This window comes from Paracoccus onchidii, from assembly GCF_028294535.1.
GTDB lineage: Bacteria > Pseudomonadota > Alphaproteobacteria > Rhodobacterales > Rhodobacteraceae > Paracoccus > Paracoccus onchidii.
In genome coordinates, this window is record NZ_JAQBIE010000022.1 from 1 (window position 1) to 56,189 (window position 56,189).

55 protein-coding genes (1 of these 55 running past the window's edge) are annotated in these 56,189 nt (G+C 61.5%); 30 read left to right on the forward strand and 25 right to left on the reverse strand.

Features of this window, described 5'->3' with window-relative positions; all coding sequences use genetic code 11:
* Positions 1-183: 183 nt before the first annotated feature.
* Positions 184-804, reverse strand: coding sequence for a protein-methionine-sulfoxide reductase heme-binding subunit MsrQ (locus PAF17_RS15410; RefSeq protein WP_271889995.1), 621 nt, complete (start codon positions 802-804; stop codon positions 184-186).
* Positions 804-1,700 (reverse strand): protein-methionine-sulfoxide reductase catalytic subunit MsrP, encoded by an 897-nt coding sequence (msrP, locus tag PAF17_RS15415; RefSeq protein WP_271889996.1) that lies wholly within the window; start codon positions 1,698-1,700, stop codon positions 804-806. The genes PAF17_RS15410 and msrP overlap by 1 nt, the downstream gene beginning before the upstream one ends.
* 66 nt (positions 1,701-1,766) lie before the next feature.
* Here msrP and PAF17_RS15420 point away from each other — a divergent pair, with 66 nt between their 5' ends.
* Complete coding sequence (locus PAF17_RS15420; protein ID WP_271889997.1) at positions 1,767-2,234, forward strand: DUF302 domain-containing protein; 468 nt, start codon at positions 1,767-1,769, stop codon at positions 2,232-2,234.
* 6 nt (positions 2,235-2,240) lie between these two features.
* Here the strand turns inward: PAF17_RS15420 and recQ are convergent, their stop codons facing one another.
* Positions 2,241-4,274, reverse strand: a complete 2,034-nt coding sequence (recQ, locus tag PAF17_RS15425) for a DNA helicase RecQ (protein WP_271889998.1) — start codon at positions 4,272-4,274, stop codon at positions 2,241-2,243.
* Positions 4,274-4,567, reverse strand: coding sequence for a YggT family protein (locus PAF17_RS15430; RefSeq protein WP_271889999.1), 294 nt, complete (start codon positions 4,565-4,567; stop codon positions 4,274-4,276). The genes recQ and PAF17_RS15430 overlap by 1 nt, the downstream gene beginning before the upstream one ends.
* Positions 4,568-4,700: 133 nt before the next feature.
* On the opposite strand from PAF17_RS15430, the gene PAF17_RS15435 reads away from it, so the two are divergent.
* The 5 genes from PAF17_RS15435 (at position 4,701) to PAF17_RS15455 (ending at position 9,137) form a co-directional block, all read left to right on the forward strand.
* Entirely contained in the window at positions 4,701-5,261 is a 561-nt protein-coding gene (locus PAF17_RS15435) for an acyl-CoA thioesterase (RefSeq protein ID WP_271890000.1), read from the forward strand.
* Between the two features lie 49 nt (positions 5,262-5,310).
* Positions 5,311-6,681, forward strand: a complete 1,371-nt coding sequence (locus PAF17_RS15440; protein WP_271890001.1) for an MFS transporter — start codon at positions 5,311-5,313, stop codon at positions 6,679-6,681.
* A complete protein-coding gene (mepA, locus tag PAF17_RS15445; protein ID WP_271890002.1) occupies positions 6,678-7,541 on the forward strand; it encodes a penicillin-insensitive murein endopeptidase in 864 nt (287 codons plus the stop codon). Before PAF17_RS15440 ends, mepA begins: the two co-directional genes overlap by 4 nt.
* A complete protein-coding gene (locus PAF17_RS15450; RefSeq protein ID WP_271890003.1) occupies positions 7,514-8,410 on the forward strand; it encodes an esterase-like activity of phytase family protein in 897 nt (298 codons plus the stop codon). Before mepA ends, PAF17_RS15450 begins: the two co-directional genes overlap by 28 nt.
* 124 nt (positions 8,411-8,534) lie before the next feature.
* Complete coding sequence (locus PAF17_RS15455; protein ID WP_271890004.1) at positions 8,535-9,137, forward strand: queuosine precursor transporter; 603 nt, start codon at positions 8,535-8,537, stop codon at positions 9,135-9,137.
* A 249-nt stretch (positions 9,138-9,386) separates the two neighbouring features.
* On the opposite strand, the gene PAF17_RS15460 is transcribed toward PAF17_RS15455, so the two are convergent.
* On the reverse strand, positions 9,387-10,511 hold the full coding sequence (locus tag PAF17_RS15460) for a Hint domain-containing protein (protein ID WP_271890005.1): 1,125 nt from the start codon (positions 10,509-10,511) through the stop codon (positions 9,387-9,389).
* A gap of 264 nt (positions 10,512-10,775) precedes the next feature.
* Positions 10,776-11,957: an acetyl-CoA C-acyltransferase family protein gene (locus PAF17_RS15465; RefSeq protein WP_271890006.1), complete on the reverse strand. Its 1,182-nt coding sequence runs from the start codon at positions 11,955-11,957 to the stop codon at positions 10,776-10,778.
* A 161-nt stretch (positions 11,958-12,118) separates the two neighbouring features.
* On the opposite strand from PAF17_RS15465, the gene PAF17_RS15470 reads away from it, so the two are divergent.
* The gene (locus PAF17_RS15470) at positions 12,119-13,366 is read left to right on the forward strand and encodes a glycosyltransferase family 4 protein (RefSeq protein WP_271890007.1); all 1,248 of its coding nucleotides are present in this window, start codon (positions 12,119-12,121) and stop codon (positions 13,364-13,366) included.
* Position 13,367: 1 nt separating this feature from the next.
* Positions 13,368-13,709, forward strand: coding sequence for a winged helix-turn-helix domain-containing protein (locus tag PAF17_RS15475; RefSeq protein ID WP_271890008.1), 342 nt, complete (start codon positions 13,368-13,370; stop codon positions 13,707-13,709).
* Positions 13,710-13,726: 17 nt separating this feature from the next.
* Here PAF17_RS15475 and PAF17_RS15480 read toward each other — a convergent pair whose 3' ends face one another.
* On the reverse strand, positions 13,727-14,488 hold the full coding sequence (locus tag PAF17_RS15480) for a DeoR/GlpR family DNA-binding transcription regulator (RefSeq protein ID WP_271890009.1): 762 nt from the start codon (positions 14,486-14,488) through the stop codon (positions 13,727-13,729).
* Between the two features lie 142 nt (positions 14,489-14,630).
* Here PAF17_RS15480 and glpD point away from each other — a divergent pair, with 142 nt between their 5' ends.
* The 5 genes from glpD (at position 14,631) to PAF17_RS15505 (ending at position 19,559) form a co-directional block, all read left to right on the forward strand.
* Complete coding sequence (gene glpD, locus PAF17_RS15485; RefSeq protein WP_271890010.1) at positions 14,631-16,181, forward strand: glycerol-3-phosphate dehydrogenase; 1,551 nt, start codon at positions 14,631-14,633, stop codon at positions 16,179-16,181.
* A 147-nt stretch (positions 16,182-16,328) separates the two neighbouring features.
* Complete coding sequence (glpK, locus tag PAF17_RS15490) at positions 16,329-17,804, forward strand: glycerol kinase GlpK (RefSeq protein ID WP_271890011.1); 1,476 nt, start codon at positions 16,329-16,331, stop codon at positions 17,802-17,804.
* Positions 17,805-17,873: 69 nt separating this feature from the next.
* Positions 17,874-18,455: a transglycosylase SLT domain-containing protein gene (locus PAF17_RS15495; RefSeq protein ID WP_271890012.1), complete on the forward strand. Its 582-nt coding sequence runs from the start codon at positions 17,874-17,876 to the stop codon at positions 18,453-18,455.
* Positions 18,456-18,518: 63 nt separating this feature from the next.
* Positions 18,519-18,947, forward strand: coding sequence for a PaaI family thioesterase (locus PAF17_RS15500; protein WP_271890013.1), 429 nt, complete (start codon positions 18,519-18,521; stop codon positions 18,945-18,947).
* Positions 18,948-18,971: 24 nt separating this feature from the next.
* Positions 18,972-19,559 (forward strand): glutathione S-transferase family protein, encoded by a 588-nt coding sequence (locus PAF17_RS15505; protein ID WP_271890014.1) that lies wholly within the window; start codon positions 18,972-18,974, stop codon positions 19,557-19,559.
* Here PAF17_RS15505 and PAF17_RS15510 read toward each other — a convergent pair.
* The 5 genes from PAF17_RS15510 to PAF17_RS15530 form a co-directional block, all read right to left on the reverse strand.
* Positions 19,556-20,779 carry a BaiN/RdsA family NAD(P)/FAD-dependent oxidoreductase gene (locus PAF17_RS15510; RefSeq protein WP_271890015.1) on the reverse strand — a complete coding sequence of 408 codons (1,224 nt, stop codon included), beginning with the start codon at positions 20,777-20,779 and terminating at the stop codon, positions 19,556-19,558. The genes PAF17_RS15505 and PAF17_RS15510 overlap by 4 nt on opposite strands.
* Entirely contained in the window at positions 20,776-21,804 is a 1,029-nt protein-coding gene (gene holA / locus PAF17_RS15515; RefSeq protein WP_271890016.1) for a DNA polymerase III subunit delta, read from the reverse strand. The genes PAF17_RS15510 and holA overlap by 4 nt, the downstream gene beginning before the upstream one ends.
* Positions 21,801-22,298 carry an LPS assembly lipoprotein LptE gene (gene lptE / locus PAF17_RS15520; RefSeq protein ID WP_271890017.1) on the reverse strand — a complete coding sequence of 166 codons (498 nt, stop codon included), beginning with the start codon at positions 22,296-22,298 and terminating at the stop codon, positions 21,801-21,803. The genes holA and lptE overlap by 4 nt, the downstream gene beginning before the upstream one ends.
* The gene (gene leuS / locus PAF17_RS15525; protein WP_271890018.1) at positions 22,285-24,822 is read right to left on the reverse strand and encodes a leucine--tRNA ligase; all 2,538 of its coding nucleotides are present in this window, start codon (positions 24,820-24,822) and stop codon (positions 22,285-22,287) included. Before leuS ends, lptE begins: the two co-directional genes overlap by 14 nt.
* A gap of 87 nt (positions 24,823-24,909) precedes the next feature.
* The gene (locus PAF17_RS15530) at positions 24,910-25,383 is read right to left on the reverse strand and encodes a DUF3576 domain-containing protein (protein WP_271890058.1); all 474 of its coding nucleotides are present in this window, start codon (positions 25,381-25,383) and stop codon (positions 24,910-24,912) included.
* A gap of 277 nt (positions 25,384-25,660) precedes the next feature.
* Between PAF17_RS15530 and PAF17_RS15535 the strand changes: the two genes are divergently transcribed.
* The gene (locus PAF17_RS15535; RefSeq protein ID WP_271890019.1) at positions 25,661-26,686 is read left to right on the forward strand and encodes a porin; all 1,026 of its coding nucleotides are present in this window, start codon (positions 25,661-25,663) and stop codon (positions 26,684-26,686) included.
* Between the two features lie 72 nt (positions 26,687-26,758).
* A complete protein-coding gene (locus PAF17_RS15540; RefSeq protein ID WP_271890020.1) occupies positions 26,759-27,412 on the forward strand; it encodes a YggS family pyridoxal phosphate-dependent enzyme in 654 nt (217 codons plus the stop codon).
* Here the strand turns inward: PAF17_RS15540 and PAF17_RS15545 are convergent.
* Together PAF17_RS15545 and ribA are read right to left on the reverse strand one after the other, a co-directional pair.
* Positions 27,409-27,921, reverse strand: a complete 513-nt coding sequence (locus PAF17_RS15545; RefSeq protein WP_271890021.1) for a L,D-transpeptidase family protein — start codon at positions 27,919-27,921, stop codon at positions 27,409-27,411. The genes PAF17_RS15540 and PAF17_RS15545 overlap by 4 nt on opposite strands.
* Positions 27,918-28,976 carry a GTP cyclohydrolase II gene (ribA, locus tag PAF17_RS15550; protein WP_271890022.1) on the reverse strand — a complete coding sequence of 353 codons (1,059 nt, stop codon included), beginning with the start codon at positions 28,974-28,976 and terminating at the stop codon, positions 27,918-27,920. The genes PAF17_RS15545 and ribA overlap by 4 nt, the downstream gene beginning before the upstream one ends.
* A gap of 145 nt (positions 28,977-29,121) precedes the next feature.
* Here ribA and PAF17_RS15555 point away from each other — a divergent pair, with 145 nt between their 5' ends.
* Positions 29,122-29,808: a response regulator transcription factor gene (locus PAF17_RS15555; RefSeq protein WP_271890023.1), complete on the forward strand. Its 687-nt coding sequence runs from the start codon at positions 29,122-29,124 to the stop codon at positions 29,806-29,808.
* A gap of 222 nt (positions 29,809-30,030) precedes the next feature.
* On the opposite strand, the gene PAF17_RS15560 is transcribed toward PAF17_RS15555, so the two are convergent.
* Positions 30,031-31,005, reverse strand: a complete 975-nt coding sequence (locus tag PAF17_RS15560; protein WP_271890024.1) for a glutathione S-transferase family protein — start codon at positions 31,003-31,005, stop codon at positions 30,031-30,033.
* Between the two features lie 53 nt (positions 31,006-31,058).
* Positions 31,059-32,375, reverse strand: coding sequence for an MFS transporter (locus tag PAF17_RS15565; protein WP_271890025.1), 1,317 nt, complete (start codon positions 32,373-32,375; stop codon positions 31,059-31,061).
* A gap of 145 nt (positions 32,376-32,520) precedes the next feature.
* Here PAF17_RS15565 and PAF17_RS15570 point away from each other — a divergent pair, with 145 nt between their 5' ends.
* The 5 genes from PAF17_RS15570 to PAF17_RS15590 all read left to right on the forward strand — a co-directional run bounded on the left by PAF17_RS15570 (position 32,521) and on the right by PAF17_RS15590 (position 35,811).
* A complete protein-coding gene (locus PAF17_RS15570; protein WP_271890026.1) occupies positions 32,521-33,306 on the forward strand; it encodes an exodeoxyribonuclease III in 786 nt (261 codons plus the stop codon).
* A 99-nt stretch (positions 33,307-33,405) separates the two neighbouring features.
* Positions 33,406-34,320, forward strand: coding sequence for a thioredoxin family protein (locus PAF17_RS15575; RefSeq protein WP_271890027.1), 915 nt, complete (start codon positions 33,406-33,408; stop codon positions 34,318-34,320).
* Positions 34,320-34,949 carry an LON peptidase substrate-binding domain-containing protein gene (locus tag PAF17_RS15580; RefSeq protein WP_271890028.1) on the forward strand — a complete coding sequence of 210 codons (630 nt, stop codon included), beginning with the start codon at positions 34,320-34,322 and terminating at the stop codon, positions 34,947-34,949. The genes PAF17_RS15575 and PAF17_RS15580 overlap by 1 nt, the downstream gene beginning before the upstream one ends.
* Positions 34,946-35,146, forward strand: coding sequence for a Trm112 family protein (locus PAF17_RS15585; protein WP_271890029.1), 201 nt, complete (start codon positions 34,946-34,948; stop codon positions 35,144-35,146). Before PAF17_RS15580 ends, PAF17_RS15585 begins: the two co-directional genes overlap by 4 nt.
* Positions 35,147-35,151: 5 nt before the next feature.
* Positions 35,152-35,811 carry a rhomboid family intramembrane serine protease gene (locus PAF17_RS15590; protein WP_271890030.1) on the forward strand — a complete coding sequence of 220 codons (660 nt, stop codon included), beginning with the start codon at positions 35,152-35,154 and terminating at the stop codon, positions 35,809-35,811.
* Here PAF17_RS15590 and PAF17_RS15595 read toward each other — a convergent pair whose 3' ends face one another.
* The 5 genes from PAF17_RS15595 to PAF17_RS15615 all read right to left on the reverse strand — a co-directional run bounded on the left by PAF17_RS15595 (position 35,812) and on the right by PAF17_RS15615 (position 42,039).
* Complete coding sequence (locus tag PAF17_RS15595; protein ID WP_271890031.1) at positions 35,812-36,516, reverse strand: DUF2268 domain-containing putative Zn-dependent protease; 705 nt, start codon at positions 36,514-36,516, stop codon at positions 35,812-35,814.
* An 11-nt stretch (positions 36,517-36,527) separates the two neighbouring features.
* Positions 36,528-39,197 carry a DNA translocase FtsK gene (locus tag PAF17_RS15600; protein WP_271890032.1) on the reverse strand — a complete coding sequence of 890 codons (2,670 nt, stop codon included), beginning with the start codon at positions 39,195-39,197 and terminating at the stop codon, positions 36,528-36,530.
* 20 nt (positions 39,198-39,217) lie between these two features.
* Entirely contained in the window at positions 39,218-40,411 is a 1,194-nt protein-coding gene (locus tag PAF17_RS15605) for an aminotransferase class I/II-fold pyridoxal phosphate-dependent enzyme (protein WP_271890033.1), read from the reverse strand.
* Between the two features lie 114 nt (positions 40,412-40,525).
* Positions 40,526-41,863, reverse strand: coding sequence for an amidase (locus PAF17_RS15610; protein ID WP_271890034.1), 1,338 nt, complete (start codon positions 41,861-41,863; stop codon positions 40,526-40,528).
* A 2-nt stretch (positions 41,864-41,865) separates the two neighbouring features.
* On the reverse strand, positions 41,866-42,039 hold the full coding sequence (locus PAF17_RS15615; protein WP_271890035.1) for a DUF1674 domain-containing protein: 174 nt from the start codon (positions 42,037-42,039) through the stop codon (positions 41,866-41,868).
* Positions 42,040-42,111: 72 nt separating this feature from the next.
* On the opposite strand from PAF17_RS15615, the gene PAF17_RS15620 reads away from it, so the two are divergent.
* From PAF17_RS15620 to PAF17_RS15650, 7 genes are all read left to right on the forward strand, one after another.
* On the forward strand, positions 42,112-43,368 hold the full coding sequence (locus PAF17_RS15620) for an RsmB/NOP family class I SAM-dependent RNA methyltransferase (RefSeq protein ID WP_271890036.1): 1,257 nt from the start codon (positions 42,112-42,114) through the stop codon (positions 43,366-43,368).
* A 73-nt stretch (positions 43,369-43,441) separates the two neighbouring features.
* Positions 43,442-45,031, forward strand: a complete 1,590-nt coding sequence (purH, locus tag PAF17_RS15625; RefSeq protein WP_271890037.1) for a bifunctional phosphoribosylaminoimidazolecarboxamide formyltransferase/IMP cyclohydrolase — start codon at positions 43,442-43,444, stop codon at positions 45,029-45,031.
* A complete protein-coding gene (gene lspA, locus PAF17_RS15630; RefSeq protein ID WP_271890038.1) occupies positions 45,031-45,717 on the forward strand; it encodes a signal peptidase II in 687 nt (228 codons plus the stop codon). Before purH ends, lspA begins: the two co-directional genes overlap by 1 nt.
* A 35-nt stretch (positions 45,718-45,752) precedes the next feature.
* A complete protein-coding gene (locus PAF17_RS15635) occupies positions 45,753-46,274 on the forward strand; it encodes a DUF3035 domain-containing protein (RefSeq protein WP_271890039.1) in 522 nt (173 codons plus the stop codon).
* Positions 46,271-47,491: a cytochrome P450 gene (locus PAF17_RS15640; protein ID WP_271890040.1), complete on the forward strand. Its 1,221-nt coding sequence runs from the start codon at positions 46,271-46,273 to the stop codon at positions 47,489-47,491. The genes PAF17_RS15635 and PAF17_RS15640 overlap by 4 nt, the downstream gene beginning before the upstream one ends.
* 116 nt (positions 47,492-47,607) lie before the next feature.
* Positions 47,608-48,987, forward strand: a complete 1,380-nt coding sequence (locus tag PAF17_RS15645) for a M16 family metallopeptidase (protein WP_271890041.1) — start codon at positions 47,608-47,610, stop codon at positions 48,985-48,987.
* Positions 48,984-50,309 (forward strand): M16 family metallopeptidase, encoded by a 1,326-nt coding sequence (locus PAF17_RS15650; RefSeq protein ID WP_271890042.1) that lies wholly within the window; start codon positions 48,984-48,986, stop codon positions 50,307-50,309. Before PAF17_RS15645 ends, PAF17_RS15650 begins: the two co-directional genes overlap by 4 nt.
* Before the next feature lie 45 nt (positions 50,310-50,354).
* Here the strand turns inward: PAF17_RS15650 and PAF17_RS15655 are convergent, their stop codons facing one another.
* Complete coding sequence (locus PAF17_RS15655) at positions 50,355-50,531, reverse strand: hypothetical protein (protein WP_271890043.1); 177 nt, start codon at positions 50,529-50,531, stop codon at positions 50,355-50,357.
* A gap of 128 nt (positions 50,532-50,659) precedes the next feature.
* Between PAF17_RS15655 and mutL the strand changes: the two genes are divergently transcribed.
* Both mutL and PAF17_RS15665 read left to right on the forward strand, forming a co-directional pair.
* Positions 50,660-52,504 (forward strand): DNA mismatch repair endonuclease MutL, encoded by a 1,845-nt coding sequence (gene mutL, locus PAF17_RS15660; protein WP_271890044.1) that lies wholly within the window; start codon positions 50,660-50,662, stop codon positions 52,502-52,504.
* Between the two features lie 47 nt (positions 52,505-52,551).
* A complete protein-coding gene (locus PAF17_RS15665; protein WP_271890045.1) occupies positions 52,552-52,923 on the forward strand; it encodes a DUF3775 domain-containing protein in 372 nt (123 codons plus the stop codon).
* On the opposite strand, the gene PAF17_RS15670 is transcribed toward PAF17_RS15665, so the two are convergent.
* From PAF17_RS15670 to PAF17_RS15680, 3 genes are all read right to left on the reverse strand, one after another.
* On the reverse strand, positions 52,924-54,102 hold the full coding sequence (locus tag PAF17_RS15670) for a PQQ-dependent sugar dehydrogenase (protein WP_271890046.1): 1,179 nt from the start codon (positions 54,100-54,102) through the stop codon (positions 52,924-52,926).
* Between the two features lie 82 nt (positions 54,103-54,184).
* A complete protein-coding gene (locus tag PAF17_RS15675; RefSeq protein ID WP_271890047.1) occupies positions 54,185-55,321 on the reverse strand; it encodes a saccharopine dehydrogenase family protein in 1,137 nt (378 codons plus the stop codon).
* Positions 55,318-56,189, reverse strand: the 3' portion of a protein-coding gene (locus tag PAF17_RS15680; RefSeq protein WP_271890048.1) for a saccharopine dehydrogenase. The gene runs 190 nt beyond the window's last position; 872 of the gene's 1,062 nt are visible here — the last part of the coding sequence; the start codon falls outside the window, past its right edge; it ends in the stop codon at positions 55,318-55,320. Before PAF17_RS15680 ends, PAF17_RS15675 begins: the two co-directional genes overlap by 4 nt.

The following is a 56,189-nucleotide window of genomic DNA, read 5'->3' on the forward strand; positions in this document are numbered from 1 at the left end:
TCAATTCCCGAAATGTCTCACAAAGCTTCAAGTCAAACCGTCCGCTCCGTCCCGTTCTTGCGTCCCCGCCGTCTCGGTGAAGCGGTGTTTACGGATAGACAACAAAAGCCGCAAGAGGATTCGGACAAAAAAATCGGACTTTCCGTCATAAAACTGACAAGTAACTGATTTTATAGTGTTTATTTACGCACGAACCGGGCGCGAACGCTTCAATGGACGCGGAATCGCCACGCGAAGGCCCAAAAGCGCCAGAATCACGACCAACCAGAAGCCCGGGGTTACCGGAAAGACCTTCAACGCAAGGATCCAGTGCAGCGCCACCAGCGGCGCTGCCAGATAGACAAGCTTGTGCAGCTTGCGCCACGCCTGCCCGCCCATCCGCCGGATCGAGGCATTGTTCGAGGTGACGGCCAGCGCCAGCAGGATAACGAATCCGATCATCCCAAGCAGCAGATAGGGGCGCTTGATGATGTCGCGGCCCATCTGCGCCCAGAGAAAGCCCATATCCATCGTCAGCCAGGACAGGACATGCAGCCCCGCATAGGTAAAGGCCAGCAGCCCCAGCGCCCGGCGAAACTTCATCAGGCTGATCCCCGCCACGCGCAGCAGCGGCGTGACGCAAAGGCTGGCGATCAGGAAATACAGCGCCGTCCGGCCCAGCCGGTGTTCGATATCGCGGATCGGGTCGATGCCCAGCCCGCCCATGAAAGTATCCCAGACCAGCAGGGCCAGCGGGATCAGGCCCGCCGCCCAGACAGCCCAGACCGGCAGACGTCGGAACAGATCGTTCAGCTTGCGTTGCATCAGTAGTTCTTTGTCAGATCCATCCCCGCATAAAGCGAGGCCACCTGTTCACCATAGCCATTGAACATCTGCGTCTCCTGCCGGCCACCGAACAATCCCGCGCCGATCTTGCGTTCCGTTGCCTGCGACCAGCGGGGGTGATCCACCTCGGGATTCACATTGGCATAGAACCCGTATTCGCTGGGTTGCAGCGCATTCCAGGTCGCGAAGGGTTGTTTATCGGTCAATGTGATGCGGACAATCGACTTGATCGACTTGAAGCCGTATTTCCACGGCACGACCAGACGCAAGGGCGCACCGTTCTGATTGGGCAGCGGCTCGGAATACAGGCCGGTCGCCAGAATGGTCAGCGGATTCATGGCCTCGTCCAGGCGCAACGCCTCGCGATAGGGCCAGTCGAGAATCGGACGTTTCTGCCCCCGCATCTCTTCGGGACGGAACAGCGTTTCAAAGGATACATATTTGGCCGAGGGCTGCACACCGACCTTGCCCAGAATCGACGACAGCGGAACCCCGATCCACGGAATGATCATGGACCACGCCTCGACGCAGCGCAGCCGGTATATCCTTTCCTCCAGATCGTTCTCGGGGGCGATATCCTCCAGCCCATAGCTGCCGGGCCGGTCGACCATCCCATCGATTTCAACCGACCACGGATCGGTCGTCAGCGCCGAGGCATAGCGGGCCGGATCTTCCTTACCCGTGCCGAACTCGTAGAAATTGTTGTAATTGGTGATATCCTTCAGACTGTTTGGTTCGGCATCCGTCGAAAACGAAGAAGGTTTGCCGGTCAACCCCAGCGCCGGCGACGCCGCCAGCGCCGCACCGGCAGCAAGAAAGCTCCGCCGGTTCAACCATGAGGATTTCGGTGTCACATCAGACCAATTGAGCTTCATGCCGCCTCCAGATTCAGCTTGCTTGGACGATTGTCGCCAAGCCATCACTATACAGACACGATGCAGGTGACCGAATTGCACATCACATCTCTATTACCATTCGCGCTTGCCGCACTGAGCGTTACAGCACATGCCGATAACCTTGCCGTGAGCGCCCCGGTCACGCATCAGGTCGCGGGCGAATTCGACGACATCGCCTTTGCGGTCGAGAACGCGATTCTGAACGCCGGCCTCGTGATCGAAGGGCAAAGCCATGTCGGGGACATGCTGGCGCGCACCAAAGATGATGTCGGCGGAGAAAAGGACCTGTACAGCCATGCCGAAGTCTTCACCTTCTGTTCGGCAAGCGTGTCACGTCAGGTGATGGAGGCCGATATCATGAACCTGCAACACTGCCCCTATTCGATTTTCCTGTTCGAAACCCCGGACGCGCCAGGCCAGATCACGGTGGGCAGACGCCGCTATGATAATTCGATGCAACCTGCCGCACAGTTGCTTGATGGTATTATCGCCGACGCCCTGACGCTGGAATAGGGCCAGTCAGACCTCGGAGATTTCGCTCAGGAAGGCCCGGCCAAAGCGTTGGACCCGGGCTTCGTCCAGATAGCGCGCCAAGCCGCTTTCATCCGTCGGACGCGTTTCGGCAATCCGCCGGATCTGCGACGTCGTGCAGCTTAGCGGCTTGGCCGTGCCATCATCGCCGCGCATCAGCCGGTTCTGAACTTCCAGCAGGCGATCGAACAGGGCGCCGGCGGGCCGGCCCGCAAGGGCGCGGCGATGGGGGTGCATATCGGGCTGATCGCCCGCCAGAACCGCCAGGAATGCCTGCCCGTAGCTTTCCAGCTTTTTCGCGCCCACGCCGTTGACCCGCGCCATGTCATCCAGCGTTTCCGGGCGGCGCTGGACCATTTCGATCAATGTGCGGTCGGGAAAGATCACATAGGCCGGAACGGCTGCGGCCTCTGCCAGGGCGCGGCGCTTGGCCTTCAATGCCGAAAGCAGGGGTTCGTCCTCTTCCGACACCTGCGTCTTGACGACATTGCCGCCGCGCGCGCGCAAGGTTGTGTCATGGCGCAGCGTTACCGAGCTTTCGCCCCGCAGAATCGGATGCGCGACATCGGTCAGATGCAGCGCACCATGTCGGTCGGGATCGGGGCGACACAGGTCCAGCCCCATCATTTGCCGAAAGATGGCCTGCCATTGCGCACGGCTGAATTCCTGCCCGACCGCGAAAGTCGGCAACCGGTCATGCCCGCGATCGCGGATCTTCTCGGTGCTGTTTCCCGTCAGAATGTCGATCAGATGGCCGCTGCCGAACCATTCGCCCGTGCGCAACATCGCGGACAAGGCCTTGCGCACGGCTTCGGTGCCGTCAAACAGCTTGGGCGGATGCAGGCAAATGTCGCAATTGCCACAATCCGCGGGCAGATCCTCGCCGAAATAAGTCAAGAGACGGCGGCGGCGACATCCCGTCGCCTCGGCCAGCCCCAACAGCGCGTTCAGCCGGGCATGATCCGCACCTTTTCGGGCGGTTTCGGCCAATCCCTCGTCAACCTGCATGCGGCGCAAACGAATATCGTCGGGTCCATAGAGCGTCAGTGTATCCGCCGGATCGCCATCCCGGCCGGCGCGGCCGATTTCCTGGTAATAGGCTTCGATCGACTTGGGCAGGTCGGCATGCAGAACCCAGCGAATATCGGGCTTGTCGATTCCCATGCCGAACGCCACCGTGGCAACCACGATCAGTCCGTCCTCGCGCTGGAAACGCCCCTCGACGGCACGCCGCGCATCCGCCTCCATACCGCCGTGATAGGCCACCGCACTATGCCCCGCCTGATTCAGCGCCTGTGCCAGCGTCTCGGTTCGGGCGCGGCTGGCGCAATAGACGATGCCCGACTGGCCGCGACGGGCAGCGACAAAGTTCATCAATTGCTTGCGCGGGCTGTCCTTGGGCTGAAACGCCAGCCGGATATTGGGCCGGTCAAAGCCACGCAGGAATATCTGGGGTTCCTGCCCGTCAAACAGGCGCGATACGATTTCAGCCCGGGTCTCGGCATCGGCGGTGGCGGTAAATGCCGACAACGGCACCCCCAGATCACGCTTCAATTCACCGATCCGCAAATAATCGGGGCGGAAATCATGCCCCCACTGGCTGACGCAATGCGCTTCGTCCACGGCGATGGCCGTTACCCCGGCGCGGCGCAGCAATTGCACCGTCCCCCCCGAAGCCAGCCGTTCGGGGGCCATGTAAAGCAGCTTCAGCGCCCCCTGCCCCAATGCCTCGAACACGGCATCGGTTTCCTCAGGGGTGTTCCCGCTGGTCAACGCACCGGCAGAAACCCCGGCTTCGCCCAGGGCGCGCACCTGATCGCGCATCAATGCAATCAGGGGCGAAATGACCACCGTCACCCCATCGCGCATCACCGCGGGCAGCTGATAGCAAAGTGACTTGCCGCCGCCCGTCGGCATGATCGCAAGCACATCCTGCCCGCGTGCCACGGTTTCGACGATCTCACGTTGCCCGGGGCGGAATCCGTCAAATCCCCAGACCTGTCGCAGCAGGTCGGTGGGCATCACATCCCGTAAAAGAAGCCGGCGTTATTGGCCAAGGCGCGTTGCAGGATGATAATGATGATGAACACCACCAGCGGCGCCAGATCGAGCCCCCCCGTATTGGGCAGCAGATTGCGCACCGGGGTGTAAATCGGTTCAAGCAGTCGGGTCAAACCGTCCCAGATCTGTCCGACCAGCGGCTGACGCAGGTTCAGGACCTGGAAATTGATCAGCCACGACATGATGATGTGGGCGATCATGACAAACCACACCACTTGCAGGATCAGTTGCAAGGCCTCGTAGAGCGTTCCCATAATACCCTCATTCTAGCGATCGCGCCCTGTATGGCCGCGAGGCGGCGCGGGCGCAAGCAGGTTGCCGTGCCGTCAAGGTTGACCTTTTTGTGGGCAGGGGTCACGCAAGCGGCATTCAAGCAAGGGGCCGCCAATGTATCCATTGATCCGTTTCATCAAGGAAATGATCAAGTTCCGCAATGCGCCGCCCTTGTCTCCGTCGGGGACCCATGTCTCGACACATATTTGCTGGCCCTGGGATCTGGACCCCTGGATCGAGCTGAACAACGGCCGAACCCTGACGCTTTTCGATCTTGGCCGCATTCCGATGGCGCAACGCACCGGGTTGCTGGCCGTCATGCGCAAAATGAAATGGGGCATCACGGTGGCCGGAAACTCGACCCGCTACCGGCGCCGCGTGCGCATGTTCGACCGTTTCACGATGATCTCGCGGATCATTGGCTGGGACCATCGCTTCATTTACATGGAGCAATCCATGTGGCGGCGGGGCGAATGCTGCAACCACATGCTTCTGCGATCGGCCGTCACGTCGTCATCAGGCATCGTTCCCCCGTCCGAGGTCGCGAAAGCGATGAACCTGGCGCAAACGCCCGGCCCCCTGCCGGACTGGGTGCAGGCATGGATAGATGCCGATGCCACACGAACCTGGCCCCCCGAAATTCCCGATGACGTGAAAGCGGACTTGCCAGCCTGACCCGCTTCGGCCTTATCTGCCCCTGACAATGCGATACAGGGAAAGCGGCATGAACAGAAAGCGGATCTGGGGCTGGTGGTTCTTTGACTGGGCCAGCCAACCCTTTCACACATTGCTGCTGACCTTCGTCTTTTCGGTCTATTTCTCCGAGGTGGCAAAACGCCACTTTCAGGAAACCGGCCTGTCCGAAGCCCTTGCCGGTGCCAGCGCGCAGACGATCTGGGGCTATGGCCTGTCGGCCAGCGGCATCATCATCGCCGTGCTGGCGCCGATTCTGGGCGCGGTCGCGGACACATCGGGCCGCAGGATGCCATGGATCTGGTTCTTTTCACTGTTCTACGTGACAGGGGCCATCGGCCTGTGGTTCCTGATGCCCCAGCAACCTGCCCTGGTGCAATCGGTCATCCTGTTCGGGATCGGTCTGATCGGCGTTGAATTCGCGACCATTTTCACCAACGCAATCTTGCCCGGCCTTGCGCCCCGCGATGAAATCGGACGCCTGTCCGGCACCGGCTACGCGTTCGGTTATGCCGGCGGGGTGCTGTCGCTTGCCGTCATGCTTGCACTGTTTCAGGAAACCCCGACCGGCAAGACCCTGATCGGACTGCCCCCCATGTTCGGCTTGGACCCCGCCATGCGCGAAGGCACACGGTTTGTCGGGCCATTCGTCGCGATCTGGTATGTGGTTTTCATGATCCCCTTTTTCCTGTGGGTCCGGGAACCGGCCGCCAAGGGGCGCCCGATCCGCATCGGTGCCGCGATGTCGGACCTGTGGCAACTGGTGCGCAGCCTGCGCCACCGGCGCAGCCTTGGCAGCTGGTTGCTGTCGTCAATGATGTCGCGCGACGCGCTGAACGCACTTTATGGCTTTGGTGGTGTCTATGCCGGAACGGTCCTGGGCTGGCCGGTATTTCTGGCCGGCATCTTCGGGGTCATCAGCGCCATATCAGCTGCGATCATCAGCTGGCTTGGCGGACGTGCCGACCGGAGATGGGGCCCCAAGCCCGTCATCATCGTCAGCATCCTGATTCTGACCGCCGTATGCCTGACCGTTGTCGGCATGGATCGAACCTCGCTTTACGCCATCCCCATGCCCGATCACCCCATCATCGGAACCCTGTTCATGCCGGACGTGATATTCTTCCTTTGCGGCGCCCTGATCGGTGGGGCGGGCGGTGCGATGCAGGCCGCAAGCCGAACAATGATGGTGCGCCACACAACCCCGGAACGGGCCACCGAGGGGTTTGGCCTATATGCACTTTCAGGCAAGGCGACGGCGTTTCTGGCCCCGTTTCTGATCGCGGTGGTCACGGACATGACGGGCAATCAGAGGATCGGCATTTCGCCGTTAATCGGCATGTTCCTTCTGGCGCTGGTTCTGCTACGCTGGGTTGAACCAGAAGGGGAGGCCACGCAGTGATCCGCAAATTCCTGACAGCCGCCGCCGTGATCGCGGGGCTTGCAATGCCAGCACTGGCCGAACCGTTGGCCAAGGATGTGTTCGGGCATTTCAGCACGCCGTCACAAGGGCCGGCGGTGTCGATCGGATATTATTCCAAGGGCTGCGCCCAAGGATTGCAGCAACTGCCCGAAAGCGGCCCCAGCTGGCAGGCCATGCGCCTGTCACGCAATCGCAACTGGGGCCATCCCGATTTGAACAACCTTCTGATCGGCTTGTCACAGGCGGCGCAAAAGGCCGGATGGAAGGGGCTGTATATCGGCGATATCAGCCAACCCCGCGGCGGACCGATGTTGACCGGCCATGCCAGTCACCAGATGGGGCTGGATGCTGATATCTGGATGCTGCCGCCCAGCAGCCTCGGCCTGTCGCGGGCGCAACGCGAAAGCCTGTCATCCGTCTCGGTGGTGGACAAGCGCGGCACGGGCCTGACGAAACACTGGAACGGCGGCCACATGGCCATCCTTCGCGCCGCAGCACGGGACCGCAGGGTCGAACGCATCTTCGTCGACCCGGTGGTCAAGGTCGCGATGTGCCAGATGGAAACCGGAAACCGCAACTGGTTGCGCAAGATCCGCCCGTTGAACAACCATAACTACCATTTTCATATCCGCATGAGCTGCCCGAAGGGCTCGATATGCCAACGTCAGGATCCGCCCCCGCCGGGCGATGGCTGCGCCGAGGCGGCCGAATGGATCAAGAACCGCATCGATCCCAGCCGGGTCAAGCCGTCCCCCCCGAACCCGAATTACCGTCATCCGCGCAGCTACCGCCTGAGCGAGCTTCCCCAACAATGCCGCACTGTCGCCGCCGCGCCCTGATCGCGTATCTGTGCCTGTTCTGCGTTGCGGCCGGTGCCCCTGCATCGGCCGCAACACTGGAATATGTGGGCACCCATGTCTGGCAAAGCAGCGAAAGCAGCTTTGGCGGCTTTTCAGGCATAGAAATCAGCAAGGACGGCACCGGCTTCCATGCCCTGAGCGACCGGGCATGGCTGTATTGGGGCAGCCTGCAGCGCGACCCCCAGGGCCTGATTCGCGATGTCAGCGTGGCCGGCCGCGCGAGGCTGAAGGACAGCAAGGGAAACCCGCTGAAACCGGGCTATCTGGGTGACAGCGAGGGTCTGGCCCTTGGTGACGACGGCACCATCTGGGTCACCTTCGAAGGGCTGGACCGGTTGGCCAGCTTTGAAAATCCGGATGCCGCGGCCACATTGCACCCCTCGCCGCCGGATCTGCCCGGCATGCGGGTCAATTCGGGGCTGGAGGCATTGGCAATCGACCCGACTGGCGCGCTGTTTACGCTGCCCGAAAAATCAGGCCATGAAGATCGGCCCTTCCCCCTGCTGAAATATACCGATGGCGCATGGTCCAGATTCAGCCAGATCAGGCGCGATCCCCGCTGGCTGCCGGTGGGGGCGGATTTCGGCCCTGACGGATTCCTTTACCTGCTGGAACGCGATTTTCACGGATTGCTTGGATTTTCATCGCGCGTGCGCCGGATGCGCCTGACGGATCAGGGGCCGGTGGACGAAGAAATCCTGCTGGAAACCACGCCGCTTCAATATGACAATCTGGAAGGTCTGGCCGTCTGGCATGATGGGCAAGGGATTCGCCTGACCATGATCTCGGACGACAATTTCCTGATCGTCCAGCGCACCGAGCTGGTCGAATATCGGCTGCGCGACTGACGGGCAACGCAACGGCAGCTGTTGACACGGGGCATCCGGCAGGCGTATCCGCGCGCTGTTCCGGCTGTGCAAGCAGTCCCGGGGCCGAGTTGTTCCGCCACCTTGTAAAACGGAAATCCAGCCTATGACCCGTATTCTTCCCGGCATTCTTGCCATGGCCGCCATCGTGGTGGCATCGAATATCCTGGTTCAGTTCGTCATCGGCGACTGGCTGACCTGGGGTGCCTTTACCTATCCCTTTGCCTTTCTGGTCACAGATGTGATGAACCGCGTCTATGGTGCCGCGCCTGCGCGTCGGATCGTGCTGGCCGGTTTCGTCGTCGGGGTCGTCTGCTCGCTGATTGCCGCCGGTTTTGACAAGACGACGCTGCGGATCGCGATCGCGTCGGGCACCGGCTTTCTGACCGCCCAGCTTCTGGATGTCGCCATCTTCGACATGCTCAGAAAAGCACGCTGGTGGGTCGCGCCGCTGGCATCGACGCTGGTCGGTTCGGCGGTTGATACCGCGCTGTTCTTTGGCATTGCCTTCTCGGCGGCACTGCCCGCCGACATCAACACGGGCTGGGCGAACGAAGCGGTTCCCCTGCTTGGCTTCGGCCCTGTCACCATGCTGTGGGTTTCCTTGGCAACTGCTGATTGGTTGGTCAAACTGACATTGGCACTACTTGCCCTTGTGCCCTTTCATATCATTGTACGCAATTTGTTGCGCCGAAACCAAGAAATCTGATTGACAGAATCTGGATCTGTGGCACCCTTTCAGTATTACGGCAACTTTTTGAAAGGAGGTGGTCCAGTGTCGAGAGTGATAGTGGAGAGAGGTGTCGGAACAGTCAGGGGGGCCGTGGCCTAGGGGCAGCCCCTTAGGTCGTAAACCCTGATTGGGACCGGACGGAGTCATCCATCCCTAACCGGACCATCTCCGTGGAACTCGCGGGTCGTCATATCTAGGCGGCCCGTTTCCATTTTTACGGTTATCTCAGCCGATCTTCTGCAATAGCGGCTTGCCGGATTTGGCGTGACGGGCAATCAACCCCCGCGACCGGCTGCCGGACGGAACATGCCGTGCGGGAACCGCGCATTTCGCCCGTTCGACCGCATCGGGAAACAGCGTCAACAATTCCTGACGCGCCTCGCGGGACAGGGTTTTCAATGCCTGCTCGCCTATGAAAAAGCTTTCTGACGGGGTGCCATTGGCAAAGATCACCTCGTGATCGTCAAAAACCAGATGGAAATAACTGACCTGTGCGCAGCTTTCATCGACATAGATACCGGGCAGATCCGTCAGGCGAATCGCGGGAATCAGAACCTCAGACTTGCCGAACATTCGCTGGCAGATGGGCGAGGATACCAACATCCTGTGCTGTCGCGAAACCCGCAGATCACATGCAGGAAATCCGTTCCCCAATGCGCCCGCCGAAATATGCACCGGGCGCAACCGGTCATTTCGACGCTGCATTTCCACGGTGACCGTCCGCGCCAAGGCAAGGCGCAGCGGCTGGCATCCATGATCCAGGGTGCGCACAAGCCTGCCGGGGGTCAGGTCTTCGACGGCAATCGGGCCGTCTTTGGTGTCGATCATCGATCCATCGGCGAAACAGATCATCGCGAATGGCAGGTCGAAACGAAATGATTCGACGCTGGTCAGCGCTTCATAATTCGTCGCGCTGCCAAGGGTGATGTCCTGAATATCCTCAAGCGCGAATCCGGCATTGTTGAAACCGGCCAATTCAAAGTCATGCACCCGCAGGATGGTGCGGCCATCCGTCAGGCGAAACGCATACATCGGTACGACCAAGGTCGCGCCGCCAGCCAACGTCACGACGCTGTCGTTGAATACGCCCAACTCCTCGATTGCGATGATCGGTCCGCCATCCGAATCGGCAAAACCCTCGTTCGGCTCGGAAACAGTCGTGTCGATCTCGGGATTGGTGCCTATCAGATCGTTGTCATGCAGCAATCCCCCCGGACCATTGGCGGGATCATTCACGATAAAAATGGAATCGGTATAATCTGACTGCTGCAGCGAAGTTCCTGCAAGCAATATGTTTGAAGCAACCGAGGTCGGCGCAACAACCCCCCAGGTCGGAACATAATCCGGCATCTGCAACCCTCGTGAACACTGGCCGCTCCGCGACCAAACCAGTTAAAACAACGCATCCTTCGGTCGGGAAAACATGCGACCGAACTCTCTCTAAAAGATACATTCGGGCCGCGCGGTCAATTCCCAGCAGATTAAATCTATCTGAAAATACAGGGGTCTCAGCTTGCCAAACGAGGAAAAGCAGGAATTCTTCCCTGGCCCAAGGCCATCAGACCAGAGATCTGAACGGCCCCGCGCCAGCGATTCCCCATGCAAAACGCTCGATCAGGCCCGTTCGATCGCCAGGGCAATGCCCTGCCCGCCACCGATACACATCGTGACAATGGCGCGCCGCGCCGCGCGGCGCTCTAGTTCATACAGGGCCTTGATGGTCAGGATTGCGCCGGTTGCCCCGACAGGATGGCCAAGTGCAATGGCGCCGCCGTTCGGGTTCACCCGGTCCGAATCCAGCCCCAGCCCGCGATTCACCGCCAATGCCTGAGCAGCAAATGCTTCGTTTGATTCAATGATGTCGAAATCCTGCGCCGCCAACCCGATTTTTTTCAGCAAGGCCTGAACCGCCGGGACCGGCCCGATTCCCATCACCTCCGGGCGCACACCTGCGACGGCATAACCCAGAATCCGCGCCCGCGGTTGCAACCCCTCGCGTCTGGCGGCATCGGCGCGGGCCAGAACCAGAGCCGCCGCGCCATCGTTGATGCCACTGGCATTGCCGGCCGTGACCGATCCTTCCTTGCGGAAAACGGGCTTCAGGGCATTCAGCTTTTCAAGGCTGGTGCCTTTGGGATGTTCGTCGGTGTCGAACATCGTCGCACCCTTTCGCCCGCGAATTTCGATTGGCACGATCTGGTCCCGGAAAAATCCCGCCTCAATCGCCTGAGCCGCACGGCGTTGCGATTCCAGCGCGAATTCATCCTGTGCCTGCCGCGAAACATCATGTTCGGCGGCAACATTTTCGGCCGTCACCCCCATGTGGCCGGTTCCCATCGGGCAGGTCAGCGCCCCCAGCATCATGTCCAGCATCTTCTGATCGCCCATCTTCGCACCGAAACGCGCCGATGTGACGGCATAGGGCGCGCGCGACATGCTTTCCGCCCCGCCCGCGACGGCAAAATCCGCATCGCCAAGCATCAATGCCTGCGCCGCAGACACGATTGCCTGCGCCCCCGAACCGCATAAACGGTTCACGTTCATGGCCGGAGTGGTCTCGGGCACGCCGGAATCCAGCATCGCGACGCGACTAAGATAGGCATCGCGCGGTTCTGTATTGATCACATGGCCGAAAACGACCTGCCCGATCAGGTCCGGCGCAATATCCGCACGTGTGATGGCCGCACCCGTCACGGCAGTTGCCAATTCGATCGGCGGGATCGCGGCAAGGCTTCCGCCAAAGGTTCCAATGGCGGTGCGTGCACCGGACAATATGACGATATCGTTGTCGGACATGGGCCCGGCCTCCTCCGCTTTCCTCGGATCGATCATATGGCGCAGCGCAACTGCCGCAAGTGCCCGCAACTTATGTGCCGCAACGTTGCCATATCAAAATTGCGACTTCGCACCAAAGCCCCTAACCTGCCGTCAGGCTTTGTGAGGAACCGGTTTTACCAATGAGTGATGAGTTTACGACTTGCCGAGACATGCTTGCCAACCGGCGCTATATCCTGAGTTCCCTTGTCCCCTTTCACCGCGATCCAGCGGGCCGGGTTCTGGTCGGCGACCTTTGGCATCGCGACCTGATGATGCATCTGGAATACATCCCGGACCTGACGATCCTTGCCGCTGAAACATCCGCCCCGCCCGAAGGCGACCTGATGCCGGTCGAGCCAAATCCGGGCCAGAAGCTGCGCTTCGTCGCCACCGGACCGGTTCTGACAGGACGACGCCAGCTTCCGGCCGCCTTGCCGCACATGCGCCGTATCATGCAACAAGAGCTGCGCGATGCCGATGTCGTCCATAGTGGCGTAGCCGGCTGGCCCATTCCCCCGGGGGTCCTGCTGAACCCGATGACCATTCGCCGGGGCCTGCCGCTGATCATCGCCATCGAAAGTGCCTTTTGGCGCATTCCCAAAGGCACCAGGGCCGGAACAAGATGGCGGGTCGAGGCCGCGGCAACCGAACGTTTTGCGCGCTGGTCGGCTGCGCGCGCCACGCTCGGCATCTATACCCACAAGTCCTACGCAACATCCCTGCCCGTCGGCAAAGGGGCCATGTCGGCCGTCACACCGGCGTCGTGGATCCGGCAGGAAGACGTGATTTCCGCGGATCAACTGGCATCACTGTGGCACGACAAGCCTACGGATCTGCGCATCTTGCTGGCATCACGTCTGACCGTCGAAAAAGGCATCGGAACGGTCTTGCAGGCCCTGCGCCAGCTAGAGGAAACCGGCCGTTCGATTCAAATCGACATCGTCGGCAGCGGCACCATGTCGGATGAAATCCGGGACTTCGCCACATCGGCAAGCCATGTTCGGGTGACAATGCTGCCCGAAGTCAGCTATGCGACCGAGTTTCTGCCGCTGCTGCGCAAATATCACGCGATATTGGTGCCCACCATCGGCGATGAACAGCCTCGGGTCATCCTCGATGCGTTTTCTCAGGGCGTGCCGGTGATCGCGGCCGATACCGCCGGAAACTGCGAGGTTGCCACCGACGGCATCAACGCCCTCATGTTCGAACGCGGCAATCCGGATGGCCTGGCTCGCTGTCTGTCGGATCGAAACCTGACCCCAGCACGGCTGCACAAGCTGGCCGATGCCGCGCGCGACAAGGCGGTGAACTGCACCCATCAAATGATGCACCGTCAACGCGCGGACCTGCTTGTCCGGGCCTTGGCTGGCAAGCTGCCTTCGCGCTGACATGAACCCTCCGCGTATCAAGCTGCGCCTGCAATATGCGCCAACGCTCGTGCTTGGCCCGGGCAAGGCCGAACTGCTTGAAGCGATTTCCCGCACCGGTTCAATATCTGCCGCAGGTCGCGAAATGGGCATGAGCTATCGCCGCGCATGGGCTTTGGTCGAAGAGATGAACGCAGGCTTTTCCACCCCTGTGGTCGACAGCAGCCGGGGCGGGCCGGGCGGTGGCGGCGCAGTTTTGACCCCGACCGGACACAAGGTCCTGCACCATTTCAGACAGCTCGAAGACATCCTGCGCGACCATGGCGCACAAGACATCGAGGCGATCAGCAAACTATTGAAATAACTTCGGAAACACGCCCCCTATCGGGCAACAAAAACCTGCGTATCCCAGCCCTCGCATTTGGCCATCAGATCGTCTGGCAAGGGCTGGTCAACAAATACCGCATCCAGCCTGGCCATTGATATAATCCGAACCGGCGCAGAACGCTGCAATTTGCTGATATCGGTCACCAGAAAGGTCTTGCGCGCCAGACCCGCTATCGCGCGACTGACGCGAACCTCTTCCATGTCGAAATCCAGCAAATCCCCATCCGAATCCAGCGCCGAGGTTCCGATGATCGCGAAATCCGGCTTGAACTGGGCCATGAAATCCGTCGTAAGATCGCCAACCAGCCCTCCATCGGACCGACGCAGCGCGCCTCCGGCCACCATGATGTCGCAGCTTTCATTGCCCACCAGAATATTGGCAACATTCATATTGTTGGTGATCACCGTCAAATTGCGATGACTCATCAACTCGCGCGCGACGGCTTCGGTCGTGGTGCCTAGGTTGAGAATGATCGAACTGTTGTCGGGGATCTGGCTTGCGCAGGTGCGGGCGATGCTGGCCTTGGCTGCGTCGTTCATCCGACGGCGTTCTTCATAGCCGATATTGCTGACACCACTGCGCAAGACCGCACCGCCATGCACACGGTCCAGCATTCCCTGATCGGAAAGCTCGCCCAGATCACGGCGGATCGTCTGCAGGGTGACATCAAATTTTTCGGCCAGCTCCTCGACACCGACCCGGCCCGACACACGTGCCAGATCCAGAATTTCACGTTGACGAATATTCAGCACCATTTCCCGATTCCCGGCTTGCCCTTTCCTCACGAAAGCGTCATGTGCGTTTTTTGTCAATTCGAATAAAAACGCGTTAAAACGAACATAATTGTTGACATATCGCGCAACAACATGATCCGATCTTCGCAAGCAGGAGGAACCCATGTCCGACATCACCGACCTCTTCATCATCGGCGGAGGCATCAACGGTTGCGGCATCGCACGCGACGCAACCGGTCGTGGCCTGACGGTACGCCTCGCCGAAATGGGGGATCTTGCACAAGCCACCAGCTCGAAATCGACCAAATTGTTCCATGGCGGCCTTCGCTATCTGGAATATCTCGAACTGCGATTGGTCCGCGAGGCATTGAAAGAACGGGAAACCCTGTTGCGCGCCATGCCCCATATCAGCTGGCCGATGCGCTTCGTTCTGCCTCTTGATCCGAAAATGACCTTCGAATCAGACACACCGGTCAGCCGGGCACTTGCAACGGTCATGCCCTGGAACAAAGGGCATCGACCGAATTTCCTGATCCGGGCTGGACTGTTCCTCTATGATCACCTCGGTGGCCGCAAGATTCTGCCGGGCACCAGCTCGATCAACCTGAAAACCACCCCCGAAGGCGCCCCCTTGAACGGACGGCTGCAAAAAGCCTTTGAATACAGCGATTGCTGGATAGATGATGCCCGCCTCGTATCCCTGAACGCGCGGGACGCGGCAATGAAAGGGGCCGACATCATGGTCGGCGCCAAAGTCACCGAAGCCATCCGCCAGGACGGGCTATGGCGTGTCGCGCTTGAAGACGGCCGCGTGTACCGCGCACGTGCCCTGGTCAATGCGGGTGGCCCATGGGTTGGGCGCGTCATCCGCGAGGTCGCGCATCTGGACAGCACCGAGACCGTTCGCCTCGTCCGCGGAAGCCATATCGTGGTTCCCAAGCTATATGATCACGACAAGGCATATTTCTTTCAGGGTGCCGATGGCCGGATCATCTTTGCCATCCCCTATCAAGATGACTTCACCTTGATAGGCACAACCGATCGCGACCACGATGGCAGCCCGCTCGAGGCAACATGCACACCAGAAGAGCAGGAATATCTCTGCAACTTCGCATCGCAATACTTCGCCAAACCCGTCACAGCCGACCAAATCGTCTGGACCTACTCCGGCGTACGCCCGCTATACGACGACGGAGCGAAATCCGCGACCGCAGCAACGCGGGATTACGTTCTTTCGCTGGATGAGCAGGGGGCGCCCTGCCTGAACGTGTTTGGTGGCAAGATTACCACCTATCGCCGCCTCGCCGAGCATGCCATTGAAAAACTTCTGCCGCACTTCGCGCAAACCGGCCCCGCCTGGACTGCCGGAGCCCCGTTACCCGGAGGAGACTTTCCCGTGGATGGCGTCGAACGGCTCATTGAAGATCTCAAGAAAAAATTTGTTTTCCTGACAGATCGTTGGGCGACTCGATTGGTACGGGCCTATGGAACCGATGCCGAACTCGTCCTGAACGGCGCGCAACAGGAAAGTGACCTTGGGCATAGCTTTGGCGCAGATTTGACCGAGGCCGAAATCAACTGGCTCATGACACATGAATTTGCCCGCTACGCTGAAGATGTGGTGTGGCGCAGAAGCAAACTCGGCCTCTGCCTGAGCCAAGAAGAAATTGTCGCGATCGACAGCTGGATGGAAAGTTCGAGACAGGTAGCGTAGCCCCTAGAACGAAACCGCCAATTCAACGAAGAAGACGGATACCCAGAACTAGTCTTCTTCTTCGTCAAAATACCCCTAGTGCCTTGCTCAATTCCGCCAACAAGATGGGTATTTGTGCAAAGAAGAAATGAACAGAGGAGAGCAGCGATGACAATTCTTGCCATGGACCAAGGGACCACATCATCGCGCGCCCTGGTTTTTAGTGACGGTCTGCAAGTTATCGCAGGGGCCCAACAAGAATTTCAGCAACACTTTCCACAATCGGGCTGGGTTGAGCATGAGGTGGATGATATCTGGACCACCAGCGCCGCAACGGCACGCGGTGCAATCGAAAAGGCTGGGAACCCGCGCATAGACGCGATCGGCATCACGAATCAACGCGAGACCGTTTTGATCTGGGATCGCCAGACCGGGCAGCCTATCCACCGCGCCATCGTCTGGCAGGACCGGCGCACGGCAGATGCCTGTGCCCGGCTTAAGGAGGACGGTGTCGAGCCAGAGATTTCCGAGACAACGGGCTTGTTGCTGGATCCTTATTTCAGCGCAACGAAAATCGCCTGGATGCTCGATCGCGTTGACGGCGCACGCGCACGCGCCGAACGTGGAGAATTGGCATTTGGTACGGTTGATAGCTTTCTGATCTGGAAGCTCACGGGTGGTAAAGCGCATGTCACCGATGCAACGAATGCCTGCAGAACCATGCTGTTTGATATTCGCAAAGGCGAATGGTCCGCGGATATGTGCAAACTGTTTAACATTCCCCTGGCAATATTGCCGCAGGTCAAGGACAGCGCCGCGGAGTTCGGAGAAACACGGCCGGACCTTTTCGGCCGCGCCATTCCCATATTGGGCGTCGCAGGAGATCAGCAGGCGGCGACCGTGGGGCAGGCATGCTTTCAGGCGGGAATGCTGAAATCGACTTATGGAACGGGCTGCTTCGCCCTGCTCAATACAGGAGAACAGGCCGTCCGCTCGGAGAACCGGTTGTTGACGACCATTGCCTATAGGCTGGACGGCAAGACCACCTTCGCGCTTGAGGGCAGTATCTTCATTGCCGGCGCGGTTGTGCAATGGCTGCGGGATGGTTTGAAAATGATCCGCGAAGCCGGTGAAACTCAGGATTTGTCGCAGAACGCCGACGACAGCCAACAGATCATCATGGTGCCGGCCTTTACCGGCCTGGGTGCGCCGCATTGGGATCCTGAGGCCCGTGGGGCAATTTTCGGACTGACGCGCAACACCGGCCCTGCGGAACTGGCTCGTGCGGCGCTGGAAAGTGTCGGGTTTCAGACCCGAGACCTTCTGGAAGCCATGCGGGCGGATTGGCGCGATGCCGGAGATGCGGTCTTGCGCGTCGACGGCGGCATGACAGCCAGTCAGCCGGCAATGCAATTTCTTGCCGACATTCTGGGCGCTCCGGTCGACCGGCCAAGCAACACCGAAACCACGGCGCAGGGCGCAGCCTGGCTTGCCGGCTATCGCGCGGGTATCTGCCCCCCGCCCGAGGAATATGCCAAGGCCTGGCGGCTGGACCGGCGCTTTGAGCCATCAATGACCGCAGAGATGCGCGATCGGCGGTATTCCGCGTGGCAACGCGCGGTCAAGGCGGTGATGGCTGTCTGACTTTTGGGAATGTGATTTCCCCTCTGGTCGTTTTCCCCTAGTATCATGGGAAAACGACCAGAGGGCAGGATGAACAGGTTTCTGAAACTCGCAATCGTCGGGCTTGTCGCCTCTTGCGGAGGTGGCACCTATAAGGCCCCGCGCAATCTGGACAATGCTTGCGCCATCGTCGCGGAACGGCCCGCCTATCTGCGCGCCATGAAAAAGGCCGAACGACGCTGGGGCATTCCCGTCCATGTGCAGATGGCTTCGATTCATCAGGAATCCAAGTTTATCGGTGATGCACGAACACCTCATCAATATGCGCTTGGGGTGATTCCGATCGGACGTCAAAGCAGCGCCTATGGGTATTCGCAGGCGCTGGATGGAACCTGGGAGGAATATCTCGAGGAAACCGGCAATCGCCGCGCCCGGCGCAACGACATCAATGACGCCACCGATTTCATGGGCTGGTACATGGATGGCTCGACCAAGCGTCTGGGCATCTCGAAATGGGACGCCACCTCGCAGTATCTGGCCTATCACGAAGGGCGCGCCGGATATGCGCGCAAGTCCTATCTTTCGAAAAGCTGGTTGGTTCGGGTCGCGGGCAAGGTTGGCGAACGTGCCCGCATGTATCGCGCCCAATTGGTGTCTTGCGGCAAGGCGTGAAGGCCAAGGCCTTGCCAAACCTGCAGTTTCGCGCCGATATGGCGATAAGCGGCAGGAGGGCCAATGGACGATCACGACATTCAGGACAAGATACTTGCAAAGGCGCGTTCCAATTTTGCCGAACATCTGGGCGCGCGCCTGACCACGGCAACACCTGACCGGGTCGAATTCGAAATGCCGGTCACCTCGGTTCTCGCCAACACGAATGGCGTTCTGCATGGCGGAGCGATCATGGGACTGGCGGACAATGTCGGCGGTGTTGCGACCATTCTGAATCTGCCGGAAAACCGCGCCACCACGACGGTCGAAAGCAAGACCAACTTTCTGCGCCCCGTCCGGATGGGGGAAACCGTGCGCGCGGTTGCCGAGCCTTTGCATCGCGGTTCGACCACTCAGGTCTGGCAAACGCGGATCATGCGCGAGGACGGCAAGGTCGCGGCAATTGTGACTCAGACGCAGCTTGTGCTTGAATGGCGGGACAAGCACGCCTGAACGGCGGTTCGAAAGGATGGCGCCATGTATAACGTGATTGGTACCTCGAAGGGGCGCAGCATGCGTGTGCTGTGGATGCTGGAGGAACTTGGTCAGCCCTACAGGCACATCAAGGCCAATCCGCATAATGAAGGCGTGATCGAGTTCAATCCGGCGGGCAAGGTTCCGGTGCTGATCGACGATGGCACCCCGATCACCGATTCGACCGCGATCCTGACCTATCTGGCCGATCGGCATGGAGGTTTTACCTATGCAGCGGGCACCCTGGACCGCGCAAGACAGGACAGCCTGACGCAATTCTTGCTGGATGAGTTCGATGCAGCCCTGTGGCTGGCCGCGCGGCACAGCTTTGTTCTGCCCGAAGAAAAGCGGCTTGGCGCCATCAAGAACACGTTGCGATGGGAATTCGAGCGCAGCCAGAAGACATTGATACATCGGATTGGTGAAGGTGAATTCGTCATGGGGGAACGGATGACCGTGCCCGATGTGATCTTGACCCATTGCCTGACCTGGGCGCTGGACGCCAAGTTTCCCGTAGTTGAACACCGGCTGTCCGACTATCTCGACCGAATGCGTCGTCGTCCGGCCTATATCAGGGCAACCAGCCTTTAGTCATGCGCGCCCAGCATCCGCTGCGCAGCGCCCAAGCCCGCCCGTCGCCCCATCGCCAAACAGGCCGTCAACAGATAGCCACCCGTCGGCGCCTCCCAGTCCAGCATTTCGCCGGCGACATACACGCCGGGCAAGGCACATAATTCCAGATCGGGTGTCACCGCCTCAAAGCGGATACCGCCGGCCGAGGAAATCGCATCGCAAAGTGGGCCAGGCCCGTCATGGCGCATCGGCAATTTCCGGGCGAGGTCTGCCCAGGCAGAGGCCTGGGCAGGGTCGGGCAAGGGCCTGCCCCATTCCAGAAGCAGGGCAACCTTGACCGGATCACCAAGAACCCGCCTGAGCCAATTGCCGATCGACAACTTGCCTCGGGGTTTTGCGAAGCGCCGCACGACTTCTGACTCAGTCAGGTCCGGCATCAGATCCAGAAACGCCTTTGATCCATCGCGCATTCTGGCCGACATCTCGTATATGCCACCGCCTTCCACACCATCGCGCGACAAAACCCATTCACCGCGCCCGACCTGACCACGACAATGAATGGCCACGCCCTTGACCGCCTTGCCGAAATGCCGCGCCATCGGCTTGGACCATGTGACGCGGAACCCCATATTCGCGGGTTGAAACGGCGCAAGCGAGACGCCCTTTTCCGCCAGGATCGACACCCATCCGCCATCCGAACCAAGTCTCGGCCAGCTGGCACCGCCAAGCGCAAGCACGGTGACATCCGGGTGCAACAGCTGACGCCCCGACGGGGTGTCAAATTCGAAACCGCCATCCAATCCGGTCCAGCGCCAGCCACTTTGCAACTGCGCCCCCTGTTCACCCAGGCGGCGCAACCAGGCACGCAGCAATGTCGATGCCTTCATGACGGTCGGGAAAACACGCCCGGTCGACCCGACGAACAAGGGCACGCCCAGCCCCTCGGCCCAGGCGACCACCTCTTTCGGGCCCAGACCGCCCAGATCCGGGTCGAGATATTCCCGCAGATCAGCCGGGGCAGAGCGACCGGTTCCGATCTGAAAGCACCGAATGAAATCCTCCAGCGGCTGATCCTTGGTCAGGTTCAAGCCCGACTTGCCTGCCATCAGAAACTTGCGCGCCGGCGTCGGCATGGCTTCGGCCACGATCACGCGATGCCCCGCCTGCGTCAGCGTTTCAGCCGCCATCAACCCTGCTGGGCCGCCACCAATCACCAGGGCATAGCCCGAACGCGTCACCGCCGGCCCCGGCCGATCATGGCAAGGCGAATCAGCGCACGCTCGACCAATGGCATTTGCGGCGCCCGCGAGGCACTACGCAAGGTCTGGTCGGTCGCCAATAATGCGGAAACGGCTTCTTCAAGCGCAGCGGTTCCCCAGCTTTGAGCCTGCCGTGCCATCCGATCGCGCCGGGGGCCGAAAACCGGCGGTCGCTGCCGCGACAACCCTGCCCCTGGCCCTTGCGGATCAACCGAGGCCAGATGCAGCGTCCTGAAATGGCGCAATGCTGCGATACACAGCGAAACAGGCGTCACGCCCTGACCTTCGATCCGACGCAACAGCTGGCCCAGCTCGGCGGCCCGCCCCTCGGCCACGACATGCAACACCTCATCAAGCCCCGCTTCGATGGTCGCGGGTGCCATCAACGCGATTTCGGCCGGGGTCAGTGGGGTGGAATCCCCGTATTTATACAATCCGATCTTCTCGATGGTCTGGCGCATATCGCCCGGATCAAGGGCGCGCGCCAAGGTCGTCAGGTCGCGCATCGCCTCGCGCGAAATATCGCGCAATCCGGCGGCCTCCAACCAGCGGCGAATTTCCTCTTCGCCAGGCGGATCATCATAGATCGGTGCCGCAACCGCCTGCTTGTGCGGTTCAAACAACTTCCGCAACGCCGAGGACTTGGCCAACCCGGATGCCGTCACAACCATGACCGCATCACCCGCACGCCATTCGGCCAGGGCCTGGGCAATCGCGTCGGCGGCATTGTCCGGGGTATTTTCGACCAGCACGACCCGCTGTCCCGGAAAAAACCCGACTTCCTTGATGGCATCCATCAACAGCGCCGGATCCTTTTTCAGCGACCCGCCCGCAAGTCGCGTCAGACGCATTTCCTCTTCGGCATTTTCGCCGGTCAGCGCCTTGACGGCCTCGGCCCGCTTCAATGATACGCGCATGGCGTCCTGACCATAGATCAGCAACGCGGGGCGCGATGGATCCGGCCGCGCGACATAGCGGGCGATTTCGCCGCCCTTGAGATTCATGTTTCCGGCAACGCAGGTGAATCGGCCAGCAGTCTGGTCACAACCTGATCGGCAAGCATGCGCGCCAATCGACGCCGGGCATCCGCCTCGGCGGTCAGGGTCGCGATGGTGGTCCCCGTCGTCGAATAAGAGCTGAAGGTGCTGACACGCCCCGATGACAGGGCCCGCCCGCGACTGTCCTTCAGCACATAATCGGCGGTGCCGTTCAACGAATAGCGGGTGGTGACCTGCTCTTGCGTGATGGCCTGCGACACGACACCGATGCTCAGCCGGTAATCGAGGTCAAAGGCGTCGGCCGATTCAGGCCCAAGCCGCTGCGCGATCTGGGTGTTGAATACGAATTCCTGATAATCATCGGGATCGCGCGGCCGAACCTTGCCGAACAGACGTTTGCCTGCCCCTTGCGGTCCATAGACAGGCTGCAACCCGCAGGCCGACAAAGCCAGCACGCCCAAAAGGGCCGCCCGGCGCCCTATGCGATTACGCGACCACATTCACAATCCGTCCCGGCACGACGATCAGCTTCTTGGGCGATGCACCTTCCAGAAATCGGATCACGGTTTCATCGGCCATCACCAAGGCTTCGATCTGATCCTTTGGCATATCTTTGGCGACACTGATTTCGGCCCGGCGCTTGCCATTGATCTGAATTGGCAAAGTGACCGTATCATCTTCCAGCAATGCCGGATCGGCCTTGGGCCAGGGCGCATCAACCACCATGCCCTGCCCGTCGGCCATGGACCAGAGATCTTCGGCCATATGCGGCACCATAGGCGCCATCAGCTGCGCCATGATCCGCAATGCCGCCTTGCGTGGTGCGCCATCCGCCTTGGATTTCGCAATCGCATTGGCCAGTTCGTAAAGCTTGGCGACCGCCTTGTTAAAGGCAAAGCCCTCGATCGATCTGGTCACATCCGCAATCGCGCGATGGGCCGAACGAATCAGCGCCGGGTCATCAATATCTGCCCCGGTCTCTTCCGCCAGTCGCCAAACGCGGGTCAGAAACTTGTAGGCAGCTTCGGCGCCGGCGGCGGTCCATTCGACGTCACGCTCGGGCGGGCTGTCGGACAGCATGAACCAGCGCGCGGTATCGGCGCCGAAGCTATCAACGATGTTCACCGGATCGACGACGTTCTTCTTCGATTTCGACATCTTGGCCGAGGGGATGATCTCGACCTCGGTGCCGTCGGCCAGCCTGCCGTCGGTCACATCCTCGGGCAGGTGATAGACCGGACGCCCCTTGGCATCGCGGGTCATGTAGATCTCGTGCGTGACCATGCCTTGGGTGAACAGCGCGTCGAAGGGTTCCTTCGCGGCCTCGGGCAGGTGGCCGGTCTTGACCATCGCACGGGCGAAAAAGCGCGAATACAGCAGGTGCAGGATCGCGTGCTCGATACCGCCGATATACTGGTCCACGTTCATCCAGTAATCCGCATCGGCGCGGTTCGTCGGCGTGTCGGCACCGGGGCTGGTGAAGCGGGCGTAATACCAGGACGAATCGACGAAGGTGTCCATCGTGTCGGTTTCGCGGCGCGCGGCCCCGCCGCATTTCGGGCAGGTTGCCTGACGCCAGGTCGGGTGGCGATCCAGCGGGTTGCCCGGCACGTCGAAACTCACATCCTGCGGCAGAAGGACCGGCAGGTTCTCCTTGGCCTCGGGGACGGTGCCGCAGCTGTCGCAATGCACCACCGGGATCGGGCAACCCCAGTAGCGCTGGCGCGAGATGCCCCAGTCGCGCAGGCGGAACTTGGTCACGCCCTCGCCATAGCCCTGCGCCTCGGCATGGGCGATGGCGGCGTCGACGGCGGCCTCGCCGGTCTGGTCGGCATCGCCCGCAAAGCCGCGGACATAGGTAACAGTCTCGGATTTCAGCGGCACGAAAGGCGCGGCGGCGACCAGCTCGTCCGCCTGTTCCAGCGTCATCCCCGGCTGACCGAAGGTCGCGCGGATCGGCAGGCCGTATTTGGTGGCGAATTCATGGTCGCGTTCGTCATGCGCCGGGCTGCCGAAGATCGCGCCGGTGCCGTAATCCATCAGCACGAAATTCGCGACCCAGATCGGCAGCTGCCAGTTCGGGTCCAGCGGATGGGTGACGGTCAGGCCGGTGTCGAAGCCCAGCTTGGGCGCAGTCTCGATCGCCTCTTCGGTGGTGCCGATGCGCTTGCATTCCTCGATGAAGGCGGCGACCTCGGGGCGGGTTTCGGCCAGCTTTTTCACCAGCGGATGATCCGGCGACAGCGCGGCAAAGCTTGCGCCCATCAGCGTATCGGGACGCGTGGTATAGACCTCGATCGCCTCGAAGCCCTCGGGCGCATCGACGGTGGCAAAGCGGAACTGCAGCCCGCGCGACTTGCCGATCCAGTTGGCCTGCATCAGGCGCACCTTTTCCGGCCAGCCCGACAGCCCGTCCAGCGCCGACAGCAGCTCGTCACTGTAGTCGCTGATCCTGAAGAACCACTGGGTCAGCTCCTTGCGCTCGACCGTGGCACCCGACCGCCAGCCCTTGCCGTCGATGACCTGTTCATTGGCCAGAACGGTCATGTCGACGGGGTCCCAGTTCACCTGCGCCGATTTACGCGTGATCAGGCCCGCATCCAGCATGTCCAGGAACATCGCCTGCTGCTGATGCACGTAATCGTCGTCACAGGTCGCGAATTCGCGGCTCCAGTCGATGGACAGGCCAAGCGGCTTCAGCTGGTCGCGCATCGTGGCGATATTGGCATAGGTCCAGTCGCGGGGATGGCCGCCCTGCTCCATCGCGGCGTTCTCGGCGGGCATGCCAAAGGCGTCCCAGCCCATCGGGTGCAGCACGCTGAACCCCTGCGCGCGCTTGAACCGCGCCACCACGTCGCCCATCGTGTAGTTGCGGACATGGCCCATATGGATGCGCCCCGAGGGATAGGGGAACATCTCCAGCACGTAGTATTTCGGTCGCTCGTCGCGGATGGCGGTAAAGCTGCCGGCCTCGGCCCAGGCTTTTTGCCACCGGGCTTCGCTGCTGGAGGGATCATAGGGCATAGCGGTCCTCGGGCGTCATTCGTTGCCCGCAGGGTTTATACGCGCGGGCAGGTCTGGTCCAGTGCCGCGACCTGCCTTGAATCGCCCTTAAAGACGGCCGTCCTGCAAACGCAACTGACGTGCGCGCGTCAGAATCGCATCCTCGACCGCGCGGACCGTGCCCGGCGCGACTGCGGAACCGCCCGCCCCTTGCAACGACAGCTTCAGGCTGCGCGCATCCAGCGCGGGATCGCTGATCTTGATCGTGGCACGATATGACCGCCCACCCCCCGGCGGTGTGCCGTAGCCTGTGGTGATGACGCCGGTGAATGGATCCACGGCCTGCACCGGCAGAAAATTCAGCACTTCGAGGCTGGCATTCCACAGATACTTGTTCACGGCGACATTGTAATTGGGGTTTTCGCTGTTCTGGAACAGATCCCAAATCGTGCTGCCGCGGGTTTCCGGGCTCATGTCGGCGTCATATTGTTCGACATTGCTATTGCCACCGCCACCACAGGCGGCCAAGCCGGCACAAAGCGTCGTTGCAATAATCAGGCGCGCGGCGCGTGCGGTCGTCATGCGGTCCCCCGGTATTTCCGTCCGAGGCAGCTTTAGCGCGGAACGCCCCTGCGCCACAAGCGCCTTGGCATCAAAGGCCCGCGCGATCAGGCCCCGACGCGCCCCGTTCACATTCCCGCCCACGGCAATGTGTGGCGCATGTGCATCACAGAATGAAGGAAAGCCACGGTGAAAAACCTGATTTCGTTGCATCACGGCCCCGAAAGAGTGAAACAAGCTGCATACCCAGGGCGGGCCACCGGTTTGGGCATCAGAGAGACAAGAGGGAACAAAGACCATGAAAAAGGTTCTTTTCGCGACAACCGCGCTGGTCGTGTCCGGCGGCATCGCGGCTGCTGACGTCACCATTTCGGGCTATGGCCGTACCGGTGTTCTGTACCAAGAAGACGGTGTCCGTGGCGGCAACACCAACGACGCAATCGTTCAATCGCGCCTGCGCATGAACGTCGACGCTTCGACGTCGAGCGATTCCGGCATCGACTTCGGTGGCCGTGTCCGTGTGCAGTGGGACCAAGGCGACGCGTCGACCACGCTTGCACCGGGCTACATCTACCTGTCGGCTCAAGGTCTGCGTGTTGAAATCGGCAACTCGAACACCGCTTACGACTCGGCCGGCCTGATGTACGCACCTGAAATCGGTGTGTTCGACCGCTCCTACGGTACGCCGCGCGGTCTGTTCTACGCATACAACACCGACAACTACCCGAACCGCTACCTGACCGCTGGTGAGGAAGAAGACCTGGGTCTGAACGACTACATGGGTATCTTCGCTTCCTACACCGTCGGCGACCTGACGGTTCGCGGCTCGGTTGTGAACCCTGACCAGGTGACCCCGAACAGCCTGCTGGACAAAGAGATCGGCATCTCGGTCGACTATGTCTGGAACAACATCGAACTGTCGGCTGCTGCTGTTCAGGACGGCTTCGGCATCCAGGGCAACGACCAGTACTTCGCTGGTGTTCGTTACGGCTTCAACGACATGGCTCATGTCGGCCTGAACTACAACGACAACGGTTCGTTCAGCGAGTCGATTGACTACGTTGATGCGGCCGGTCTCGATCAGACCGCTGTGTTCGACGAGAACTTCGGCACCACCTGGACCCTGTATGGTGATTACACCTTCGGTCTGACCACCGTCGAAGGCTATGTCGCTCATAACGACGCCGACGACATCAACGAAACCAGCACCGCATTCGGTCTGGGCGCAAACTACGACCTGGGCGGCGCGCGTCTGTCGGGTTCGGTTCAGCGCGGGTTCAACGAGCTGTACACCGCTGACATGGGTGTTCGCTTCGACTTCTGATCGAAACGATCCCTATGAGAATTATAAAGAGCGGGCCTTGCGCCCGCTCTTTTCTTTTTGTTTTGTCGCCCCATGGGCTTGAATGACATCAATAGCCGCGTCCGCGCGGCCGAAATCGCCGCAGGTCGCGAAACAGGGTCCGTCACGCTGATTGCCGTCAGCAAGGTGCAGCCCGCAGAACGGGTCACGGCCGTTCTGGATCAGGGCCATCAGGTCTTTGGCGAAAACTACGTCCAGGAAGCGCAGGGGAAATGGCCCGAATGGCGCCAACGATACCCCGATGTTTCGGTCCACATGATTGGTCCCCTGCAATCCAACAAGGCCAGAACCGCCGTCGAACTGTTCGACGCGATTCACAGCCTCGACCGGATTTCACTGGCCCGCAAGCTGGCGCGACATATCGACGAACTGGGTGTTTCGCCGCAACTGTTCATCCAGGTCAACACCGGCGATGAACCACAAAAGGCGGGGATCCTCGCGGATGAATTGCCCGGCTTTATCAAATCCTGTCAGGAGTTGGGGCTGCGCCCCCATGGGTTGATGTGCATCCCCCCCGAATCCGAGGATTCAACGCCGCATTTCAGGCTGTTACGCCGGCTGGCACAGGAAAATGACCTTCCCGGCCTGTCAATGGGGATGAGCGCCGATTTCGAAAGCGCGATCGCCGAAGGCGCAACGCATATCCGCGTCGGTTCGGCCATTTTCGGCGCCCGAAACTACGGCTAGGCCAAGCGCGCCGGCCCCGGCACGATCACCTTTGTTCCAGGGCCGATATGGCGCAGGATCCACAACAGATCCTGCCGCGCAAAGGCGATGCAGCCTTCGGTTCCATAGCCCGGCCTGCGCCATTGATGCAGGAAAATTGCGGATCCACGGCCCGCCACGGCATCAGGCCAGTTCCAATCTGTCGTCAGCACGACATCATAAAGCGGATCGGCCCGGCGCATTTTCTCATGGCTGGCGGCAAGTGGCGCAAGACAGTGATGATTATAGGCTGCGTGATCCGATTCGTCGCACCAAAGATCGCGCGGACCGATCGGGCGCGCCCAACCCGCAGGCCGTGCAAGGCGATCGGCCCGATACCACAGGCCTGTGACGCGATGGACCCCGATCGGTGTGGCCTTGTCGCCCTCGGCCTTGGCAGACGTTACGCCACTTCGCCCGATACTGCAGGGAAATATCCGGTTGCGAAACCTGATCCCCTGCGGTGTGAGCACAAGATCTTCGCGCTTCACAGCAAATGCCCCGATTTGCGGGCCTTGATGTCCAGATACTTGCTGTTGAACGGATTTCGGGCCGTGACCAGCGGGACGCGTTCCCGAACATCGATCCCGTGCCCCTGCAACATATCGACCTTGCGCGGATTGTTGGTCATCAACCGAACCTTTCCAAACCCAAGACGCGCCAGCAACGCCGCGCCGATCCGGAAGTCACGTTCGTCATCTTCGAAACCAAGCCGATGATTCGCTTCGACGGTATCAAAACCCTGATCCTGCAAATCATAGGCGCGCATCTTGTTGGCCAGCCCGATCCCCCGCCCTTCCTGATTGAGATATAGCAGTATTCCGGCCCCTTCCTCGCCCATCGCCTGCAGCGCCGCATGCAATTGTGGCCCGCAATCGCATTTCAAACTGCCCAGAACATCCCCGGTATAACAGGCCGAATGCAGGCGGGTCAGAACCGCCGAATCGCGCGAGGGATCACCGATCTCGATGGCATAATGTTCGGCGCCGCCATCATCCGGCCGGAAGATATGCAGGCGCGACCGTTCAGCCAGGGCAAGCGGCAGACGCGCCGCCGCCACGGGGTCCATCGCCGCCTCGCCCGCAAGCTGTGCCAGAACGGCCCCCGGTGCCAGCACTGTCAGGCCTGCGGGTGCATGGGCGGGCACGACCAGCGCCGCAGGCAGCAATTGTGCCGACTTCACCAACGCAAGCGCCGCCATATGCGGTGTCGCATCCCCATCGCGCAACGTGAAAAGCGGCCCCTTCATCGGTGTCATCAGATCACCAGCGGGATCCGCAAGTGCGCGCAGCCATTTCAGATCCGAATCCTCGGGCAGTTCGATCCGGCCCAGGCCGTCATCGTAAACCCGCGCCTTCAGCGTTTCCGCCCTGCGTGCCGTCAACGCCAGAACCGGTGTCCCCAAAGCCTTGAAATCCTGCAAGCGTTCGGCGGACAGTGTCTCGACCGCCGCCACGAGATGGCCGCCAAGAATAACCGGCAGCCCCATGCGCAGATCGGCGCGGGCACGAGAAATGGTCTCGGCAAGGGTCGGAACAAGGCTCATATCGGGTCTTCAGCCCCCGGAATATTGAAACAATTTGAAACATAGTGGCTTTTTCCGACAACTCCATGTGAGAATTTCGACATGTCGCTGGACGGAGCCGCAGTTGCACCCCACTCCTTTGCGCAATGAGGCAAAGGAGGCAAGTATGCCCGGACTGAAAAAGATCCTGCTGGTCGATGACGAAGAAGACCTGCGCGAAGCATTGGCGGAACAACTTGTCGCGACCGACGAGTTCGACGTGATCGAAGCCGGCACCGGCGCCGAAGCAGTCGAAGCGACAAAGAACGCCATCTATGATCTGGTGATTCTGGATGTCGGGCTGCCCGACACCGATGGTCGCGAACTGTGCAAGAAACTGCGCAAGCTGAACGTCAAATGCCCGATTGTCATGTTGACCGGACATGACACTGATGCCGACACGATTCTGGGTCTGGACGCCGGTGCGAATGATTATGTCACCAAACCATTCAAGTTCCCGGTCCTTCTGGCCCGCCTGCGTGCCCAGCTGCGCACCCATGAACAATCCGAAGACGCGATCTTTCAGCTCGGCCCATACACGTTCAAGCCAGCAATGAAGATGCTGGTTGACCAGAAGGACCGCAAGATCCGGTTGACCGAGAAGGAAACCAACATCCTGAAATTCCTGTATCGTGCTCAGGATGGGGTGGTGCCGCGCGATGTGCTGCTGCACGAGGTCTGGGGCTATAACGCGGGCGTGACCACGCACACGCTGGAAACGCATATCTATCGTCTGCGTCAGAAGATCGAGCCCGATCCCGGCAATGCCCGCTTGCTGGTGACAGAATCGGGCGGCTACCGGTTGGTGGCCTGACCGCGGGCTGCGCCAACTGCGCGACCCCGTAAATACAGGCAGTTCCAGGCCCGGCCTCCAAGGCCGGGCTTTTTCATGTCACGAAACCGTCACCGGTCGAACCCGCCGGGAACCGATATTCTGACATTGCGTTATACCCGCGAAGCCCAGTGGCCGGAGGATGCGGTCACACCTCTCTCTCTGATGCCCCGGTGTTCCTACACCGGGGTATTTCCGTTCAGATCACCCGCGATCATGTGGCAGGGTCCAGTCTTCGACGGGACCGATCGGCAAGATCCGGTGGGGATTGATCATGTCATGGCTGAAATAATAGTGCCGCACAAAGTGATCCGGCCGCACCGTTGCCGCGACACCCGGCCATTGATACAGCTCGCGCGCCCACCCCCACAGATTGGGAAAATCCACGATCCGCTTGCGGTTGCATTTGAAATGCGTGTGATACACCGAATCAAAGCGGCAGACCGTCGTGAACAGCCGCCAATCGGCCTCGCTCAGGCGTTCTCCTGCCAGATAGCGGTGATCTGCCAACAGGGATTCGATCCATTCGAGGCTGTCAAACAGCGGGGCAACGGCCCTGTCATAAGCTTGCTGAGAGGTCGCGAACCCGGCTTTGTAAACTCCGTTATTCACGCTGTCATAGATGCGTTCGTTCAACTGGCCGATCCGGGCGCGCAGGGATTCCGGATAGTAATCATCGTCATTTCCAGTAATCCGGTCAAAGGCCGAATTCAGCATGCGAATGATATCCGCGCTTTCGTTGGACACGATCGTATCGCGTTCACGATCCCACAGCACCGGAACCGTCACACGCCCGGAAGCCTTTGGATTGGCGCGCAGATAGATCTCGCGCAGGAAACGGCTTCCAAATAGCTGGTCACCCGTTGCGCCGGGGAAATCGCCATCGAAAACCCACCCGTCCCGAAGCATGTCAGGATGCACGACCGACACCCCGATATGATCCGCCAAGCCCTTGATCGCACGAAAGATCAGCGTCCGATGTGCCCATGGACAGGCATATGACACAAACAGGTGATAGCGGCCGCTTTCGGCGGCAAAGCCGGCTTCACCCGTTGGACCGGCCGCGCCATCTGCCGTGACCCAGTTGCGGAACTTTGCGGTATCTCGCTTGAATTCTCCGCCATGCGCCTTGGTGTCATACCATTCGTCCTTCCAGACGCCCTCGATCAGTTGACCCATATTTCCCTCTTGCTCGTTACACCAAGGCGCGCCCCGGTCATTGCGTGGTCCGATCAGGCGATTTGCGCGTCACGCGTCTCTGCATCAACCAGCCACAGAACGCCCGCCGCCAGCAGCAGCAGCACCGCGAAACTGCCAATCGCAAAGCCGAATCCCTTGGCAAAAGCGATCGCCAGCAGGCTGGGTGCCAGAATGCCACCCAAACGGGCCATAGCGCTGGCAGTTCCCATGCCCGTTCCCCGCAACGCGGTCGGATACAGCTCTGGCGTAAAGGCATATAGCGCGCCCCAGCTGCCCAGCAATGCAAAGCTCATGATGATCAGCGACAGCGCAACCGGCACGGCACTGGAGGCCAGCGTGAACATCAGGCATCCGGCCGCGCTCAGCACAAGAAAGCCGGCCAAGGTGCGCCGCCGGCCAAGCGCCTCGACCCCCCACGCCGCCAGCGCATAGCCGGGAACCTGCGCCAGCGCGAGGACAACCAGAAACCCGTAGCCACGCACGAAACCGAAACCTTCGGTGGCCAATTGTCCCGGCACCCAAACGAAAACGCCATAATAGGACAACGAGACCAGAAACCATACGGTCAGAATCGCCATCGATCTTCGCCGCAGCGACGGCGCGAAGATTGATCTTTCCGTCGCCTTGGCGGTGGCAGGGGCCACCAGGACCGCCTCGACCGGCAGCGCGGCGGCACCATTGGTGACCAGAATCCGGTTTACCACCGCCCGCGCATCGCCCTCGCGACCCTGTCGGATCAAATACATCGGCGATTCCGGCACCCAGATTCGCAAGAACACACCAATCAGGGCCGGCAAGGCGGCAATCGCAAAGATCCATCTCCATGGCGCGGCGGCGGCATGGCTGGCGGCAATCCAGGCCGTCAGGGCAATGACGATGGTGCCAATCGCCCAGAAACCTTCCAGCCAAACCAGCCATTTGCCACGGTTTCGCGGAGGCAGGAATTCGGCCATCATCGCGTAATCAACCGGCAAGGTGCCTCCGACGGCGACACCGGTCATAAACCGCAGCACCAGCAGCAGGGTGAAATCCTGCGCGAATACCGACGCAAGCCCGAACACCGCATCCATCGCGACGGTTGCAATCAGAACATTGCGCCGTCCGATCCGGTCGGAAATGCGCCCGAACAGAAAGGCCCCCGCGAACATACCCAGAAAAAAGACCGTTCCGATCTGCAGCGCCGTGACCCGTTCGAGGCCAAAGCTTGTGGCAATCGACGGGGCGGCGAACCCGACCGCGATCACCTGCATGGCATCGGCAGCCCAGACCAGCCCGAATATCCCCAGAAGTCTTGCATGAAAGCGGCCGGTTCCCGCCTGCGCAATGGCCTCGTCCACGGTCAGTTGCATCGTCCCGTCCCTTTTCGGCTGCCGTTTGGGAATGCTTAGCGCCTGACGCCCGCCCGACCAAGGACCGATATTGCGGCTTCGGCATGCGGGTTGGCTCGACAGGCGTGCGCACGGCGGATAGGGTCCGCCCCAAAGGAGCCTCTTCATGTTCACACTTGCAACCTGGAACATCAACTCGGTCCGACTGCGCGAAGGCCTTGTGGCACGCCTGCTGCAAGAGGAATCGCCCGACATCCTGTGCCTGCAGGAATGCAAATCTCCGGTCGACAAGATCCCGATGGAGGCGTTCGCCGCGCTTGGCTATACCCACATGGTTGCCCGCGGGCAAAAAGGCTATAATGGCGTTGCGATCCTGTCACGCCTGCCACTGACCGATGCGGGAGATCGCGATTACGCGGGGCTGGGCCATGCCCGCCATGTGGCCGCGCGACTGGAAAATGGCGTGACCATCCACAACATGTATATCCCCGCCGGGGGCGATGTTCCCGACCGCGAGGTAAATGAGAAATTCGGTCAGAAGCTGGATTTCGTGTCCGAGATGCGCGACGTTTTCCACGCCGACAAACCTGAACGGTCGATCATGGTCGGCGATTTCAACATCGCCCCGCGCGAGGACGATGTCTGGTCGCACAAGCAACTGCTGAAGGTCGTCAGCCACACCCCGATCGAGGTCGAACATCTTTTGGCGGCACAGGATGCCGGCGGCTGGGTCGATGTCACACGCAACGACATCCCCGAAGGCCAGCTATATTCCTGGTGGAGCTATCGCGCCCGCGATTGGGACGCGGCCGACAAGGGGCGCCGGCTGGATCATATCTGGGCCTCAGGCGATATTTCAAATGCCGCGCATGGCAGCCGCGTCCTGCGCGACGTTCGCGGTTGGGAAAAACCCAGCGATCACGCCCCTGTTTTTGCCAGCTTCGATTTGTAACCGCGCCGCAGGGCCAGGAACGCGTTCGGCCCCTTTTGTTCGGGCGGCGGACCACCCATATTGCGGCAAACACACTGATCCGAACCGATTGGGACCGATATGACCATGATTTTCGACGGCGGGCAGAACGCGCCGCAAACCGATGATTTCATCAAGGATGTGACCGAGGCCGATTTCATGGCCGAAGTGGTCGAGAAATCGATGGAAGTTCCTGTCATCGTCGATTTCTGGGCACCTTGGTGCGGCCCCTGCAAGACGCTCGGCCCGCAATTGGAGGCCGAGGTTGCCCGCCACAAGGGTCGGGTGCGGATGGCCAAGGTCAATGTCGATGAAGCGCAGATGATCGCGGGTCAGTTGCAGGTCCAGTCGATTCCGACCGTCTATGCCTTTTTCCAGGGCCGGCCCGTCGATGCCTTTCAGGGCGCTGTTCCCCAAAGCCAGCTAAAGCAATTCGTCGACAAGCTGGCAGCGATGGGTGGCGATGATGGCGGTCTGGCCGAGGCCCTCGCTGCCGCCGAGGCCATGCTGGACGAAGGCGAGGCCGCCGATGCCGTCGAAACCTTTGCCGCGATCATTGGCGAAGAACCAGAAAACGCCGAGGCATGGGGCGGCCTGATCCGCGCCCATATCGCGGCAGGCGATGCCGGCGCAGCCGCATCCACCCTGCAACAGGTGCCCGACGCACTTGCCAAATCCGCCCCCATAGATGCCGCCCGTGCACAGTTGCAGCTGGCCCAACAGGCTGAAACCGCCGGGCCGCTGGCCGAACTGCAAGCCAGGCTCGACGCCAATCCCGACGATCAGCAGATCCGCCTGGATTATGCTCAGGCCCTGCATGCACAGGGACAACTGGAAGAGGCGATCGACATTCTTCTGGACAGTTTCCGCAAGGATCGCGAATGGAATGACGGTGCCGCAAAGGCCCAGTTGCTGACAATTTTCGACAGCCTCAAGCCGACCGATCCGATCGCACAAAAGGGCCGGCGGCGGCTGTCGTCGCTGATTTTCGCGTAATGCGTCCGCATTTCGATCTTCCGGCGCGGCTGGCGCTGTTTCCGCTGGACGGGGCCGTTCTGATGCCGCGGTCTCGCCTGCCCTTGCATATCTTCGAACCTCGGTATCTGCAGCTGTTGGACGACACGCTAAAGACCGAGCATCGCATGATCGGCCTGATCCAACCCGAAGGCGATGGCCTTGCCGCGATTGGCACCGCAGGACGCGTCATCGCCTTTTCGGAAACCGATGACGGGCGGATGATGATCTCGCTCAGGGCGATTTCGCGGTTTCGGTTGACCGAGATCCACGAAGGTTTTGCGCCCTATGTGCAAGGCAGCCCGGACTGGTCGTCCTTTCATCACGACATGAAGGGCGCGGAACGGGACAGCGGCCTTGACCGCAGCGTTCTCTTGGCACTGTTGCAGCGTTACATGGAGCAACACGAACTTTCCACCGACTGGGAAGCCGCCGAACGCGCCGAAGACGAAACACTGATCAATTCATTGTCGATGATGCTGCCGTTCTCATCCGGCGACAAACAGGCCCTGCTGGAATCACCGCACCTGAGCGACCGGCGCGAATTGCTGCAAGGCCTGATCGAGTTCGCACTGCATGGCGGCGACGACCAAGAGGAGCGCCTGCAATGAACGAAAAACCCGCCACACCGGCCTATGACCGCCATATGCTTGAGGCGCTGGTTTGCCCGGTCACACATACGACCCTGGCCTTCGACGCGGACCGCCAGGAGCTTGTGTCACATGCCGCAGGCCTGGCCTTTCCGATTCGTGCCGGCATCCCGATCATGCTGGTCGACGAAGCCCGGCAGTTGAAGGCAGATGACTGATCCTGATGACTGATCCTACAGGGGCGCCGGCTGCCGTGATCCGCAGAAAGCAAGCTGCATTTCCGCGTTGGGCGATTGCAGTGATAATTCTTTGCGTGCTGGTTCAGGGTGCTCAGATCGCGGCAACAATTGCCGGATACCCGCTGGTCAGCCGCGCAATAACCGGGTTTGGGGCATTTTGGTCGGGCATGTTGTGGGGCAGCCCCCCCTTCTTCGAGGGCCAGAAGGCGACGATGTTCATCAGCTATGGCCTGCTGCATTCCGGCATCGCGCATCTGGCCATGAACATGATTTCGCTGGCCGCCATCGCCCGGGAATTCGTGCGTTGGGTGCCGCCCTGGATCATGGCGGTGATCTATCTGGTCAGCCAGATCGCGGCGGCATTGTGCTTTGCGTGGATGGCCCCCGTTTCGGGACCGATGGTCGGGGCCTCGGGTGCGGTCTTCGGCCTGGCTGGCGCGTTGATCGGCTTTGTCGCCATGCGTGTCCGCCATCGCGGCGATGCGCTCAGGCAACTAAGCCGCAACGTGCTGTTATTGCTGGCTCTGAATGTTGCGATCACGGTTCTGGTCCCCTCGATCGCGTGGCAGGCACATCTGGGTGGTGCCGTTGCGGGCGTGATCATGGGCGTCGCGCTGGCCCTTGCAAAGCCGGTGGCGCGGTAATCAGCCGGCCGCATCCTTGGCGGCGTTCTGGGCCGGCGAATCGGTGATTTCGGGTGTTTCTTCCGGGCCATCGCTGCTGACCAGCCGGCGCATGGCCGCGCGAAAAACCTCGGCCTTGACCGGGGTCAGCGTGGTGACATCGGCATCAGGCTGCTGCGCCAGCTCATCCGCGACCAGCCGGTGCCCCAGCCCGTAGCCGGCCCATTTGCGCAGATCACCCTTGCCCTCGAACCAGCGCGCCCTGTCGAAATCCAGTCGCGACCATTCGTTCAGCGCCTTTCGCGCCAATCCGGGCGCAGGCGCGGTCGCATCCCTTGGATCTGCACGTCCGCCCATCACATGCAACACGAAATGCCCCGCCAAACCTTCGGCGACCAAGGCATCGCCAAGCGACCGGCCATAGCCCGCGCGATCGTGACGAATCACATGATGCATCTCGCGCAGCAAGGCGCGAAGTGTCGCATCAGCGGCAAAACCGTCCGGGTTCAGCGTCAGTTCGATCTGTCCCGCAGCCGGCGTGCGGGCCTGCGGACCACGATCCACGTTCCGCCGCCCGCCATCGGGCTTTACGACCAGATCGAAACGCGGCAGGTCGCATTCTGCCTCGACCAGGGCGACGGCCTGACGCGCGACCTCGCGTATTTCAGGCAAAACGCGCGTCAGACCATGACGCGCGTTCAGAAAATGAATATTCCAGACTGTCATTCGGACGAAACCTAGACTTCGGGCACCAACACCTCGCGCTTACCGACATGGTTGGCCGAGGACACGACACCCTGATCCTCCATCTGTTCGACGAGGCGGGCTGCCTTGTTATAGCCGATCGACAGCTTGCGTTGAATGTATGATGTCGAGCATTTGCGATCTTTTGCCACGATCATCACGGCCTGATCATACAGCGCATCCTCGCTGTTGTCGCCGCCGCCCAGCCCCAGCACTGCATCGATGTTGTCGGCCTTTTCATCATCTGGCCCTTCGACGACACCTGACTGATAGGATGGCGGACCGAATGATTTCAGATGCGTCACGACCTCTTCGACCTCTTCGTCGCTGACGAAGGGGCCGTGGATACGGGTGATGCGCGCGCCATTGCCCATATACAGCATGTCGCCCTGACCCAGCAGCTGTTCGGCGCCCTGCTCGCCAAGGATGGTGCGGCTGTCGATCTTCGAGGTCACCTGAAAGCTGATCCGGGTCGGGAAGTTCGCCTTGATCGTGCCGGTGATGACATCGACCGAGGGGCGCTGCGTGGCCATGATCAGGTGGATCCCCGAGGCCCGCGCCATCTGCGCAAGGCGCTGGATGCAGGCCTCGATTTCCTTACCCGCGACCATCATCAGATCGGCCATCTCATCGACGATGACGACGATATAGGGGAAGGTTTCGGGCTTGAATTCCTCGGTCTCGAAGATGGGTTCGCCGGTATCCTCGTCGAAACCGGTCTGGACGGTGCGCTTGAACATCTCGTTCTTGGACAGGGCCTCGCGGACGCGACCGTTGTAACCTTCGATGTTGCGCACGCCCATCTTGGACATCTTGCGGTAACGGTCCTCCATCTCGCCCACGACCCATTTCAGGGCCACGACGGCCTTCTTGGGGTCGGTGACAACCGGGGACAGCAGATGCGGAATGCCATCATAGACCGACAGTTCCAGCATCTTGGGGTCAATCATGATCAGGCGGCATTCATCCGGCGTCAGCTTGTAAAGAAGCGACAGGATCATGGTGTTGATCGCGACCGATTTACCCGAGCCCGTGGTCCCCGCGATCAACAGGTGGGGCATCTTGGCCAGGTTCGCCACGATCGGGTCGCCGCCGATATCCTTGCCAAGCGCCAGGGGCAGTGGCTGCGTGCCATCGCCAAAGGCGCGGCTGGCGAAAATTTCGCGCAGCAGCACCTTTTCGCGGCGACTGTTGGGCAGTTCGATCCCGATCACGCTGCGACCCGGCACGGTGCTGACACGCGCCGACAGGGCCGACATCGACCGTGCGATGTCATCCGCCAGGCCGATCACACGGCTGGCCTTCAGCCCCGGCGCGGGTTCCAGTTCATACAGCGTGACGACCGGACCGGGACGCACCTCGGTGATCTGACCCTTGACGCCGTAATCATCCAGAACCGCCTCGAGCATGCGCGCGTTTTCCATCAGCGCCTCTTCCGAGATCTGCTGGTGATCATCTGGCGAAGGCGCACTCAGCAGCGCAAGCGGGGGGCGCTCGTAAACGCTGACCTGCTGATCTTCCAGGCCCAGCTTTGGCTCGGCTTCTTCGCGGGCCTGCCGGGACGTGGCCGACGCCTTCCGTGACGGGGGCACAACGACACGCTGCGTTCCCGCGCCAAAGGGTTCGGGCTCGACTGCGGTGACTTCGGGGGCGCTTTGCACGGGCTCGGAACCCGGTTCGGGCGGCGTGTCCTTGTGCCCTTCACGCGCCAGACGGGCCGCAACGGCAGCAAGGACCGAGGGCTTGCCGGAACGCGACCGGATCGCGTCGCTGATCCGTCCGCTGACTTCCTCGGCCGAGGGGCCTTCGCCTTCGTAATCGGAATCGCGTTCGATCAGCTCGGGCTCGGGAAGATCGTCTTCCAGATCCAGAAACTCTGATTGCTGCGCCTGTTTCTGAGATGCGCGGATCGTGATGGGCGGGGACGCGACGCGTTGCTGAACCGTGACCTCTGGATCGACCGGTTTCGCCTTGCGCCGCGCCTGCGCGCGCGACGCCATGCCGGCGGACAGGTCGGCCCCCTTGCCGGCCAGCCGCAGCGCCATGTCATAGGCCGAAACCAACCCGATCAGGAAACGCCGCCAGATCGCCCGGGTCTCGGCCCTGTCGAACCCCAGCACGAAAACTGAAATGGCCAAGGTTCCCGCGGCAACGATCAACGCGGCAAAGCGAATGCCAATCTGTGCCTTGACGGGCAGAATGCTGAGCATGGCGCCCATGACCATATCGCCGAAATGGCCCCCCAGACCGTAATTCTGTTGCCAGTCGGACGCCGGGGACAAGGTGCTGCAATAGACAGATGCAAGGGCGATCGCCATCGGCGTGAAGATGCCGCGCATCAATCGCTCCTCGCCCTTGTGCAGAAGCAGCCGCAGCCCCCATACCACCAGCCCGACGACCAGCATCCAGGAACCATATCCCGCGATCATCATCATCGGAGACGCGACATAGGCCCCGAAACTGCCCAGCATGTTCTGGGCGGGCATGTCGGTTGCGGACAGGAAACTGGGATCATCGGCCGACCAGCTGCCCAGCATCATGGCAATCACGATACCAAGGATGATCAGTCCGGCCCCGGCAAGTTCCTTGCCACGGCGTTCCAATGCCGCCTGCGTGTTCTGATCGAACAGCGGATCGCGGCGCTTTGCCTGCCAGCTTGCCATCGCGTTATCCCTCTTTGCACTCAAACGTCATCGTACAATACCTCGCGCAGCCGGATCAGCGCGGTCTCGGTCTGCGTTTCGTCGGCCACCATTGCAACGCGGATGAAACCACGCCCCGGATTCGCGCCATCCACATCCCGTGACAGATACGCGCCGGGCAAAACCTGGATTCCGGCCTGTGACCAAAGCCTGATTGCCGCTTCCTCGCCATCTTCGACGGGCAGCCACAGGAAGAACCCGCCATCGACGGGCCTATATCCCGGCAGATTGCCCAATACCCGATCCGCGATCTGGTATTTGCGCTGATACATGGCGCGGCTGTCCGACACATGTTCCTCGTCCAGCCAGGCGGCCTCGCTGACCCGCTGAGCCGGCAACGACAGCGGCGCCCCCGCATAGCTGCGCAAGCGGCGCATCTGGGCGATATTCGCGGCGCTGCCGGCCGCAAAACCGGACCGCAGCCCCGGCAGGTTGGAACGTTTGGAAAGCGAATTGAACATGACCACGCGATCGGCCAGCCCCATTTCGGTCGCGACCGCCAGTGCCCCCGCCGGGGGCGCATCGCGATAGATCTCGGAATAACATTCGTCCGCGAAGATCAGGAAATCATAGGTTTCAGCCATGCCGATCAGCCGGCGCAAATATTCAGGCGAGGCAATCGCACCCTGCGGGTTGGCCGGCGAACACAAATAGGCAATCGCGGTGCGGTTCAGCACATCGACGGGCAGGTGTTCATAATCGGGCAGGTTCCCGGTTTCGGGCGTTGCCGAAACAAAAAGCGGCTTTGCCTGCACGGAAGCCGCAGCGACGGCATAGACCTGGTAAAACGGGTTGGGCACAAGAACCACCGGCACCTGTCCGTTCTTGGTTTCCGGGCACAGCGCCAGCGCCGCGTTGAACAGCCCTTCGCGGGTGCCGTTCAGCGCCATGATCCGATCCGGCGCGACATCGATGTCATACCGGCGCGTCAGCCATGTCCGGATTGCACCCAGCAATTCGGGCGTGCCCTCATTGGATGGATATTTCGCAAACTCATGAATATGACGCGCCATCACGTCCGACACGAAATCGGGCATGGGATGTCGCGGTTCGCCGATGGTCAGCACCGTCGGAGCTTCTTTTGCCTTCAGGCCCGGTTCGATACCCGACAACAGCGCCCGCAATCGCGGAAACGCGTAGTCCGGCAGGTTCGAGAACCGTTCGGGGAATGCCATAACTGCCTCGCTTTCGGGGTCTTGGGCCCCGTTTATTGCCATAAACTTTAGCGTGATCGCGACCTTGCGTCCAGACAAAGCCGGGCAAAGACAAGGCAGTGTTGCAAGCGATGCTCAGATAACGCTCAGGCTGGCCTCTGCCCCCGCAGCAACGCGCAGCAAATGCCGGTCACGTCCCGCATGTCCCATCAGCATCAATCCGCAACCCGGATACCCCGTCGGAAGCGTGACGGCAGGCAGGTTCAGGACATTCGCGATCCGCGTATTGCGCAGGGTCAGCAGGTTCGCACGGGTGAAGTATTCTGAATCCGCCATCAACCGCCGGGTTTCGGGCGGCAGGATCGGCACCGTCGGCACCAGAATCGCATCATAGCCCGAAGCCACTTCCTTGATCCATTTCCGCCGGATTCGCACCAGCTGTTCCCACGCAGCGACGTAATCGGCCGCGCCGAGCTTGCCGCCGCCGCGGAAACGTTCGAGAATCGGGGGCCACATCAGCTCTGGCGCATCCTCGATCTGGGCACGCCATATGCCATAGGCTTCGGGCGCGAACAGATCCGGGGACAGGGCCATCGCCTGATCCATCCAGTCACTGGAGACATGTGTGATCTGCGCACCTGCCCGGCCCAGACGGTCCAACGCATCCTGAAATGCGGCGACGGGGCTTTCTTCGGCATCTTCAAAGGGCAGCCCGTCCAGAACCATCAGGCGCAGCCCCTTGCTTGTGGCGCCATGCAGGTCCGCACCGCGATCCCCCGCCATGACGGCAAACAGTTCGGCGCAATCCTCGACGCAGCGCGCAATGGGGCCGACGACATCGAATTTCCGGCACAGCGGCACGACGCCCTTTTCAGGCACGGCATCATGAGTGGGCTTGAACCCGACAAGGCCGTTCCAGGCGGCGGGAACCCGCACGGATCCGCCCGTGTCGCTGCCGATTGCAGCGGCCGCCAACCCCAGCGCGACCGAAACCGCGGCGCCCGAGGATGACCCGCCGGGCGCCAGATCGGAATCGAGTGCATTCGGCGGGGTTGCCGTGCTGGGGTTCAGCCCCAGCCCCGAAAACGCAAGTTCGGTCATATGGGTCTTGCCCAGACAGACCAGCCCTTCACGGGTTGCGCGCGACAGCACGGTTGCGTCCTTGCGCGGGATCCGCGCCTCAAGCAACTTGGATCCGGCCTCGGTCAAGGTGCCGCCGGAATCGATATTGTCCTTCCAGCTGATTGCCACCCCGTCCAGGACGGAATGACGCTGTTCGGACTTGGCGCGATCATGGGCGGCCACGGCCTCGGATCGGGCGCGGGCGGCGGTCAGCCTTGCATAGATCCTTTTGCTGTCGGGATGTTTTCCGGCGGCCTCGAGATAGGCTTCGGTCTGGTCGATCGGATCCAGAACCCCCGCCAGAATGGCCCGGCCCTGCCGAACCGCTGATTCACGCAACCAATCAACCATTCTCAGAAATCCACCGCCAGGCCGTTCTTTTCGTAATCGCCGAAACGCATCGGGTCGGGGCCATCGCGACCACCATACTCGGTCGGCAATTCGGCCTTGGCGGCGGCCTTGCGGCGTTCTTCGGCCTCGGCAAGCGCGCGCTGCGCGGCGGGGGGCAGTTCAGACCGATCACTCATGGAAACATCCTCTCAATCAGCGTAAGGATCACGCTTGGTCTTTCATGAAAGATGTAAGCGAAGGAAAGCGATTTGGCAAAGCCGGGTGAAGACAAGGCGCGAAAGGGCGCGCTGACATTGCTGCAAGGCGTGCGCGACGGGCTGTCGCTGTCCGATCAGTCGGGCGCCCTCAAGGCGCTGACGCCATCGGAACAGGCCCGCGCGGCACGGCTGGCCACCGAAACCCTGCGCCATCACGCCCGCGCCGACCTTGTGCTTGCCAATTACGTCAATCGTCGCCCCGCCCCCCAGATCGCCGACCTGCTGCGCCTTGCAACGGTCGAATTGCTGGAACTGGGCGGGGCGGCCCATGGTGTCGTGCATGCCAGCGTTACCCTGTGCCGGGGTCTGGGCAAGCGCGGCAACGCCGCCGCCGGAATGGTCAATGCCGTTCTGCGCAAGGTATCCGCGCATCAGGGCTGGCAGGATCTGCCACCCCAACAGATGCCCAACTGGCTGCGCGGACGCGTTGCCGCCGCCTATGGAAACAAGGTTACAACCGCCATCGAGTCCGCGCATCAGAATGGCGCACCACTGGACCTGACAATGAAGACGGCCGGAGCCACGATTCCCGACGCAGATCTCCTGCCGACCGGATCGCTGCGCCTGCACGGACAGGTTCAGGTCAGCGGGCTGCCCGGCTTTGATTCGGGCGATTGGTGGGTTCAGGACGCCGCCGCCGCGTTGCCGGTTCGCCTGCTTGCCCCGCGGCCCGATGAATATATCGCGGATCTCTGCGCCGCACCGGGCGGCAAGACCATGCAGCTTGCCGCCGCCGGCGCCCGTGTCGATGCCATCGACATCAGCGCGGCGCGCCTGAAACGTCTGGCCGAGAACCTGTCGCGCTGCGAACTTTCGGCAAATCTGGTTCAGTCGGATGCGCTGAAATGGTCCCCCGACGCGCAGCCCGATGCGATCTTGCTGGATGCGCCCTGTTCGGCGACCGGCACGATCCGCCGCCATCCCGACCTGCCATTCCTGCGTGACGGCAAGGGCATACGGGAATTGGCCGGCCTTCAAGCCGCATTGCTCGATCACGCATTGGGGTTGCTGCCGCCGGGTGGTCGGCTGGTCTATGCGGTCTGTTCGCTGCTGCCCGATGAAGGCGAGGCCCAGATCACCGCAGCCCTGACCCGCCATCGCGGGCTGATCGTGACTCAACCGGATCTGCCGGGCATCGACCGCAGCTGGATCACCCCCGAAGGCGGTCTGCGCCTGCGGCCGGATTATTGGCCCGAACAGGGGGGAATGGATGGGTTTTACATGGCAAGGCTGCAAAAGCCCGCCTGAACCATCCCGTGACGCTGGACCTTCGCGCCGCAGAACGGTAATTCACCGCCAAACCCAGACACGAGGCTTTGCAATGTCCCATCCCGTCGCCCTGAAACGCGCGCTGATCTCGGTTTCCGACAAGACCGGCCTGATCGAGTTCGCCCGGAAACTCGCGGCACGCGGGGTCGAGATCCTGTCCACCGGCGGCAGTGCCAAGGCGATGCGCGAAGCGGGGCTGACCGTCAAGGACGTGGCCGATGTCACCGGCTTTCCCGAAATGATGGATGGCCGCGTCAAGACGCTGCATCCGGCGGTGCATGGCGGCCTTCTGGCGCTGCGCGACAATGACGAGCATCTGGCCGCGATGCAGGCGCATGGCATCGGCCCGATCGATCTGCTGGTCGTCAATCTGTACCCGTTCGAGGAAACCGTGGCGAAGGGCGCCGATTACGCCGATTGCATCGAAAACATCGATATCGGCGGCCCGGCGATGATCCGCGCGGCGGCCAAGAACCACGGCTTTGTCAGCGTCATCGTCGATGTTCAGGATTACGACGCCCTGCTGGCCGAGCTGGACGCCAATGACGATCACACCACCATGGGCTTCCGCCAGCGTCAGGCCCAGATCGCCTATGCCCGCACCGCCGCCTATGACGCTGCGGTCAGCACCTGGATGGCCGGCGCCATCGGCGAGGAAACGCCCCGCCGCCGCGCCTTTGCCGGCACGCTGGCACAGGGGCTGCGCTATGGCGAGAACCCGCATCAGCAAGCCGCCTTCTATGTCACCGGCGACACCCGCCCCGGCGTCGCCAGCGCCCGGCAGTGGCAGGGCAAGGAACTGTCCTACAACAATATCAACGACACCGACGCCGCCTTTGAGCTGGTCGCCGAATTCGACCCGGCCAATGGCCCGGCCTGCGCGATCATCAAACATGCCAACCCTTGCGGCGTGGCTCAGGGCGCGACCGCGATCGAGGCCTACAAGCGGGCCTTCGACTGCGACACCACCTCGGCCTTTGGCGGGATCGTGGCGCTGAACCAGCCGCTGGACGGGGCGACCGCCGAAGAGATCGTGAAGATCTTCACCGAGGTCGTCATCGCCCCCGACGCGGACGAGGATGCCAAGCGCATCTTCGCCGCCAAGAAGAACCTGCGCCTGCTGACCACCGGCGGGCTGCCCGATCCGACTGCCGCCGGCATGACCTTCCGCCAGGTCGCGGGCGGGTTTCTGGCGCAGGGCCGCGACAACGGCCATGTCAGCCGCGACGCGCTGAAGATCGTGACCGAACGCCAGCCCTCGGAACAGGAACTGAACGACCTGCTGTTCGCCTGGACGGTCGCCAAGCATGTGAAATCGAACGCCATCGTCTATGCTAGGGACGGGGCGACCGTCGGCATCGGCGCCGGCCAGATGAGCCGCGTCGACAGCACCCGCATCGGTCGCCGCAAATCCGAGGACATGGCCGAAGCGCTTGGCCTTGCCCAGCCGCTGACCATCGGGTCCGCCGTGGCATCGGACGCGTTCTTCCCCTTTGCCGACGGCATCGAGGCACTGGCCGAGGCGGGCGCAAAGGCGGTGATCCAGCCCGGCGGATCGATGCGCGACGATGAGGTGATCGCCGCGGCCAACCGTCTGGGCCTTGCGATGGTCTTTACCGGTCAACGGCATTTCCGGCACTGATGCAGCAGGAATTGCCCCTCGAGCCTGCCAAGGCCGACAGCCCCCCAAAACCGGCGCCCAAACCGGCGCCGCGCCCCCGCGCGCCGCGCAAGCCGAAACCGCCGCAGCGCGCGAATATGCGCCTGACCGGCTGGATCGCCTTTGCCATCATCGCGCTGGATCAGGCCCTGAAATATCTGGTCGTGCATATCCTGCGGCTGGACCAGATCCGCAATCTGGATGTGTTTCCCCCCTGGCTGAACCTGCGCATGGCATGGAATCAAGGGGTCAATTTCGGTCTGATGTCCTCGGATCAAGGCATGATGCGATGGGTGCTGATCGCGATTGCGGCGCTGATCTGCACATGGGTCTGGGTCTGGATCTGGCGCAGCAATGCGGGATTTCTGGCACGAATAGCCGCAGGTCTGCTGATCGGCGGCGCACTGGGCAATGTGATCGACCGTATCTATTACGGGGCGGTGGCCGATTTCCTGAATATGTCGCTGCCTTTCTGGCAAAACCCCTACAGCTTCAATGTTGCCGATATCGCGATCTTCGCGGGTGCCATCGGGCTTGTTCTGGTGCCCCAAGGCCCGGAAAAGCCAAAGAAGCCAGCCCGCAAGCCGCGCAGAAAACCTGCCGCGAAACCAAATGCCGCGCCATCTGCACCGTCACGGGATAACCCCCGTGACGACATCGAAAAATAACGCTAGAACGGGCGCGAATGATAAAGGGGCGTGGAATGCGGGCATATGCACTGACGATCGGAATCGCGCTGACCGCCGGGCTTGCGGCCTGTAGCGGCGATCCGCATCTGATGAACATTGAATCCGGCCAGTCCAGCCCGGACGAATTCGCGATTCTGCCGACCAAGCCCCTGACGATGCCGCCCGACCTGGCCGTTCTGCCGACACCGACCCCCGGCGGCGGCAACATCACCGACCCCACGCCGCAGGCGGATGCAGTCGCCGCACTTGGCGGCAATCCCGCAAGGTTGGAAAATCAGGGGATCGCCGCATCGGATCAGGCGCTGGTCGCCTATGCCGCGCGCCGCGGCACCGATCCGGCCATCCGCGTCGAACTGGCCCGGGCCGATCTGGAATGGCGGTCGCGCAACGCCCGCCGGCCGCTTGAAGCATTGGTCGGCACCTCGGTCTATCTGCGCGCCTATCGCAGCATGACGCTGGATTCCCAGGCCGAGCAGCTTCGCTGGCAGCGCGCTGGTGCCAGAACGTCGACCTCACCAGCACCCAGCGAGGAATGATCCCGGGTTTCAACCCGCATTCTGCCAGATTCGGACGCGACCCCTGGCCGGATTATCGCGCCCTTCGCGAACAGACCGGCCTGCCATATTGGCCCGAATTCGGTGGCTATCTGGCCGCCCGTTTCGAAGAGGTCCGCCAGATCGCGATGGATCGGCGCATGGTGCGCGGCACCGAGAGCTTTGCCTCTCCCGAAGAACGCCGCCGCCTGCAGATTTCCGCAAATTTCCACGACATGCCGTTTCATGAACGCTTCGTGCAAACTTCGATGCTGGAAATCGACGGACCTGACCACGATCGGCTGCGTCGCGCGGTGTTTCCGTTTTTTACCAAGACGCGCCTTGAGGCCCTGCGCGAATGGATCACCGAGTATGTCGATACCGCGCTGGACCGCCTGATCGCGGGCGGATCGTTTGACTTTGTGCGCGATCTGGCCGCGGATCTGCCCGGTCAGGTGATCGGCCACCTGATCGGCACCGATCCGGAACTGGCACCACAGATGACACGCTGGTCCGAAGATGTGGTCAGCTATTTCGACATTGACCGCACCGCCAGCAAGAAAGCCCGCGCCGAAAACGCGACGCGCCTGTTTCACGACCTGCTGCAAGACCTGTATCAGCGGCGCAAGGCCACCCCGCAGGACGATCTGACCAGCGCGTTGATCGGCACCGAAACCGCCGGCCTTCTGACCCATGACGAATTGATCGCGACGGTGATGCAGATCCTGCATGCCGGCCATGGCTCGACCATTGATGTCATGGCCAGCGGCCTGCATGCGCTGTTGAACCATCCCGCGCAGATGGCCCGCTTGCGCGATGATCACGGCCTGATGCCAACCGCGGTGCAGGAAATGTTCCGATTTGCCGCACCGCTGCCGTTTTTTCACCGCTATGCCAGTGAAGATATGTCGATTTGTGGCCGGCATTGGGCCAAGGGCACAAAATTCGGCTTGCTATATGCAAGCGCGAATCGCGACCCGGCCGCCTTTGCACAGCCTGACTGCTTTGACATCACACGCAAACCCAATGTTCATTTGGCCTTTGGCACTGGTCCGCATGTTTGTCTGGGCAATAACCTTGCCCGCCTGAACATGGACATCCTGTTCTCGGCGCTGCTGGCCCGAACCACCGAGATTGCGATTGCGGGCGAGGTGCACTGGAAGACCGGCCTTCAGGCCCACGGTCCGACCCAACTGCCCATCACCGCCAAAGCCGCATAATATCAACAACTTCCAAAAGTTCCTGCGCCTCCTCACACAATAGCGCGAGACAGGCTTGCGCCGACGGACGCCTGCGGTCAGATTTCCTCTCACCCAAGAGGAGGTCGTTTTTCCAGATGCGCCAACCCGCCCTGACTGTCGCCCTGCCGTTGCTGCTGTCACTGACAGCACCGGCCGCACAGGCCCAGATGCCCGAGGATGTCACCCACTTCACGCTGCCCAACGGCCTTGAGACGATCGTGATCGAAGATCATCGCGCCCCCGTCGTGGTGCAGATGGTCTGGTATCGGATCGGCGCCGCCGATGAACAGCCCGGAAAGTCCGGGATCGCGCATTATCTGGAACATTTGATGTTCAAGGGCACCGATACGCTGGAACCGGGTGAGTTTTCCAAGACCGTCACCGCGAATGGCGGCAGCGACAATGCCTTCACCTCGTATGACTATACCGCCTATTTCCAACGCATCGCCGCCGACCGCCTGCCCCTGGTGATGGAGATGGAGGCCGACCGTATGGCCAATCTGCAAATCGGCGAAGACGATTGGCAGGCCGAACGGCAGGTCGTTCTGGAAGAAAGGGCGCAGCGCATCGACAGCAATCCCCGCGCCCTGTTCGCAGAGGAACGCGATGCGGTTCAGTTCTATAACCACCCCTATGGCCGGCCCATCATCGGCTGGCGGCAGGAAATGGAAGGGCTGACCCGTCAGGATGCGATCGATTGGTATGACGCACATTACGCGCCCGATGATGCCGTCCTGATCCTTGCGGGTGATGTCACACCGGAAAAGGCCCGCGAACTGGCCGAGAAATACTACGGCGACATTCCCGCAAAAGGCGACATCGCCGCGCGGCTGCGCCCACAGGAACCCGTGCAGAACTCCCCCCGCAGGATCGAAATGCATGACCCGCGCGTGGCCCAGCCAACCTTCACACGCAGCTATCTGGCGACCGAACGCAATCCCGGCGATCAGAAACCCGCAGCCGCACTGACCATTCTGGCCGAACTGCTGGGCGGGTCGATGCAGACCTCGGTTCTGGGGCGTGAACTTGCCTTGCCCGGCAAGGCGCTGTGGGTCAATGCACGCTATGACGGGCTTTCGGTCGACCCCACCACCTTCATGTTGTCGATGGTTCCGGCGGATGACATCGATCCCGATCAGGCCGAAAAGCTACTGGATCAGGCGCTAACCGGGTTTCTTGCGGATGGCCCGGATGCCGATGATCTGGCCCGCGTCAAGACGCGCATCCGCGCCGCCCAGATCTACAGCCGCGATTCCGCCCATGGACGGGCCTATGACTATGGCCAGGGCCTGAGCACCGGCCTGAGTGTCGAGGACGTGAATGACTGGCCCGACATCCTTGCCGAAATTACCGCAGAGGACATTCGCGATGCGGCCGAAAAACTGCTGAACAGCAAGGCCACCGTCTCGGGCTGGCTGCTGCCTGCCGAACAGACCGCCACCCCTGCCGCAATCCAATCCGAGGTGCAGAAATGATCCGTGCCGCTTTTGCCCTGTTTCTGGCGGTTCTTGCCGCACCCGCCCATGCCATCGACATCCAGGAAGTCACATCCCCCAACGGGATCAAGGCCTGGCTGGTCGAGGATCATTCCATTCCCTTCACCGCGCTGAAGCTAGATTTTCAGGGCGGCGCAAGCCTCGACGCCCCGGATCACCGGGGTGCGATCAACATGATGACCGCTACGCTAGAGGAAGGCGCGGGCAAGCTGGGATCAACCGAATATGCCCGCGCGCTGGAAGATCTGGGCGCGAAAGTAAATTTTGACGTCAGCGACGACACGCTTGGCGTTTCGATGCAGGCGCTGACCGAAAACCGCGATGAAACCGCCGATCTGCTGGCCTTGGCCTTGGCCCAACCCCGCTTCGAGGATCGCGCGATGGAACGCGTGCGCGCCCAGATCCAGGCGATCATCCGGTCCGAGGCAAATGATCCGCAATCCATTGCGGCCAAGGAAATGGCCCGGCAGGCCTGGGGGGATCATCCTTACGGCAGTTCCGTCAACGGCACCGCCGACAGCATTGCCGCGCTGACGCGCAAGGATCTGGTGGCAGCCAAGAACCGCGTTCTGGCGCGCGACCGGGTCGTGATCGGTGCCGCTGGCGACATCACTGCCCAAGAACTGGGCGAGCTGGTGGACCGGATATTGGGCGGGCTTCCCGAAAAGGGCACCGCAGCCTTGCCTGCGCAGGCCGAATTGCAGCTGACCGGCGGCGTCACCACGATCGACTGGGACAGTCCGCAAACCGTTGTCAGCTTTGCGGGACCGGGGTTGCCGATTGACGATCCCGATTACTTTGCCGCCTATGTTGCCAACCACATCCTTGGCGGCGGGGGATTCAGTTCCCGGCTGATGGAGGAGATCCGCGAAAAGCGCGGGCTGACCTATGGGATCGGAACCGGCCTTGCCACCGGCATCTATGGCCAGACCTGGCAGGGCGGAATGGCGGGGTCGAACGCGACCACCGGTCAGGCCATCGACCTGATCCGGCAGGAATGGGATCGCATGGCGAAGGACGGCGTTTCCGACCAGGAGCTGGCCGATGCAAAAACCTATCTGACCGGTGAATATCCATTGCGCTTCGATGGCAATGGCAAGATCGCTTCGATCCTGTCGGGAATGCAGCTGGTGGGCTTTCCGGTCGATTATGTGAACACCCGGAATGACAAGGTCGAGGCCGTGACGGCCGCGGATGTCCAGCGGGTATCGCAAAGATTGCTGCACTCGGACGGGTTGCGCTTTGTGCTGGTCGGTCGCCCGGAAGGTATCGAGGCGACGGAAAGCGCCCAGATCGACTGAAGGCACAGTCAAGGACCGCTCGCATCGGGGCGGTCCTTGTGACGGCTACTTGACCTGAACCGCACCACTTCCGCCGATTGCCGCACCGGCGACGGCGCCGACCGGTCCACCGACGACCGCGCCCGTCGCGGCACCGGTCGTTGCCCGCGTCGCTGTGTCGGGACCGCAGGCGGCAAGCACAACTGTCGTGATGGCAAGCAGCATTGCCTGAATGGTCTGCATGGCGATTGTCCTTTTTCTGTCTCATTGGTTGCACCCCCAACGAACACCACCCCCGCGCGGTTTCCACATGCAGGTTTTTCGGGACGAAGAACTTTCGACCCGGTTCCGAAAATGCTAGATATGGGTCCATGACCAGCCACACCCCCAATATCCGCCCGATCATACGGCAGCTTGATGAAACAACCGCGAATCGCATTGCTGCGGGCGAGGTGGTCGAACGCCCGGCTTCGGCCGTCAAGGAACTGGTCGAGAACGCGCTGGATGCCGGCGCACAGCGCATCGATGTAACCATAGAAGCCGGCGGCAAGCGGTTGATTCGGGTCAGCGACGACGGATGCGGCATGACGGCCGATGACCTGCCTCTGGCCTTGTCGCGCCACGCCACCAGCAAGATCGATGGCAGCGATTTGCTGGCCATCAACAGCTTCGGGTTCAGGGGTGAGGCATTGCCTTCGCTGGGGGCTGTCGGGCGACTGACCATCACTTCGCGGGCGGCGGGGGCGGACGGGGCCGAGATTACCGTGACCGGAGGCAAATCGACGCCCGCCCGCCCCGCCGCGGGAAATCGCGGAACGGTGGTCGAACTGCGCGACCTGTTTCATGCCACCCCGGCCCGGCTGAAATTCATGCGCAGCGATCGGGCGGAAACCCAGGCCGTTGCAGAGGTTCTGCGACGGCTTGCCATGGCCGAACCTTTTGTCGGTGTCAGCCTGACCGCCGATGGGCGCAACCTGTTTCGCGCCGACGCGGAACAGGGCGATCTGTTCGGGGCCATGCAGGCCAGGCTGGGACAGGTCATGGGGCGCGACTTTATCGACAATGCGATTTCCATCGATGCCGAACGTGATGGCGTCACACTGACCGGCTTTGCGGCACTGCCAACCTATTCACGCGGCGCGGCCGTGGCACAGCATCTGTATGTGAACGGGCGACCGGTGCGTGACAAGCTGCTGACCGGTGCCCTGCGGGCAGGGTATATGGATGTGCTGGCGCAGGGCCGACATCCCGCGGCAGTCCTGTATCTGTCATGTGACCCGCAACTGGTGGATGTGAATGTCCATCCTGCCAAGGCCGAGGTCCGCTTTCGCGATCCGGCCGCAGCGCGGGGATTGCTGGTCACGACCTTGCGCCACGCGCTTGCGTCAGCGGGTCATCGCGCCTCTTCGACGGTGGGCGATGCGACGCTGGCGGCCTTTCGGTCCGAACCCGCCGCGCAGACCACACCGCGGCCCCAATACCAGATGGATTACCGCCCCTCGGCGATGGCGCGAAAGGCGGCCTTTGACCTGCAGGCCCCGGTCATCGACCCGATGGCTGCGCAGGATCCGGGCTTTGCCGAATCCCCGTCCGCACGTTTCGAGGAAACCGAGGATGGGGATCACGACGTCAGCGCCCCGCTGGGGGCAGCCCGTGCGCAGATCCATGAAAACTATATCATTGCGCAAACCGAGGACGGCATGGTCGTCATCGATCAGCACGCCGCACATGAACGTCTGGTCTATGAGCGCCTGAAGGAACAGGCCGAACACGCCGGAATTCCCTCGCAGGCTTTGCTGATCCCCGAAATCGTCGAACTCAGCGAAAATGACGCCACCCGCATTCTGGCAATAAGCGATCAACTCGCCCGGCTGGGACTGGTGATCGAGGCGTTTGGCGGCGGCGCGGTCGCGATCCGTGAAACTCCGGCCATGCTGACCCGGCTGGACGCCCCGGCACTGATCCGCGACATTCTGGATGATCTGGCCGATCAGGGCGCGTCGGACCGGCTGCGCGGTCGTATCGATGCGGTGCTATCATCCATGGCCTGCCACGGTTCGATCCGGTCAGGCCGCCGCATGAACGCGGAAGAAATGAACGCCCTCCTGCGCGAGATGGAACGGACGCCGAAATCGGGGCAATGCAATCACGGTCGCCCGACATGGGTAAAGCTGCGCCTGTCCGATATCGAAAGGTTGTTCGGCCGAAGGGATTGACGCATTCCCCGCGCGGGGCGACAACAAGGAAACCGCAGGAGGTTTCCATGCTTCAGATCAGCCCCGAAAAGATCGCGCATATCATCATCCGTGCGCGCGAATATGACAGCGGCGTCAACGCCTGGGCGCATCAGGGCGGCGGACGACAGCACGGAACCCGCACCGAGTTGCATGATTTCATCGAAGGGCTGAACGAAGACGAACAGGCCAGCCTTGTCGCCGTCATGTGGATCGGGCGCGACAGTTTCGATGCCTCGGAACTGGAAGAGGCGATCCGAACCGCCCGCGAGGAAAGAACCACCCCGACCGAAGATTACCTGATGGGCGAACCGCGCCTGTCCGACCTGTTGGAAGCCGGGATGGACGCGCTCGGCATCTCGCCCGAAGATGCCGAGGACGATCTGCAAAAACCGGTGTGATCAGCGCACGGAAGACACGCGTATCAACGCACCGTCTTCTGCATCCGTCAAAATCATGATCGCGCCGTCATGGGCGACATCGACATCGCGCACCCGGCCGACATTTTTCAGATAGCGTGCTTCGCCAACGACCCGGTCACCAGACAGTTTCAGTCTGATCAGTGAACTGGTCTGCAACCCGCCCGCAAGCAGATCACCGTTCCAGTCCGGGAACATGTCGCCCTGATAGAACACCAGCCCGCTGGGTGCGATGACCGGATCCCAATAATAGACCGGCTGTTCGGTGCCCGCTTTCTGGGTCAATCCGCCGGTGACCTGATCGCCGTTATACTCGGTGCCATAGCTGACATCGGGCCAGCCGTAATTCCGCCCGGCTTCTGGCTTGTTCAGTTCATCCCCGCCCATCGGGCCGTGTTCGGTTGTCCAAAGCTCGCCCGCGGGCGACAGGGCGGCCCCCTGCATGTTGCGATGCCCCCAGGACCAGATCTCGGGCAAGGCGCCCTCGCCCCCTGCACGCCCCATTGGCGCCCCTGTCAGCGGATCGATACGCACGACCTTGCCAAGCGTAGTGTTCAGATCCTGCGCCGAGTGGCGAAAATCATTGCCGCCCCGTTCACCGGTGGTCACGAACAGCCCGCCCTTGCCGTCCAGCACCAGACGGGAACCGTAATGCAATGTCGAAGGAAAGGGCGTTTGCCGCCAGATGATGCTGGCATCTTCGACCATGCTGCCATCTTCGGACAAGGTGCCTGTCGCCACGGAAACATGGGTCAGGTTGTCGGGGTCGCGTTCGGCAAAACTCACCCAGAGACGGCGGGTCCGGTCAAAATCCGGGTCCACGATCACATCCAGAAGCCCGCCCTGATCCTGGGCGTCGACCTTGGGCAGGCCGCCGATCGGGGCAGACAGGCTGCCATCGGTACCAACCAGCCGCAAGCGCCCGGGCCGTTCAGTGACCAGCCAGCGGTCATCGGGCAGCTGGGCCATCCCCCAGGGATGTTCAAGACCACCGACAACCGTTTCCTTGACCACCGGATATGTTGCCATCATGGGCGCACGTGTCTGGTTTTCGAAGGCCGGTTCCTGATCGGGTGCGTTCGGCGGGCGGCCATTGAAGCCCTGGGCCGCCGCGCAACCCGCAAACAGACTGGTGAGGGCAAGTATCTTAAATGGTTTCATGGCACTGTTCATCCCCTGAAAATACCTGGCCACCTTAGCGCGGTGAACCGGCCTGCGTCCTGCCCGGATGTTCACGAGCGCGTCAGTTCATGTGATCAAGCTTGGCCATATGCTGTGCGATTGCGCCGATATGTTCCAGCCATTCGCCAACGACAGCAGGTTCTTCGGGGGCCGCATGTACACCAGGCTCAATCCTGCCATCCGAAACGGCCCCGACCGCCAGCGCGACGGTGATCGAAACCAGTTGCGCCATGGCGCTGCCGGATTCGGTCCCAAAGGCGTCAAGCACCCATTCCTTGTTCCAGACCAGCTGTCCATCGCGTTCGGCGCTGAGCGCGACGAACAGAACGACCCGATCGGGTTCACCCTCGGCATAGGAATTGTCGCGCCAGAACTGATCGGCCATTTCCCGCAGGCGCGCCTCGCCGGTGTCACCGCTCAGGGTTTCGACTTCCTGGAACACCGGGGTCCAGGCCTGCTGCCAGCCTTGCAAGCGCAGCGTGCCACGCACGAAATCCTGCACATTCCAGTCGGGATCAAACCCGTATTGCGCGATAAACGGCAATGAATCGCGATTGGGATAAACCTCGAAACTTTCGGGCTTTGGCAAAGGCGCGTCATAGGCTTCGATCGCGTCCCAGGGTCGCGCGACATCGCGCACCTGCCCGCCACGCAGCGATTTCGACGGCGACCGCAAGGCCCGCAACACCCCAAGGGGTGACCAGCTGAACTTGTAGCGGAACGGATTGGGAAGCTTGGGCACCCCTCCGCAATAAGAGGTAAAGCGAATGACATCTCCCGGCTGGGCCTGAGCCTTGAAATCGGCGACCAGATCATGCGCCATCAGGTGATCGATACCCGGATCCAGCCCGACCTCGTTCATGACAACGACGCCCGCCGCCTTGGCCCGATCATCCAGCGCGGCCATCTGGGGTGCGATATAGCTAGAGCTGATGAAATGCGCCCCCTTGTCGATCGCCATTTCAGCCAGGGCGACATGCTGGTCCGCAGGCAGCATCGACACGACGATATCGCCGGGCGCGACCGCCTGTGCCAGCACCTCTGGCGCATAGGCGCGAATGTCGTCGCACAAATCGCCAACCGCGTCGCGGGCCTTGCCCTCGGTGCGGTTCCAGACCGTGACATCCTGATCGCCACGCAGCAATTCGCGCAAACCGGGAATCGCGCTGAGTCCCGTTCCAACCCAGTGAATGGTCATGTCTGAAGCTCTTTTACTTTTTCTTCGAAGATGGCGTTCGCCCGTGCCCAGGGGCCTTGGTCGATTTGCGGCAACTGGCGCAGCACAGGCAATAACTGCGCAGCATAATCCAGCGAGGATTCGCGTGGCAGCATCGACGGCAGGTTGTCGATTGCCATGACATCCAGCGGCGGTTGCGTTGCGACGCGCAGCGCCGGTTCCAACCAGGAGGTGCTGCAGTCATAGACCTTGATCGGTGAAAAATCGCTGGTCGGATCACAGGCGACATCACCGATCACCGTCAAGCTCCGTCCCGGCGCGACCGCATCGGCAGGCACGAATACCGGGGCGCCCGGCTGGGCCAGGATTGCGTTGATGAAAATGTCATGGGTCAGGATCTCGGGGAAGGGGCCGCCATGCGCGGTTTCCTCGATGTCCCAACGGGTGACGGGAACCCCCATCTCGGTCATCAGGTCCGCCGCGCCGGACCCGACGCGCCCCTTTGCACCAATCACGATGGCGCGGGGCCGTGGACGACCCGAGGCGTCAAGCTGGGCGCGAAGATCCGTGGTCATCCCTTCCTTGTCGGGATAGGCATGCACCGCCTGACAGATCCCGCCGCGCTGCTGGGCGACCCAGCATTTCAACGACACCGCAGCGCCGGCATATCCCGCCCAGTAACCAAAGGCCGCCAGGCGGCGACCATGCTCGTCGACCAGATATTCCAGATCGAACAACTGGCCTTCGCCCCGCGCGAAACGCGCCAACAGGATCTGCCCGTCTGGTTGTCCCTTGAAGGCATGCCCGAACATGATGTGCCGGTGACGCAACGGGCTGCCGTCTTCAGGCAGTTCCTTGAGGCCAAAGACAATCGCTTCATCGGGGGCAT

What these genes read in the sequence shown, in the direction of transcription:
- PAF17_RS15410 (WP_271889995.1), bottom strand. Translation starts at nt 804, where the DNA reads ATGCAACGCAAGCTGAACGATCTGTTCCGACGTCTGCCGGTCTGGGCT.
- msrP (WP_271889996.1), bottom strand. Translation starts at nt 1,700, where the DNA reads ATGAAGCTCAATTGGTCTGATGTGACACCGAAATCCTCATGGTTGAAC.
- recQ (WP_271889998.1), bottom strand. Translation starts at nt 4,274, where the DNA reads ATGCCCACCGACCTGCTGCGACAGGTCTGGGGATTTGACGGATTCCGC.
- PAF17_RS15430 (WP_271889999.1), bottom strand. Translation starts at nt 4,567, where the DNA reads ATGGGAACGCTCTACGAGGCCTTGCAACTGATCCTGCAAGTGGTGTGG.
- PAF17_RS15435 (WP_271890000.1), top strand. Translation starts at nt 4,701, where the DNA reads ATGTATCCATTGATCCGTTTCATCAAGGAAATGATCAAGTTCCGCAAT.
- PAF17_RS15440 (WP_271890001.1), top strand. Translation starts at nt 5,311, where the DNA reads ATGAACAGAAAGCGGATCTGGGGCTGGTGGTTCTTTGACTGGGCCAGC.
- PAF17_RS15450 (WP_271890003.1), top strand. Translation starts at nt 7,514, where the DNA reads ATGCCGCACTGTCGCCGCCGCGCCCTGATCGCGTATCTGTGCCTGTTC.
- PAF17_RS15455 (WP_271890004.1), top strand. Translation starts at nt 8,535, where the DNA reads ATGACCCGTATTCTTCCCGGCATTCTTGCCATGGCCGCCATCGTGGTG.
- PAF17_RS15460 (WP_271890005.1), bottom strand. Translation starts at nt 10,511, where the DNA reads ATGCCGGATTATGTTCCGACCTGGGGGGTTGTTGCGCCGACCTCGGTT.
- PAF17_RS15465 (WP_271890006.1), bottom strand. Translation starts at nt 11,957, where the DNA reads ATGTCCGACAACGATATCGTCATATTGTCCGGTGCACGCACCGCCATT.
- PAF17_RS15470 (WP_271890007.1), top strand. Translation starts at nt 12,119, where the DNA reads ATGAGTGATGAGTTTACGACTTGCCGAGACATGCTTGCCAACCGGCGC.
- PAF17_RS15475 (WP_271890008.1), top strand. Translation starts at nt 13,368, where the DNA reads ATGAACCCTCCGCGTATCAAGCTGCGCCTGCAATATGCGCCAACGCTC.
- PAF17_RS15480 (WP_271890009.1), bottom strand. Translation starts at nt 14,488, where the DNA reads ATGGTGCTGAATATTCGTCAACGTGAAATTCTGGATCTGGCACGTGTG.
- glpD (WP_271890010.1), top strand. Translation starts at nt 14,631, where the DNA reads ATGTCCGACATCACCGACCTCTTCATCATCGGCGGAGGCATCAACGGT.
- glpK (WP_271890011.1), top strand. Translation starts at nt 16,329, where the DNA reads ATGACAATTCTTGCCATGGACCAAGGGACCACATCATCGCGCGCCCTG.
- PAF17_RS15495 (WP_271890012.1), top strand. Translation starts at nt 17,874, where the DNA reads ATGAACAGGTTTCTGAAACTCGCAATCGTCGGGCTTGTCGCCTCTTGC.
- PAF17_RS15500 (WP_271890013.1), top strand. Translation starts at nt 18,519, where the DNA reads ATGGACGATCACGACATTCAGGACAAGATACTTGCAAAGGCGCGTTCC.
- PAF17_RS15505 (WP_271890014.1), top strand. Translation starts at nt 18,972, where the DNA reads ATGTATAACGTGATTGGTACCTCGAAGGGGCGCAGCATGCGTGTGCTG.
- holA (WP_271890016.1), bottom strand. Translation starts at nt 21,804, where the DNA reads ATGAATCTCAAGGGCGGCGAAATCGCCCGCTATGTCGCGCGGCCGGAT.
- lptE (WP_271890017.1), bottom strand. Translation starts at nt 22,298, where the DNA reads ATGTGGTCGCGTAATCGCATAGGGCGCCGGGCGGCCCTTTTGGGCGTG.
- leuS (WP_271890018.1), bottom strand. Translation starts at nt 24,822, where the DNA reads ATGCCCTATGATCCCTCCAGCAGCGAAGCCCGGTGGCAAAAAGCCTGG.
- PAF17_RS15530 (WP_271890058.1), bottom strand. Translation starts at nt 25,383, where the DNA reads ATGACGACCGCACGCGCCGCGCGCCTGATTATTGCAACGACGCTTTGT.
- PAF17_RS15535 (WP_271890019.1), top strand. Translation starts at nt 25,661, where the DNA reads ATGAAAAAGGTTCTTTTCGCGACAACCGCGCTGGTCGTGTCCGGCGGC.
- PAF17_RS15540 (WP_271890020.1), top strand. Translation starts at nt 26,759, where the DNA reads ATGGGCTTGAATGACATCAATAGCCGCGTCCGCGCGGCCGAAATCGCC.
- ribA (WP_271890022.1), bottom strand. Translation starts at nt 28,976, where the DNA reads ATGAGCCTTGTTCCGACCCTTGCCGAGACCATTTCTCGTGCCCGCGCC.
- PAF17_RS15555 (WP_271890023.1), top strand. Translation starts at nt 29,122, where the DNA reads ATGCCCGGACTGAAAAAGATCCTGCTGGTCGATGACGAAGAAGACCTG.
- PAF17_RS15560 (WP_271890024.1), bottom strand. Translation starts at nt 31,005, where the DNA reads ATGGGTCAACTGATCGAGGGCGTCTGGAAGGACGAATGGTATGACACC.
- PAF17_RS15565 (WP_271890025.1), bottom strand. Translation starts at nt 32,375, where the DNA reads ATGCAACTGACCGTGGACGAGGCCATTGCGCAGGCGGGAACCGGCCGC.
- PAF17_RS15570 (WP_271890026.1), top strand. Translation starts at nt 32,521, where the DNA reads ATGTTCACACTTGCAACCTGGAACATCAACTCGGTCCGACTGCGCGAA.
- PAF17_RS15575 (WP_271890027.1), top strand. Translation starts at nt 33,406, where the DNA reads ATGACCATGATTTTCGACGGCGGGCAGAACGCGCCGCAAACCGATGAT.
- PAF17_RS15580 (WP_271890028.1), top strand. Translation starts at nt 34,320, where the DNA reads ATGCGTCCGCATTTCGATCTTCCGGCGCGGCTGGCGCTGTTTCCGCTG.
- PAF17_RS15585 (WP_271890029.1), top strand. Translation starts at nt 34,946, where the DNA reads ATGAACGAAAAACCCGCCACACCGGCCTATGACCGCCATATGCTTGAG.
- PAF17_RS15590 (WP_271890030.1), top strand. Translation starts at nt 35,152, where the DNA reads ATGACTGATCCTACAGGGGCGCCGGCTGCCGTGATCCGCAGAAAGCAA.
- PAF17_RS15595 (WP_271890031.1), bottom strand. Translation starts at nt 36,516, where the DNA reads ATGACAGTCTGGAATATTCATTTTCTGAACGCGCGTCATGGTCTGACG.
- PAF17_RS15600 (WP_271890032.1), bottom strand. Translation starts at nt 39,197, where the DNA reads ATGGCAAGCTGGCAGGCAAAGCGCCGCGATCCGCTGTTCGATCAGAAC.
- PAF17_RS15605 (WP_271890033.1), bottom strand. Translation starts at nt 40,411, where the DNA reads ATGGCATTCCCCGAACGGTTCTCGAACCTGCCGGACTACGCGTTTCCG.
- PAF17_RS15610 (WP_271890034.1), bottom strand. Translation starts at nt 41,863, where the DNA reads ATGGTTGATTGGTTGCGTGAATCAGCGGTTCGGCAGGGCCGGGCCATT.
- PAF17_RS15615 (WP_271890035.1), bottom strand. Translation starts at nt 42,039, where the DNA reads ATGAGTGATCGGTCTGAACTGCCCCCCGCCGCGCAGCGCGCGCTTGCC.
- purH (WP_271890037.1), top strand. Translation starts at nt 43,442, where the DNA reads ATGTCCCATCCCGTCGCCCTGAAACGCGCGCTGATCTCGGTTTCCGAC.
- lspA (WP_271890038.1), top strand. Translation starts at nt 45,031, where the DNA reads ATGCAGCAGGAATTGCCCCTCGAGCCTGCCAAGGCCGACAGCCCCCCA.
- PAF17_RS15635 (WP_271890039.1), top strand. Translation starts at nt 45,753, where the DNA reads ATGCGGGCATATGCACTGACGATCGGAATCGCGCTGACCGCCGGGCTT.
- PAF17_RS15640 (WP_271890040.1), top strand. Translation starts at nt 46,271, where the DNA reads ATGATCCCGGGTTTCAACCCGCATTCTGCCAGATTCGGACGCGACCCC.
- PAF17_RS15645 (WP_271890041.1), top strand. Translation starts at nt 47,608, where the DNA reads ATGCGCCAACCCGCCCTGACTGTCGCCCTGCCGTTGCTGCTGTCACTG.
- PAF17_RS15650 (WP_271890042.1), top strand. Translation starts at nt 48,984, where the DNA reads ATGATCCGTGCCGCTTTTGCCCTGTTTCTGGCGGTTCTTGCCGCACCC.
- PAF17_RS15655 (WP_271890043.1), bottom strand. Translation starts at nt 50,531, where the DNA reads ATGCAGACCATTCAGGCAATGCTGCTTGCCATCACGACAGTTGTGCTT.
- mutL (WP_271890044.1), top strand. Translation starts at nt 50,660, where the DNA reads ATGACCAGCCACACCCCCAATATCCGCCCGATCATACGGCAGCTTGAT.
- PAF17_RS15665 (WP_271890045.1), top strand. Translation starts at nt 52,552, where the DNA reads ATGCTTCAGATCAGCCCCGAAAAGATCGCGCATATCATCATCCGTGCG.
- PAF17_RS15670 (WP_271890046.1), bottom strand. Translation starts at nt 54,102, where the DNA reads ATGAAACCATTTAAGATACTTGCCCTCACCAGTCTGTTTGCGGGTTGC.
- PAF17_RS15675 (WP_271890047.1), bottom strand. Translation starts at nt 55,321, where the DNA reads ATGACCATTCACTGGGTTGGAACGGGACTCAGCGCGATTCCCGGTTTG.